Here is a 57,671-nt window from a genome sequence, read left to right on the forward strand (position 1 = left end):
AAAGCTGTAAAACAGCGCCTCAGCTCGAAGATTGGATTACCTCTGAGGCGGATAACATTGCCCTGGAAGCCATGCAGACAGTCCTGTCTGCGCGACAGCAGCTTTTCCCAGATGCCTAGCTTCTTGTAGTTAGTGCGCTTGTGCCTGTGCTTGCGCTGACCTCTTAAACGTGTGTCTCATGGTAGCTATACATGCGTATCGCGCCACACGGCGCTCTCACAGTTTTTATGTTTTTGCATCAGGTGCGCATTGCGCACCTATGAGTCATCCCGAATTTTTGGGATGTTTTTCTAACACCTTTTATCTGCCAAAGACTGTAATGTCTGGATATTGGGAGCCAAAAGGTAGCCAAGACTTGGACGATAGTCGTCCCACAGACGGCTGATCGCCCAACGTAAGCGGTAAAGCGGTGTAATAGCTTTTTTGCATCGCTTTCCGGTTCTTTTGCACTTCAGATGCAAGATCATTTCAACAAGATCCCCGTGGATAGGAGTGAGTAAATGGAGGAGAAAAGCATAAACAAGTGTCACAATACCTAACAGCTTGAGTCGGTTTTCCATCGCGTACAAGCGCGGACTCTCCATCGCCAGCTCACTCTTTCCATAGCGGAATACGAGTTCTATTTGCCAACGTCTCCGATAAGCAAAAACAATCTCCCAAGCCTGCTCTGCAGTTCGAATACGCTCATTAGTTACCAGATACCAGACTTTCTTATTCACGCGAACTTTTACGAGATAAAGTTGATACGTGTATTGCTCATGCCAGATCGGTGCCCACCAAATATCACAAGGCATCTTTTCTCCAGTATGGTTATCACGTATTTCTTTATGAGATAAATACTTTTTATGCAATCCAATCTGCCATAATTTTTTCTTTTCCCCTTTCTCATTGAAAAATATATGTCCTTTTTTCCAGCGAATCACAAAACGCACACGTAATTTCTGTAACACTTGTATCCAAGGACCTGATGCTGCTCCACGATCAAATATGTGAAGGAGCTGATCCCCCCATTTCCGAACAACTTTTCTCAATAACTTTTCTTGTTGTTCTCTTAACTTTGTCGCATCATCACCTCTGGTGGTCCACCAGCTCATCACCGCTACTTTTACCCTTCCTTCCATTCCTATGATCAATGCTGCTGTCCACTGCATTCCTGCCACTGTAATCGCTTTCTTCGGCGGAAAATTAAAGACCATACCTTTTTTTGAGCGCTGCAATCTTTTCGCTTTACTAGAAGTTACTGGACAGATTCCTTCTAATTTCTCGCTTTCCGCTTTTTCTATGACACTCTCATCCCAAGGGCAAATAATCCTTTTCCCTTGTTCTCTCATACGTGTCACCTCTTTATCAGCTTCTTCTAGTAAATAGTGATCTATCTGCAAAAAATTCCATTTTATGGAGCGAAGCAGGTTTCCCACTCTCTTCGTTCCAGCAGTCGCTGTTTTTGATTGCTGCGCATATCCATCGAGGTAGGAACCTAATTCACTCAAAAGTAGTCCCTGCTTGTTATTTCTGAAACGAATAATTGCAACGCATACCTGTACTAACGTTCGCACTAACCTCTTATCTATCAGCCTATCAAGCACAATCAAAAGTGGCATAAGAAATTCTTCAAGCAATTGAGCTAATTCCTGTGATGCTCTCTGCGCATCTTGTTCCTCGGGTTGAAGTATGTCATACTGAAATGGCATGAGTTGGGGGCCTCCTGGTTTTTTGCTGTCAGTTGAATTTTTAACAGTTTAACTCAGGAGACCCCTCTTTGCCTAGTTCTTACTTTTCCGGTTTTCTCTCTTTCTTTCCGGCTAGAAATGTTCCTCAAAAATTCGGGATGACTCATAACTTATGTAGTTAACCATTGCTACGTAAGTTGATGCGGAAATGATATTCATTGCCATGGTTGCCATAGACGCCATCCAGATAATTGCTGAGTGGATTTCCTCCGCGCGGCACATTAAACGTAGGTGAGTGACAGAAATCATCATCTGTACACCCTGGAAATCTGGATATATTTAACTGGATAGGGGCATTGAGCTGTGTACCATCTGTATCCTGCGCGCTACCTGGATAGATATTGATGTTCTGACCCTGATCATCCATCGAAATCAGATAAAAATGTCCTGCTGCATCCTGGATGATCCTGACTTTATTCGGAGCGGTAACATTCAGAATGACGTTTTTTGTGATGCTGCCATGATCCACAATCACATGATGTACACCATCATACTGATTACTATAGATGATATGTGTGCGACCCTGGGTATCCATATAGGCATCGGTTAAATACGTCACATCGAAATCATTGTTGTTTTGCGGCTGAACCTGTGTGAGTGAAAGTTGCTGCATGACAGGATTATTGACATTGCCGATATAAAAGTATCTGATCTCATTAAAAATGTAATTAAAGTCAGACGCATCTGGATAGTTCAAGCGTGGGCGCAGGACATCACGCATCGCGACCATGGTTAGATCATTATTGTAACCAGGAAAAAAGTAGGCATAGGTATGGCGATAATCCATCTGACTGGTATGGAATGTCCAGCTATTGGTGATAGGGGAGTAGTAGGTCCAATAAAAGATACCTGGCACGTCATTGCCGGTCTGGAAGAAGACGATATCGCCTTTTTGATTAATAGAGGCTCCACTATACCCCTGATCGTCTGCCCACTGACCATTGAGGATTTCATCGCTAAAGGTTTTGCCTAGATTTGTGGAGACCAGATGATGGGCCTCTTGATGGGTGCCTGGCCATGTGAAAAGATGAATTTCATCATGAGGACCCCGAATAATATTGATTGGCTCGCTGCCTGCATTTCCCTGTTGAAGTTCGTTCCAACCAGAGCCATTGGGACTTTTGTGCATCAAATGCCAGGTACGATTTTGATCATTCTTTCCTTCGGAGATGAAGACGGTAAAAAGATCACCGGAGGTTGTGCGAATGATGCGTAATTTATGTGGTCCCCAGCTATTGGGGACATATACTCCCTCGTTGCCAAAGGCCTGATCCGTAACCTGGTCCAGTCCATCCAGTGAAGGCACGCCGGGGGAAGTTGGTTGAATCGTTGTGAGTTGTCCTGCCTGATTTGTTGGGAGGGCCGTTGCTTTTGGCCTGGCTGCTGCCGTTGGGGTGATTGAATGCCGCTGGATCTGTACTCCAATTCCTGGGATTTTTGGCGTCGCGCTCGCAACCGGGGCGCTGGTTTGTTTCGCCTGCGAATGTGTTTTTTGTGTATAGATTAAAATTGATGCAGTAATCACGATAATGGTTGCTAGCGAAATGAGTAATGTTCTGGTCTTACCTGCTTTTTGATTACTTCCTTTAAATTTTGCAAACCATGAAATCTTCAAATTCCCAAACCCCCCTTATGAGCTTTCCTACAGAGATGTGCTATTCGGTTAAATGCCAATAGTATTATTGCTGGGAAGTACTAACAGGACTCCAGTATATCGACGGAATAGAAGACTGATTTTAAGTAAGGTATTACTATTTACTTATTAATTGTCTTCTATCTCAGCGGAATATATACAGATATTTTATTTATTGACGTTTAGACTAAAAAGTTCTACCAGAACTCCATGAGAAGTTCCGTTCAAAGAAAGACGATGAATCAATGCGTCATCTCTGCCATCAGGATGGTACAATTTGAGGCAACTTTGGCTTTTTGCGAATGATGGGAAAACGTGGTGCTTTGCCAACTTTTGCTCCTTTCATCCGGCCTTTCGATTTTCCGCGTGGTTGTGGTGGCCGGGCAGGAGTGCCCAAACGTGCCAACAATTTGTGCATCCCGCGCCGCACCTGTTGGGGGGTTGGCTTGCGCTGTTTGCTTTCCCATGGTCGCCGTTCTGCTTCAACCACGTCACGAGCCAAGACCAGATGATTGTGCGCGATCGCCACAATATGGCTCCATCGCTCAAACTGTTCTGGGGTCCGCAAACGTGGTTGTTCCCACAACAAGCATTGCTTGTCAAAACGATAGCCATGCTCTTGCCCAAAGCGCAGCACATAGCCCAGTGCAATCTGGGTGACATCAGCTTCTTGATCCCCAATCCACACAAACCAGCTCACGCGTGGATCACGCTCTTTGTTGGTCGCATGAGGTCGCACCACCCGCAAAACGGTGACGTCCAGGTAGCGTGCCTGCTTGACATGCATGTGTTTCCACCAGGTGACTTCCACCGGACGCTCTTTCTCATCGGTACCTTTCCATACTCCATCTGGATCCTGATGCGTTGCTGGATCTTTCGGTTGCAGTTTGTCACCATCTTTGCGTGGACATCCTTTTTTTCCTGTTGGAGGTGGCGCAGCTCGGTAGAAGCAGCGATTGCTTTTGAGACGACCCAACACCTCAACCTCCAATGCGCTACAACGACACCACAACCAGTTGGAATCATACCCCCGGTCCAATACAACAATGACCTGCTTGGGCAAATAGGGTACCACTTGCCTGAGCTGTTCTTCTGCGACTTCGATGGCGGTGGTCTGCGACGCCACCCGTTGTTGGTCCAGAATATAGGTCCAACTGCTCACTGGCTCTGCCAAAGCCACGACCGTCGAGAATTGCCACCCAAACGTGACTGGCTTCTTGCATTCTGGCAGATTATGCATATGTTGTGCCGTACGATCGGCCGACGTTACAGCAGCCGGGCGTGCAATCTTGCTGGCATCAATGCCAATCCAGAGCCACTTGCCCGCATCGGGTTTGGGCAGATAGCGTGCCAGAATCTCTCGCAGGCGCTTCTCATCGATACGCCCATCTTCAAACGCCTCATACAAACTAGCCCAGGTGCGTTCAAACAAGGGCGATTGCGAGATCTCTGGAAACGATGTCGCCTGTATTTCTGTCATCAGTCCATCAATTGTATTAAACAATGCATCCTTCGCTCGTGGAAAACAGTCATAGATGTCGTGACGAAATTGTCGCAATGTGTTACTGTTAGTCATGCAAGTAAAATTCCTTGTGTTGTAATTATAAGAAGAACTTTACTTGATCAGGCCGCCCGCCGCAAGGTGGGGGGCCTTTTTGTCTGATTTAGTCTAAACGTCAATTATTTATGTGATGAAAACTATGTATATTGTAACAGATTACTTTTAATAGCATATATGCATAATATGATAGGTAGATTAAAATCGAACCTGATAAAAAGAGTGAGAATATAGATTTTATCCTGATGGCTGGTTGTGGATCTCACCAGGATCACATTGAGTGCTGCATTTTTAACATGGGCGGAAACGTGATCCTGGTGAGGCGAGTTGATATGGGTTAAGGCAGGGTAAATGATTGAGCTCCATTTTTATCGTTACCACGAAGGTTGATACGGAAATATATCTCTTTATTGAAATTTCCATAGACGCCATCGATGATATCCGATAGGGCGTGTCCATTGCGTGGGACGGTAAAGGTTGGCGAGTGGCAAAAATCATAATCTGAGCAGCCCGGGAAATGAGAAATATCTATGCGAGTGGGGGCCTCGATGATGGTTCCATCCGTATCATCAGGCGCTCCCGGATAGATATTGAGATGATTCCCTTGCTCATCTGTCGAGATCAGATAGAAATGTCCCTGGGTGTCTTGCGTTATCCTGACTTTTTGCCCATAAGAGATATTTGGCATAAGCACATCCTTAAGGATTTTACCGTTTTCAAGAATGGCCTGATGCGGTCCGTTGTATTCATCCAGATAAAGTATATGCATGCGTCCGGCGGTGTCGATATAACTATCGGTAACGTATGTTATATCGCGATCATTGGTGTCATTTGGATCTTTAGGTTTTACCTCTTTTACTACAACCTGGTCGATGTGTGGGCTCTTTGGCGTTACATCGTCGATGTGGAAGTATTTTACCTCATTAAATATCCAGGGATTCCCATCTTGTGCTTGTGGTAAGTTGAGGAAATGGCGTTGCACATCACGGGTAGCGACGATGGAGAGATCATTATGATAGCCGGGAAAAAGGAAGGCATAGGTATAGCGAAGATCCAGTGTGTTCTGATGGAAGGTCCATTTATTCGTTTCCGTACTATAGTATGTCCAGAAAAACGTGCCTGGCTTATCCTCAGCCGTTTGAATAAGCACCATATCGCCACGATCATTGACACCCACGCTACTATAACCCTGTTCCTGGCCCTGCTGCCATGTGCCATCAAGCCATTCACTGCTAAATGTCTTGCCATTATCCGTTGAGTATAAATGTTGCAACTTGCCAGTGGTCTGGGGCCAGGCAAAGAGATGGATGCTATCATTTTTGCCCAGGACGATATTGATGGGCTCGGTGCCGGCGTTGCCAGCTTTAATCTCTTGCCAGCTAGCATTGGGAGCCTTATGCATCAGATGCCACTGCCGATCATTGAGTCCATCACCCTGAGAGATATAGGTCATAAATAGATCGCCCCTGGCCGTGCGCACAATACGATCCTTGTGTGCCCCCAGCTATTTGGTACATATTGATCTTCGCTCCCAAAGGCCTGATCTGTGACCTGTTCAAGTTTGACCAGTGCTGGCTTGCCAGGTTGTGAGGCTTTTGGGGTCGCAAAAATATGGCCTGAAGCTTCTTCTGGTGCCGATTTCACGTCCCATAAATACGTTGCAAGTACCACAATCGCTACCAGGGATAACACAGATGTTATGAGGATAATTGCTGATTTTTTGCGTATTTTCACTCTATCCATCTCCTTTTATGAGGTAACAGCTCTTCCTTGCTAATCTCATATATCACAATATACCAGAACTATAATCAAGCGACAACAGCTATATCCATTATTTTTGTTAATCTATGACCTTACCGGGAATGTAGATGGTTTTCGTTCTGAAGGGCAACACACTATTTATCGCTCTGGTGTCTGTCTGTTTTGTTGAGGAGAGGATGTACAGAGGCTGCTTAACGCTCAGCCTGTCTGGCAGCTTATAACAATATGCCAGCGAAACCATTCATGAATGGGCGCTGGCATATTGTTGTGGTTAGTTGATTTGTGGTGCTATTTCGTCTCGATAGCCGTGTATTCGTGCACGAAATCAATCAGGCGGCGAACATTTTCTACAGGTGTACCGGGGAGAATGCCATGGCCGAGATTGAAGATATGTCCTGGACGTCCTTTGACGCGGTCAAGGATTTCTCTGGTGCGTTTCTCGATCTCCGGCCAGGGAGCAAACAGGGTCACTGGATCCAGATTGCCCTGTACCGCTGCAGCTTGTTTGAGGGAGTCCCAGGCCCTATCGAGATCAACGTGCCAGTCCACACCGATGACGTCGCCGCCTGCCTCCTGAATCAGATCGAGCATGCCGCTGGTATTGGTGCCGAAATGGATAATCGGGATATTACCCTGGCGGGCGATGTCGATGGCGTGCTTGCTATGCGGCAGGATGTATTCGCGATAGTCAGCGGGACTCAAGGCTCCGACCCAGCTATCGAAGAGCTGAAGTGCATGGGCTCCTGCCTGCGCCTGTGCTAAGAGATAGTGGCCTACGACTTCGCTCAATTTCTCCATGAGGAGATGCCAGGTGGGCGCATCGCTCATCATCAGTCCTTTGGCGTGGAGATAGTTTTTGCTGCTGCCACCTTCGATTGCATAGGATGCCAGGGTGAAGGGCGCGCCACTGAAGCCAATCAATGGGATGCCACGGGGATCAAGCTCTTTCCGGGCCAGCTTGATAGCTTCCAGAGTGAAGCTCAAGCTCTCCTGTGGATCTGGCACACGTAGCGCTTCCACATCTGCTTTGCTGCGGACCGGATTGTGAATAACGGGTCCTTCTCCTTTGAGGAATTCAAGACTGATGCCCATTCCCTCTAATGGGGGCAGGATATCGGCAAAAATAATGGCTGCGTCCAGATTAAAGGCGCGAATTGGCTGCATGGTGACGTCCGCAGCCAGTTCTGGTGTTTTGATGATTTCCAGGATTGGATGTTTGGCGCGGAGCGCACGATACTCTTCCATATAGCGACCGGCCTGGCGCATAAGCCAGACTGGTGTTGCATCGACATGAAGCTGGCGGCAGGCACGCAGGAAGCGGCTTTCAGTAATAGTAGTAGCAGCCGTTGCTGCGGGTGATGGTGTTGTATTCATAAGGTTGCTTTTGTCTATCTCCCATCTACACTGGCAGGTGTATTTGATTATTCTTTCTGTTGCGTCCATCTCGATTTTGAATCTATGATGCTGCACACAGCGCTTTGGTGTCATGTATAGGATTTTTAGTCAGTCTGGCGTCCTGTATATGTATGGACAGTATCAACCAGACGGCGTAAATAGTCAGGATTCGTGCCCGGATGGATAGCATGACCAAGGTTAAAAATGTGTCCTGGTCGCCGCTGGACGCGTTGCAGGATATCTACTGCACCCTGTTGGACTGTTTCCCATGGTGCCAGCAGCAGGGTGGGATCCAGGTTGCCCATGATGCTACGGTCAAACCCCAGTGCCTGCCAGGTATCGGCGAGATCAACGCGCCAGTCCACGCCAATGACATCGCCTCCGGCTTCAGCCATATCCTCTAAGAGACTGGCATGTCCGGTCCCAAAATGAATACTCTGTCCGCCTGCTTGCTTAATGGCTGTGAAGATTCTTTGGGCGTACGGTTTGACAAATTGTTGATAGGCGGCTGGACCAAGTATGCCAACATTACTATCAAAAATCTGAATGGCGTCTGCCCCTGCTTTTACCTCGGCCTGAACATAGCTGATCAAGACGGTGGTGATTTTTTCCAGCAGCGCATGCCAGGTGGCGGGCTCCTGGTGCATCAGTGTTCTGGCCGTACTGTAATCGCGTGTGGGCACGCCTTCAATCATATACAAGGCGAGGGTAAAGGGGCCACCCGCAATGCCAATCACCGCTTGCTGATTGGCGAGCTCGCGCCTGACCATGCCAATCGCTTCCAACACAAATGGCGTGGCTTCTTCGGCAGTGCTACAACGGAGTGCCTCGACATCCTGTAATGTGCGGACCGGATTATGCACGATCGGGCCGCGAACAGGATCAAGCTCGGTGTGGAGTCCCATTCCTGGGAATGGCAGGATGATATCGGTATACATCACGGCTGCATCTACGCCATATTCTGTTATGGGTAGCAAGGATACCTGTGAACACAGTTCAGGGGTACGGGCGATGGTTAAAATATCATGGGTCTCGCGTAACTTGCGATATGCGGCCAGAGAATGGCCAGCCTGACGCATAAACCAGACTGGTGTGGCGTCTGTGGCCTGTCGCTGACAGCCAGCCAGAAAACGCTCTCTACCGGTCTGGATTGGATTGGATTGAAATGATAACTGCATACGACTTCCTCAGTACATCGCTCAAAAGCATTTTTAACTTTTCATATCATAGCGTGAGTGTCGTCGTAATGCAATGAATAAACCTGTAAAAATCTCTATGGATTAAGAAATTGCTAGAGATTTTATAGGTTTGCTTTAAGGCGTGTTTTTTACCGGTGTAAATGTGGAGGAATAGGTATTAATGACTTGCCAGCTACTGGTCGGCCAGAAAACGACTACTGCCTTGCCCACAATCATATCCTGCGTTACCGGACCCCAGTTGCGCGAGTCATCTGTAACCTGACGATTATCATTAAGCACAAAATAGCTATTGTCCGCCACTTTCCATTCGTGACCCTCTGGATTATAAGGCTTCTGAACATAGGGTTCATTCAGGACTGTACCATTAATGCTGATGTGCTGCTTATCGGCTTTGATGGTATCACCAGGTAGCCCGATGATACGTCCCATCACATCAATATTGGTATCTGGAGGATAATGAAGGACAACTGCGTCGCCGCGTTGCGGTTTACCAATCATATAGGATGTTCTATTAACCATGATGTATGCATTATTACTGATACTGGGTTGCATATTTGAGCTTTGCATGTGATATCCGTGAATAATAAAGCGGATAACAACGAAGAGCAGCAATGTAATAACGACAAGTTCTATGATTTCACGCGTAAAATGCGATCGTTTCAATGTCTATCTCCGTATGAAGAGGCAGAGTCTCCCGGCTGTTTGGCAGATCCTGCTTCAGATGTATTTGCAGTCGCTCCAGTGCAACTCGTAGGGCTAGTATAGCGCAATGCGTGTGGAAACTTCGAGAAAGCTGCATTGTGTAGCCCAAAACTACCAACTTATTTGGATATTTATACTGTGATGTATAGTGATACTCCATGATCTGGACAGTCATGTTGCTATCCACAAGTCCTATACTTGTCTCAATTCTATTGACGCTCAATGTGTACAGTATATACACTTTATCTGATGAGCAGCGTGCACTGATTATTTGATGGCGGATACAAGGGGGATGAAATGCTCTTACCTGTGGCAGATCTTGTGGGGCAGAATATGGGGGATTATCACCTCACACAATTAATTGGTCAGGGGACGTTGAGCGCGGTCTATATTGCTCAACGGCAGGGTGGAGCGCAGCAGGTGATGCTTACAGTGTTTCTTCTTCCACACGACTGTAAAGGGGCCGCGCGCGAGCGTTTTATTGAGCGCTTTATGCAACAGGCCAGAGCTTTAAGCCAGCTGCAACATCCCCATATAGTCCCCACACATGCCTTTGGCGAGGAGCATGGGTATCCTTATCTGGTAACCCCGTTAATTGAGGGTGAGACGGTGGCTTCCTTTCTGAAACGCAAGGAACACTGTACGCCAGATTTGATGCTGGCATTGTTACGCCAGATTGCCGCTGCCCTGGATTATGCCCATAGCAATAATGTTATCCATGGCACCCTCAAATCCTCAAATATTTTACTGGTGCGTCAGGGCGATCCAGAAGGCTTATACCGTGTGATGGTGGCCGGTTTTGGGCTGGCCAATATGCTGAAGATGAATGATATCGGGAAGGTTGCCCATCAATATCCTTCTTTATTTAGCGTAGCCGGTACCTTGCTGACCAATCCAGTATATATTGCTCCCGAGGTTGTGCTGGGAGGGGAATTTGATGCGCGGGCGGATGTTTATGCGCTAGGTATTCTGGTATTTGAGATGCTTTGTGGACACGCCCCGTTTACCGGCTCTGATCCATTTGAAGTAGTGCAAAAACATGTTGAAGAGCGCATTCCCTCGCTGCAGACGGTTGCCCCAAATGTTTCAACTGCTTTAGACATCGCCTTACAGCGCGCGCTTGAACGAGATCCCGCATTACGGCTCCAATCGGCGGGTAAACTGGTCACGGCCTTTGAGCGGGTGATGAATGTCATGGAAGAGGCGTCCCGCATGCCTGTGACACCGCCAGGCACTGCTCTTCCGATGAAAGTACACCTTACCCTGCTTGATACCCTGCCACCTGGTGAAACTGGTGAGAATGTCGTGGCGATGCCAGCGATTACATCCAGCCATGTGGCTAGAGTAACTCCATCCTTTCCAGGCAATACGTTTAAATTACAAAGTATTCCTCGGCCACAATCAATCCCTTTTGGTGTAAAAGCACCAGCTGCTCCTACTGCTGGCGCAACTCCGGGTCAGGACCAATCTACAACAACATTATCGGCAATCCGGGCTCATGAGTCGACGCCGATAAAAATTATCAGGCCTGAACCGGAGCAGGTTGACGGTACAACAACGCCGCGTGTTGCGAGTACTGACGAAAAAACCTCTACCCGGCGTCCTGATATGGGGCGTCGGCGTGTTGTCATGGCTGTCAATGGAGCGATTACTGCAGCGGTACTGGCTGGTGGCGGCTTCACAGTACTGCAACTGGTTCACAACGGGACAATCCAGTTGCCTGGAATGGCTAGTGCAAGCAAACCAGCGAATACCAATCCTACTGGCGGAGCCGTCATTAGCACTAATAAACCGGCGAAAAATAGCGCCCGTAATTTTACGAATCCGCTAACCCACAAAGAAAGTATCTTGCTGCATTTACCCGATGATACCCTGGTGGCCTATGATCGCGCCTGTACCCATGAGGGAGTATTGGTCACGTATGATCCACAAACCGGGAAGCTGGTTTGTCCACGGCACCATGCGCAATTTGATCCAAAGCATGCGGGAGCCGTGCTCAAGGGTCCTGCAGAAAGACCACTGAAGCAAATAGCGATTCATGTTAATGCGGATGGCACGATCACCGCAGTGTGAAATAGCTGCATATCCAAGTGATTCCTCCTCTCTGTGGGTAGTAGAAAGGATGACGTAATGTCACGTGCAAGCCTTTTCCACCCAATTTGGAGGAAGCACTTTATGATTTGTTGCTAACGTATGATAGCGAGAAGAAATAAAAGGGTTTAAGCTTTGATAATGCTTGTATCATCACAAGAAACGGGTTACGCTTCTAATCTTTCTTGTCCCTCTATATAATAGTCTACAATGTAAATTTTACTTTTTAACCGTTTTTTTTGCAGTGGAGGCAATAAACTGGTTCTAGCAATGGAGGAAAGATGAGGGTCTGTGTGCCGCTCTTCGATTGTGGGCGTTTGTGAGGAATGGATCAGTCCGTGAAAGGCCTTTTTTAAGGATTGTGCATAGCAGCGTGCTCCTTTATGAAGCACTATCAATGGCTCGTCCTGTGTATCCAGTGTAAGAAAACCACTCAATGTATCTTTCATCTGCCAGTCCCTCCTGTGTCTTACACAGCTCAACTATATGTGTCTGTATATTCAGACGCAAATGTTTTCATTTTCTCAAATGCTTAGTATGTGATGAGTAACATTGTAGACGGCTTACATAAACAACCTATACTATATTGACGTCACATGGGTCTTAATTTTGACAAGTGTTCTGGAACATGTTATCAAATCTCGTTTGTGTATGCAGACAAAAAAAGCGTGTGAGATAGCCTGTAGAGATGAGTTAGCCCCAAAATCCTCATAGCATACTTTTCATCCAAATGGGCTAGTATGACGTGTGTCAGGATATTATTGTCTTTTTTGAGACGAAACACTATTCGTCGGAATAATGGTTACACCGGCGAATAGTGTTTTCTTAAGCATGTGGATTGACGACTTTTTAGCGGTACGGTTGATAGCGTCTCATAATACTTTGGAGTTCATCCAGGGGAAGGGCCTGGGCGCTATGGCCCTGCCAGCCGTGCATGCTTTCAGCTGCTGTGAGTGCATTGAGGATGGATTCTTCCGTCGCTTCGGCGGCGGCCTCAAAGAAAGGATCCAGGTGATCATGGGGTAGCATCTGGATGTCAAATGGTTTGTTATGTTGTAAGGGTAAATGATTACCGGTCGCGAATGCCAGGAAGATATCACCACTGCCATTGTGTCCTACACCGCCTGCACGGGCGAGACCAACGGTTGCTCGTTTGGCCAATCTGGTACATTGGGTAGGAATAAGAGGAGCATCGGTGGCGAGAATAACAATGATTGAGCCTCCTTTGGGGGGATACTCCAGGGATCGGCGACTTTCGCATAATCTATCTCGCGTCCGACTGGAACCCCATCCACGCGTAGCAGGTGGCGGCTCCCATAGTTAGCCTGAACAAGGACCCCAACCGTATATTGTTGACCAAAGCAGGTAACCACACGTGAGGATGTGCCGATACCCCCTTTAAACTCATGGCAGATCATGCCGGTGCCACCACCAACATTTCCCTCAGCCACAGGACCACTCTGTGCCTTATCCAGAGCCTGATAAGCATGTTGTTTGGTGACCTGGAAGGCACCAATATTGTTTAGCCAGCCATCCCAGGTTTCAGCAACAACGGGCAGCGAGCCTTGCCAGCTAGAAGCAATCGAAGGTGGCACATGCCATTTATCGCTCATATCCAGCGGATACGCCGCGATTGCATCCCGCACGACCCCCACTGAATTTGTATTGGTAATCCCGATTGGTGTATGGAGTACTCCTGACTCCTCAACCCAGGGGAGTCCGGTCATTTCTCCACAGCCATTAAAGCTAAAGAAACCGGCATAGGCATGATCCGTCCAGATATTGCCCGCGCGCGGAACGATCATCGTAACCCCTGTACGGGCGAGTGCAGGTTCATCAAAGATCAACGTTTCGTGCCCAACAAAAATATCTGGCACATCCGTAATCGCATTATATGGTCCAGTTGGATGTGTCCCAATTGAGATTCCTAACTCACGCAAACGTGCTCGTGGCATGGTAGAGCTGCTCCCTTATCGTTTTTTCTCTACATCATATGATATCAAGACTTGCATTGCCTATGGCGCAAATTTTTATGTATATCCAGTAATTTTGCCGCTGGAATGGTATGATTACAAAATAGAACCTTCATAGTCAAGGAGCATCAGGCCATGAATAAGGTTGACCTTATTGAATTGATGAGGACTAGCTTGCCACCTGATTGGAATTTGTGGCGTATTGAACATCCGGAGGTTGTCCTGGATCTCTCTGGCGTAGATTTGAGTGGAACGCGGCTGGGCGAGTTTGATCTTGCCAATGCTAAGCTAGAAGGAGCCAATCTGGCTGGTGCTGATTTATTTCAAGCGAACTTGAGCGGTGCTCATCTCGCAGGAGCTAATTTAAGCGGTGCCAATTTAACTGAAGCAGATTTGCGCGATGCAGATTTAAGTAATGTGTGTTTGCGCGATGTTGATCTACGCTCTGCCAATCTGGTTAGAGCCAATCTGACTGGCGCTGATTTGCGGGGAGCAGACTTTGCCGGCTCTCATCTGTCTGAAGCCCGCATCACGTTAGAACAGTTTCAGAAGGCACGCTCGCTGCAGGACAGTTTGTAAATAATACCTCTCCAGTTCACAAATGATGTAGGTTCGACTCTTGCAGTCGATTGCCTTGCATTCTCGTGATGTAGGTTCGACTCTTGCAGTCGATTGCCTCGCATGCACGATACCATTCGCTTGATTGCGATGCGTTGATGTGAGCCGAGAAAATCGTGGGCAAGCCACGAACCTACATCTTTTCTTTTCCCTAAACCTGCTAATCCTGAAAACGTATATTTTTTATAGAGTGTCATATTGTCTTTATGACTGGAAAGGATGTAGCTGTTGGAACCATTAACTTCACAACTTGTCTTATCATCGGATGCGGCGATTGATTTGCAGATGCATACCACGTACAGTGATGGTTTATGGACGCCTGAACAACTGGTTGATTATCTGGTGAAGGAGCAGTTTGCACTGGTGGCGGTGACGGATCATGATCGCGTGGAGGCGTCTCTGGCTATTCAGCAATTGGCGGCACCGCAGGGATTGCCTGTGCTGGCGGCAGTTGAAATGACCACGAAGTGGCGTGACCACCCCACTGATATTCTCTGTTATGGCTTTGGCTCTGAACATAGCGAATTGAAGTCTCTTGGAGATGCGCTGGTGCAGGCTCAACTGGAAAATGTGCAGGAGATTTATGCAAACCTGTTGCAGAAAGGCTATAAATTTCCACGTCAGCAAACGTTACTGTCTGCCACTGCAGGCCTCCCAGTCCAGTTTAGAGATATCGCTACACTTCTGATTGAACATCGCTATGCCCCAATAATGTGACCTTATGGAAAATCCTTGGTGATGCTGGCTTGCTTGAAATTACTAATGGCATTGCAGCTGTAGTAGAGGCGGCCCATTGCGCCGGTGCTGTCTGTATCATGGCACATCCTGGCCGTAAGGATATTACACGTTATAGCGAGGCGATGTTAGACCAGTTACTGCAAGAGATTCCACTTGATGGACTGGAAGTGTATTATCCACTCCATTCACAAGAACAAACTACGATGTATCTGGACTATGCACAGAAGCACGATTTATTGACGAGTTGTGGTTCTGATTCTCATACTCCAAATAGAGCTCCTATCAAATATCGGGCTGAACAGAGTCGCCAGTTACTTGAACGTGTAGGTATTCAGGTGCAATAATTGAAATACGATTGAATGTATTTATATATTATAAAGGATGAAAATATATGATACGCGGAGAAAAAGTTTGTTTGCGTCCTGTCCGTCGTTCAGATCTAGCTATACTGCATGAGCGTGCTAATGAGGTGGATTTCGAGGGCGAATATAATTACTTTGGTTTGCATCGCGACCAGCATTTGTTGTCTGGATTTGAAGCTGACGGTCTCCTGGGTTCCGAGTTTGGTACCTTGATTGTGACGACTCTGAATGACCAGTTTATTGGAAGTATGTCGTATCATCCGGTACGTTATGGTCCCAATATTGCCAGTTCCCATTACAATATTGGTATAAGTCTGGATCCGGAGCAGCGTGGAAAAGGCTATGGTGTAGAGGCACAGCAGCTATTAGCCGACTATCTTTTCCGTATTTATCCTGTTGGGCGCGTTGAAGCTACGACCGATATCACCAATATTCCTGAACAGCGTGCGCTTGAGAAAGCAGGCTTTACACGGGAAGGTGTGCTACGGCAGGCCCAGTGGCGCAATGGTCAGATGCATGACATGGTCCAGTACAGTAAAATCCGTGGGGAATAGTCACTTCTTATAGTTTTTTGGAGGTTTGCCAGAAGGTTAATGACTGCATTGTTTTTTAACCTTCTGGTTTTTCTTTTTACTTTGTTGTGCGCTGGCGGATATAGGGAATCAGGTCTTCAATCAGTTCGAAGCGATCAAGGGGCATAATATACGTTCCCTGTACCTCTGATTGTAATTTTTCGAAGAGCTCTTTGATGATCTCCAGTCCGACTGCTCCACCACCTTCGCCGGCCTGGCGTAAGCGCTGGCGAATCTCTTCAGGAATGACGATACCTGGAACTTCATTATGGAATTTTTCTGCCTGTTGATAGGAATGCAGCGGTTGCAAGCCGATCAAAATAGGAATAGGGATCTCTCCATACTGATCTTTGTATCTGCGAATGTAATGCAAGAAAGTTCCAGCATCAAAGACCGGTTGGGTCAGAATATATTGTGCGCCACCTTCAATTTTGCGATGCAAGCGTTCAAGCTCTATATCCAGTTCTGTGGCGGCCGGATTGGCGGCGCAGCCAATGAAGAAAGAACTGGCAGCGGCCAGTTTGCGTCGATTACCATCGAGTCCTTTATTTAAGTTGCTCAGGATGGAGATCAAGCCAATGCTATCAACATCCCAGATACCCGTAGAATTAGGAAAATCGCCATGACTGGGGGGATCCCCGGTGACGGCCAGGATATTGCGGATCTCGGTGGCATGCGCCCCGATGACATCGCTTTGTACGGCCATCAGGTTGCGGTCGCGGGGTGTGAAGTGTACGATGGTTTCAATACCGACATTTTGTTGAATCAGGCGAGCCGCAGCCACGTTATTCATACGGACGCGTGCCATCGCATTGTCCGTGATGTTGATTGTGTCAGCTCCACTATCGCGGATAAAAGCTGCGTTCTGTAGAAAACGGGTGAATTTCACGCTTCTTGGAGGGCTCATCTCGATACTGATGACAAATTGTTTTTCTTGCAGGCGAGCCGCCAGCAGCGTTGGTGCTGGTTCGCTTTCGGCGTTTTGTGCCGCGTTTTCCTGGATGCGTTCGCGAAAAGCTTCCAGCGTAGGTGCGTTGGCTGATAGTTCGGCCTCAGGAGCGATGGTTGGTGCCAGCTCAGTGAGTACTTCGTGCATAGCAGCGATATGGCCAGGTGTGGTGCCACAGCAGCCGCCAATCATGCGTATACCGATGTGTAAAAAACGCCTCGTATATTCGGCAAAATATTCAGGAGTGGAAACGTAAATGAATCTATTGCCAACGCGTCGGGGGAGTCCTGCATTTGGTTGAACCGCGACAAAGAAATTGTCGTTGCTATAGGTGCACATCCGTTTAGCAACATCAAACATGCTCGCAGGACCCAGCGCGCAGTTGACGCCAAAGACGTTTGCACCCAGGTCGCGTAAAGTCTCGGCAACGACCTGTTCATCTTCACCGCTGACAATAGTTCCATCTTCACCAAACGTCATCAGGGCGACCACGGGCAAATCAGTAATGCTGCGCACCGCCATTAATGCTTCACGCATTTCTGCCAGATCTGACATGGTCTCAATAATGAAAAGATCTACTCCTGCCTGGAGCAATGCCTCAGTCTGTTCAGCAAAGGCTGCACGGGCATCGGCTGGTTGAATGGTACCTATTGGTGCCAGGGGACTACCTAGCGGGCCGATATTGCCGGCCAGGAAAATTGGTTGTTCGCTGAGTTCGCGAACCTCACGGGCGATCTTGGCACCCGCCCGATTGATCTCGACAACTTGAGTCTCTAATCCATGTTCGGCTAAGCGATAGCGATTGGCGCCAAATGTATTGGTTTCAATGATCTGGGCGCCTGCCGCCACATAATCCAGGTGAATGGATTTAATAAGCTCGGGATTGGTGAGATTCAAATGCTCAAAGCAACGCTCATAGGAAATTCCTCGGGCGTAGAGCTCTGTTCCCATTCCTCCATCGCCTAGCAGAGGACCATTACGCAGTCGCTCTAAAAACGGATAGTGTGTTTGCATAGTTGATCTGGCACTTTCTTAGCAATGGAACTTGTAATCTCATACCCCTGATACCTTGTTCCCTCACAAGTAATGACGATCTGGATAAATAAATAGCTTCGATTCTGTGTTATTTACTGATAGAGCGTTTTATTTACAGCAGTATATCACATGCAGACTGAAAAATTTGCTGCTTCTCCTATGAAATACCCTTATGGAAGTTGGTTAAAGTGATTTCTGGTTCGTTTATATACGCAGAGGCTATTCTGTCCCTTAGTATTTTGATTTAGCTATGGAGAACACGTTATTATGGAGCGTAACCTACCAGCCGAGGCATATCAGCTTGCGGAACAGTATAAGTTGGGGAGTCCGGGTCGCATGTACGGTGCTGATGGCTGGCAGCTGTTTTCATTGCTTGGCTCCTTTGCATCCTGGTTACTACTTTGCGCATCTTTTATTGTGATGCTTCTGCTCAGTTATCAAGGTATAATAAAGTCCTCTGCTGGATTAATTGTGCTGGGATTCATCACCGCTGCTCTGGCGCTGGCACTACTGGTTGGCCTTACACATATCATTTTGCAACGTATAAATCTTTTTCGTTATGCGCGTATTTATATGTGTGAGCATGGATTTATTTTTCTAGATAAGCAGCAACAGCTTAGCATTCGCTGGGATCAAATTGAGCGGGTTGAAACGATTGCGAGCAGAACGAGATTAAAGAATGAGATGTGCCAGATTTTATTGACGGATGGGAAGCGTATCAATGTAAGTACGTTCTGGAACAAGCGGTTACAAACCTTGATTAGATATCGTGTCACACTCTATCGCAACAGGCTGAAACAAGTGTATTCAGATGGTTCTTAGTTTCGCCTCTGATTTCTTTAACTGAGCCAGCATGTGCCTTAAAAGGCCCTACACACTATACATCGTTGTAGCTTTTTCCTGCTCTGTGTAGGAGCTTTCGCAGACAATTTGAATACCATGCTTTTCAAGAGCATGCACATCAATAGTAGGCGGGGAAGATTAAATGCTCACCAGCTCAGTAGCTGGATACGCCAGTCGGAGGAGTCCTGTTTCTGCTTCAACGCCTGTTACCATGGGTACACAGGTACTACTATTTTTACTGAGGCAATATTCCAGATCTTTCTTCTGTCCAAGGGCGAGTAAATCCTGAGAGGAACGGGCTTTTTCCAGCAACGTGGCTGGTGGATAATTTTCGTAGATGGTGATAGCGCCATGGGTGCTATCATGAATGGCCAGATCTGGATACTGTTGGAGTAGTTCCTGGGCCAGATAGCCGGCACAGGCTGTGTCTTCCAGTGCGAAATAACCATATTCAGCGGCACACACAATGGCAATATTGCTGTGTCGCTCTTGTGCCAGCGCCAATGCTGCAGCGGCCACCGCGTTTCCATTATAGAAGCACCCCGCCAGACGTATACTATCGTTGGGACAGGCAAACAGGGCACGAGTGCCATTACTCGTGGTCAGCACCAACTCCTGGTTGGCCAGATCCATCTGCGCAAACTGAGCAGGTGAATTTCCAAAGTCGAAGCCTGGAGGGGTTTCGGTGTGGTATTCACCACAGAGGATGCGACCGGGTACCTTTTGACCGGCTTCTAATGCCTGATCGAGTGTCTGGGCGGCCAGAACATGCCTGGCACCCTGTTCAAACATGATAGTCATTGTCGTGGTAGCGCGCATAACATCGATAACTATATAGATATCTTCAACTGACGTTTCAACAAAGTTAAGTTCGGCAGGATTAAAGTAGATTCTGAGCTGCAAACTAATCTCCTCGTACGCTTGTGACGCTACTGGTGTGAGCCGCTAAGAAGGATCACATGGATAAAAAGTAGTGTGCCATTTCCAGTCTGGTTCCTGGAATAAGCTGTATTTCTACTATACACGATTCTGCGGAGAATACAATTGAGCCAATTGAGAATAAAATCAGGCATAACTATGTACATAATAGCCACTGTAGCTCAGCCTTTGAGTGTGGCGAACAATCCTCTGTACAATGAGATTCTTGCTATGTTATATTAGAGTTATTCTATCATCTTTACTATGTAAAATCAGAGAGTAAGTATATCTATTATGCAGAAACCTAACGATAGAGTCCCGCGCACACAACGCGCCGCTGGATGTCTCTTTGGATTGGCCTATGGAGATGCTTTAGGTGCTGATACTGAATTTCTTTCCCTGGATGAAATATTGCGCTGCTATCCACCTGCAGGTCCCCATACTTTAGCGGCCACTTTTCCTGTGCGAGTAACTGATGATACACAGATGGCCTTAGCTGTAGGTGAAGCTTTGCTGGCTGCCCCGCGACCCTATACCGTGAAGACCTTAGAAGATCCATTGCGAGATGCTTTTATCGCCTGGAATGAGAGTCCTGAAAATAATCGTGCTCCAGGCATGACCTGTATTCAGGCGTGTGATTATCTGGCCTGTGGTCTTCCCTGGTACAAGGCAACGATCAGCCATTCAAAAGGCTGTGGGGCTAATATGCGTGTGGCTCCTGTAGGATTATTGCAGGTCGGTAAAGATGGCGTGACCACACAGAGCAGGGCCGCCATTGCACAGTTTCAGGCCGCTTTAACGCATGGTCACCCTACGGGTCTGGCGGCCGCTGATCTTACCGCTTATGCCATCGCTGATCTGGTCGATGGTGGTAGTCCTCTCGATTTACCTGAGCGTTTGATCGCTTACGCCCAGAGCCAGCGCACCATCTATCATCACGACTGGCTGGGCCCGCTCTGGCGGCGGTCAGCAGCAGTCAAATCTCCTGAAGCATTTATTGCGCGAGGATGGGATGAATGTTTACTGGTGCTCGAACGTTTACGCCTGGCTGTTCAAAAGATGGATCGTCAGAGTGATCCCTGCCTGGCAACAGGAGCCGCCTGGATCGCCGAGGAGGCATTGGCGACTGGCTTATTCTGCTTTTTAATGTATCCTGAAGATCCTGTTGCAGCTATTCAGCGTGCCGCGACCAGTTCGGGTGATTCTGATTCCATTGCCTGTCTGGCTGGTGCCTTTGTTGGCACTCACCTGGGCTTTGCTGCCTGGCCAGCTGACTGGTTACAACGTATCGAATATCGTCAGCGTCTGACTCGCCTGGCAGACACTCTGGGTGCATAATATTGCATCTTTCCCCCCCATATGATCTGGAAGGATAAAGTGCCATAAAATCTTACAATGGTGAGAAAATTATGAAGTATACATATCCTACTTAAAATATATGTGTTATTTTCTATTTCTTTCGAATATTATAATGAGTTTAGAGAGGAAAACAATGTGGTATTTCTCGTTTCCTTGAAAAAACCATTTATGGCTCGAAAGGAATGCTAATGAACACAAGTAGTAAGCAGAGCATACTGAGATATGTAATAGTTGTCTTGATTATAACTGTTGCAATTTCTGTAAGCTTATCAGGTGGGGGACATGCTTCAGCAGCATCGGTGACTCCTGCCCATACGCAGTCGGCGCAACCCGGAGGACCATATCCTCCGCCACCTCACTCAGGACCATATCCTCAACCACCATATGTTTATCCTTATCCATCTGGTTGGTGTGCCGGTCTCTATGCCCCGGGCTGGTGGTATGGACCCTACGGGCAAGTATGGTGCGATGAGTATCATATTCCAGGTTGGTGGAATTGGTATAGTCACCATTGGACACCTTCGTATTATTACTATCAGCAGCACCAACACGATCATGACCATGATCATGGCGATCATGACCATGATCATGGCGATCATGGCGATCATGGCGATCATGGTGGCGAGGGTGGACATGGTGGACATGGCCACTAGTCGTCTGTCAGATATCATGTGATGGGGAGGCGGGGATGCAAGCGAGCATGCCGGGGGCATGATCAAGCGCCGAGCCCCTTGACTGGGGGATCGGGGGCGGTGCTCCCGGCATCTCCCCCCGCTCGTCCGCTAAGCGGGCGCACAACTCATCACACGAAGTTTGACAATGTACCAGGAGAGTTGTCCGTGTTCCTCGGATTGGCTCGTAATATATGATTTTGGACTGAAGAATAGAAGTATTTTTCTGTTCTCAGTAAATGAAATAGTATATTATTATAGTTTATTCGCGTTTGGCTTCCTCTCCATCTATGTAGTGCGTCATCCTAAAATGCACATAGATGATCCTGACCACAATTGGGCGCGAATAAATAAAGAGATCTTCGACAAGGTTTGTGAAAGACAGGCCGGTTGAAGGTCTTTTTTATTTGTACTCGCTAGAAAGTTCTTCTATACGTAGAGGGGCTTTATGGGATTAAATGTTATAATAGAATACTATCGCTCACGGGGCTCTATGTACTTTTTACTTGCTAGCTTTTGAAGGATAGTAAGGCGGATTGAGTTTGTTGAATAGGCGGGATCAGCGTGTGATCCATTGCTAGAGAGATGAGGTTTGGCATGGTTGCTCTTGTTTTAGAGAAAGCGCATGAGTTGTCATTGCGGGATATTGAACTTCCGACACAACTGGGTCCGCATGATGTACGGATTGCTATCCATACAGTTGGTATTTGTGGTAGTGATGTGCATTATTATGAACACGGTGCGATAGGCCAGTTTGTGGTGCGCTCACCGATGGTCTTAGGTCATGAGGCATCGGGTACCGTGGTTGAATGTGGTCGTGAGGTGACACACCTGCAGGTTGGCGATCGCGTTTGCATGGAGCCAGGTATTCCTGATCCCAATAGTAAGGCCAGCCGTCTGGGTATCTATAATCTGGATCCAGCCGTGCGCTTCTGGGCGACTCCTCCTGTTCATGGTTGTTTAACGCCCTTTGTTGTGCATCCGGCCGCCTTTACCTTCAAGTTACCAGAGCAAGTGAGTTTCGCTGAAGGCGCAATGGTTGAGCCGTTGGCGGTGGGCATGCATGCCGCCAATAAAGCAAAGATCAAGCCAGGTGATCTGGCGGTGGTCATGGGCGCTGGTCCCATTGGTATGGTAACTGCGCTGGCGGCTCTGGCGGGTGGTTGTAGCCAGGTGGTGATCACGGATGTGGTGCAGGAAAAGCTGGAATTGGCGCAGCGATTAGGGCCAATCGTGCCAGTAAACGTTACCAAACAAAGTCTCGTTGAGGTCGTCAATAAATTAACGGACGGCTGGGGGGCGGATATCGTCTTTGAAGCCAGTGGCAATGCCAGATCTATTGCCAGCGTCTTTGATCCACTGTGTCCTTCTGGTCGTGTGGTCTTGATTGGGATGCCGGGAGCTCCGGTTTCACTGGATATTGTTGCTGCCCAGGTAAAAGAGGCCAGCGTCGAGACTGTTTTCCGCTATGCTCATGTTTATCCCCGTGCTCTGGCCCTGCTTGCCAGTGGACGCCTGGATGTCAAACCATTAATTACCGACACCTTTCCTTTCCAGGACAGCATTGAGGCTTTCAAGTATGCAGCTCATATGAAGCCCACTTCTGTAAAAGCACAAATAGTGCTTCCCTCTTGAATAGTTGTTATTACTCTGTGCCCGCCCGGGGTTCTGTCTTGTGATAGACTTTGACGTATGTATTGACTGGTGTTCGGATAAAATTGCTTATTCGAGCACTACAGAGGGAGAGCTGGTGAATGATGACATCCTATCCTCGTGAACTACAAATCCAATTTGATCAACGTGTACCGATGCGCGACGGTATTACCCTGTCTGCTGATATTTATATGCCAGTCGGCAACAATGGCGAGCCTGGCATATATCCGGTTATTTTGTCTCGTACTCCATATATGAAAGCTGAGATAAGCCTGGAAACCGCCAAATATTTTGTGCGGAACGGTTATATATTTGTTTCGATGGATGTGCGTGGGCGTGGTGATTCCGATGGCGAATTCGTGCCTTATTTTAACGAAGGGCGCGATGGCTATGATGCCATTGAATGGTGTGCCGAGCAACCCTGGTCTAATGGGAGTGTGGGGACGATTGGTGCATCTTATGGGGGCCGTATTCAGTGGTTAGCAGCCGTTGAGCGGCCACCGCATTTACAGGCAATGATCGTGCTTGTGCCTCCTTCTGATCCTTTTGTCGAGACACCCACTGGTACACCAAGTCCAATGCATCTCTGCTGGCTTCATCTGGTAAGTGGGCGTGCGCTACAATCGATGGATGTCGTTGAGTGGGAACAGGTTTACGAGCACTTGCCGCTGGTAACGATGGACGAGCGTGTGGGAAGAAGCATTCCCTCCTGGCGCACCGAAATGCAGCATACGCAATTGGATGCTTATTGGGAGCCGTTATGTTATCAGCAGCGCTTTGATCGAGTTAAGGTACCAGTTCTGCATATTTCGGGCTGGTATGATGATGAGCAGATCGGGACCCCTTTAAACTATGCTGGGATGACTGCGAAAGGTGCCAGTGCTGAAGTGCGGGCCAGTCAGCGTTTGTTGATGGGACCCTGGGGGCACAATACCAATGCGGACTCCAGGTTTGGAGCCGTGGATTTTGGATCTCAGGCGATTATTGATTTGCGGGGCGAGCAATTGCGCTGGTATGACCATTATTTAAAGGGAAAAACGGTGGATGTAGGTGCTCCCGTCCATATTTTTGTGATGGGCAAAAATGAATGGCGCGATGAGCAGGAGTGGCCATTGGCCCGTACACAATGGACGCCGTTCTACCTGCATAGCCAGGGACGAGCCAATAGTCGTTTTGGCAATGGCATGCTTACGCGTGTAAAGCCAGCGGTAGAGCCGGTTGATACGTATCTCTACGATCCAGCCAATGCGGTACCATTTATCACTGACGCGACCTCCTCCCAGATTGGGGGTCCCGATGATTATTCATCGCTCCAGCGGCGCGATGATGTACTGGTCTATGTGAGCGAACCATTAAGCGAGGATGTTGAGGTCACGGGTCCCATCAAGGTAGATCTTTATGCGGCATCGTCCGCTCCTGATACCGATTTTATGGCCATGTTGATTGACGTCTGGCCGAATGGTTTTCGTCAACGCCTGTGTGATAGCATGGTGCGTGCGCGTTTTCGCAATGGTATGGACAAACCCGAGCTGATCGAACCTGGTCAGATCTATCACTACACGATTGATTGCTGGAACGTCTCACAGGTCTTTAAAGCCGGTCATCGTATCTGCGTACAGGTTACATCCAGTGCCTTTCCGAAGTACGATCGCAACCAGAATACTGGTGAGCCATTGGGTCAGACTACCGAGCTGGCCATAGCGGAACAACGCATTTATCATGATGCGGAACATCCCTCAGCGGTGGTGCTACCTATTATTCCTGCCAGATAGTGGTGGATAGTTAGTATTGATGAAGTTTACCTGATTCTCATTTAGAAAACAAAAAAGGGAGAAACCCCGCTGGATTTCTCCCTTTTTCTGGTTTTGGACTTACAGGTTAATACACAATGGCGGTTATCGTATCGGCCCCATTAGGATCCTTTGGTGTGGTGAAATCCCACAGCCAGGCGGCCTCATTCAGGGTCATATTGATACAACCATGTGTACCTTCATTATTAGCGGCAGGAGCATAGTGTGGAAACTGTTTGCCGGGACCATAATCGTCGTCCGCTCTCCACCAGCTATCGTGAAAGTAATATTCGCCAGTATGATACATCATGGCGTAATTGATTTTTGTATCCGGATAGTAGAAGGGCGAACTCTTATCCTTTTCGAAGGATTTGAATGTTGCCGGTGACTGCCGGTTCGTCACGACGGTCACTCCCGGAGGGGATGGTTTTTCTGGCATCCCTGACACTACCTGGATCGAATGTATCAATTTTCCATCCTGGTAAACGCGCAGAGCATCCTGATACAGCGAAGTCAGAATAACTTTTCCCTTGGTTGCATTAAATGCCTTCATCAGAGTGAGATCGCTCTGGTGAACCGCATTATATGGCGTGTTATCCGCGGCATCGGCCTGCATACCGGTAAAGAGTGTCCGCTGATCCTTTGTTTCGTCGATGATGGCCTGGAAATCATCGGCTGTCTGGGCATACGAAAGGTTTGTATTCAGATCATACAGCGTACCATTCCAGTAGTCGTAAGCCTGATCGTATGATTGTCCATTCCAGTCATCATGATACTGATGTGCATGACCCCAGTTTTTTGTGTCGTTGAGTAACTGTGTGACATCATGGGTCGCCTGGAGTTGCAACAATGGGAGACGGATATCAGCCATATCCCGGTTGAGTTGAGCCGAGAATTTAACAAAATTACCATCGTCCAGCAATGTTTTATCCGCATCATGTTGTTTCTGATATTGATCAGGATTGCCACCATAGTTTTTTACTTTATTGATCGAATCCTGATATAATCCCAACTTAAACTGTCCCAGATAAGGAACAGCCTGGGTTGAGACCGTATTGGCGGTTTGAGACTGTGCGCTGAGGTTCTCGATGATCTTATGAAAATCAGCAGGTGTAACCGCTGTACGAAACTTCTGGACATCTTCTTCGGCCTGTTTGTCCAGTGCGGTGGTATCCAGATTAGAGTCCTTAAGAGTTTTGATGAGGCCTTTAAATGACATTAAATCATCATTGGCAGTGCCCAGTAGTTTCAATGACTCTACCGCTGCCTGAGCCTTCTGGCTGACAGCAAGAAACTGTTTCGGGTACTGAGCCTGGTTCATTTGATTCTGAACCTGAGTCAGTGTATTCGTGAAGTTATTGGCTTCAACATACCCCTGAGATTGACGCTGCGAGAGGAGCGAGGAGAAGCCTTTTACATCTACCGTTGCCTGATGTCCAGACTGTTGGGTGGACTGATATTCAAGTCCTCGTACCTGTACCGTTAACGTTTGATAATTTTTAGCAACATTTGAATAATAAGCAGTGGCTGGCTGACTGCTGAACAGGGTAAGTGGTTCATTGGTGTTACGTAGCTTATTTACCTGCTTCAGGATAGGGCTGAGAAGAGTGTTTGGTACACCCACACTCTGGGCATGAGCGATGGCTTTATCAAGCTCGGCCTTATCCGTTGACGCCTGACTTTGAACCTGTGGATCTCCGCAGGCACTTAGCATCATCAAGAGGAGTAAGGTAACACTCATAAGTGACAGCATTCTGTGGGAGCGCTGCCAGCGGGGGTTGTGATGAACCATTATGAGATGTGCCTCCTGGGTCCGTGTGTTTAGAAATTTTTAAATAGGCATTGGTTATAAAGATAAGAATGTATATATTCCTATACTCTATTATAATCGATTCAGGGGGGAAAATGTCGCACTTCTAGGACTAAAAATTAGCAAAGGCAATGAATCATGTACACTCTCAAAAAAGCTCTCCCCAGAAAGGAATCTTTTTATATTCTTGATATCTCTCTTTACTGATTCGGTGGCTTTCAATAAGTAAATGTTGTAACTCTTTTTTATCCATAAACAGTAAATCCGAAAAATCCTTGCACAGAAAGAAAAAAAGATCAGGACTATAAATAACCATTCTAGATTGGCGCAACGTGATAATGGGATTTCCAGCTACACATGGTTCTGTTAACAGAAAGCGATGTCCATAAACAGGGATCAATTTGGGAGCCTCCGACACCAACTTTTCTATTTGCTGGCTTTGCCCATATCTGGTCACAGGCTTTCTTCCCCAGCCGGGCTTCCAGGAATTATTATTTAAGACATCATATGTCAGATCATCTGCGAGTTGTTGATACGCAATTTGAATACTTTGAGTATCTTTTTGCCAGTTGTGCAATAAAATAGAATCACAGGGAATAATTTTTCTGGTATCTCCATCATATGTCGCAATCGTGATCGGCTTATCAATGCAGTGTAAATATTTTAAAAACAGGCGGTAATCCGGTGGAAATTGGAGCGACCATTGCATCTCAAGTGTATTTATTTCCTCATCACTTAATCCTAACCATTTTGTTCCTTGTTGCCAGATATAACTTGCCTGGTCCTGTGCCAAAAACTCTTCAAAGGTCAGTGATCGATTATCGCGCCACCTGGCCTCGGTTTGATCGCGAACTTGACTCAGAAAGTGCTCATTAATTTGTGGCATAGATCCTTACCTCTATTAGTAGTCTGTCAAACTTCAATTGATGGGAAAGCGGGGATGCAAGCGAGCATGCCGGGGGCATGATCAAGCGGCGAGCCCCTTGACTGGGGGATCGGGGGCTGTGCCCCCGGCATCTCCCCCCATCCCGCCCGCGTAGCGGGCGCACAACTCATCACACGAAGTTTGACAATGCACTAGCTTCTATTGGGCTGTGTGATGCGTGCGTATACAAGCCTAATATGCTCTGCTTTACTTGTCAACAGCAATCATACAAGCTTCAGATCCGAATGTATAGGCGAGCGATGAATTCTGCTTGCAAGCTATAACATTTATTGTTATCTATCTTGTATTATTAATTTTTTTACCTAAGAAGTGGTATATATCACAAATAATATGTGAAGTAGCTAACTGATTTTAATATTTGGATGAATTATACTTCGGGCATAGGAGATAGAGACCTCTCCTGGTGTTGGTTCTTGCAAACAAGTAGTGAGCTGTAAAAGATGCTGTCATAAGTCAGCATGTATTGAAGTCACAAGCAAGAAAGGAATTACAAACATGAACATTTTAAATCTCTTCCGTAATCACCAGAGCGCGGCATCGATTGCTCAGGCTCCTGAGAGCGAGTTGGATGAGCAGGTACTGCTGAACGTAAATGGTGGCCATGGTCATGATTCGTACAATTGCTATCGTGAGTACCACCGCGGTGGTGATCATCGTGGTTATGGCCATCGTGGCTATGAGCACCATGAGCATTGCGGACGCCGTCGTGATGACGATTGCGACTAAGATCGTATCGGTGTTGCAGGCTCGATAACTTTATGTTTTGATGGAAGAGAAAGATAATCACGGTAGTCTAGCTGATCATCGTGTTGCGCCCATGTCTTTAGCTTTCATCAAAATACGTTCATCCATCAACCTGGTTCTAGAATCGGGTTGGTGGATGTTCTGCTGTAATTTATTGTGGGGAAGAACCGGGGGATAGAGGGCCTGTGGTTGCTCATCATATGAATAATAAGAAGTCAGGTGATAGTAGTGCAGGGATAGACTCTCTTCCTGGGAAATGAATTGTCTGTGGTGGGATGCTCTGATAGGTGTGGAGTGTATTTTTCTCCTGCGTATATAAAGCATGAGCGGCCATAGTTTGTAGAGAAGTATGGCGGGCAGGAGCCAGATTTCGTTGCCGGTTAAGAAGAGGAAGGCAGCGAGCATACTCCAGAAGCTATAGATAAAACTGCGTCTTCTCGTGGTCGGATGTGGAAGGGCCACTGCTTTTAATAGAAATATGCCAGCCAGGACCAAAAGGATACAAGGAATGCTGAATCTATGCAGCAAGAATTGAAGGATGTGGTTATGGTTGATCTGCTTATGGGCTGTTATTTTGATGAGATTGAGCAGATGATGCATGGATTCTTCTCCCTTTATTGGCGTCATATGATGCTGACTTTTTTAGTATAGGCATTCTCTCCTCATAGCATATGTATATCTGTGTATTTTTTTAGGAGTGGGCTTATGGGTAAGTTGTTGATGGATCATGGGATATGAGTGGATGCAAATAAAGCTATGTACTAACGTATAATATGTTGAACAAAAATGAATGTGAGGTATATTTTATGAGCACACGTTTTTATCAAGCGCCGGGCTTGAATATTGATCGTATGGTACGGGATTTTGAAAATATCTTTCAGGCTCAAGGTTACCAGGTACAACATTTTGGCAATCAAGGCCATATGGTGGTTCAACTCCGTAAGGGTGGAGATTTGGAGGCTATCCTGGGTATGCAGGCTGCGTTGACTGTGATCTTTCGTGGCGCTCCAGGGGGCGTTGTTGCTCTGGTAGGAGAGCATCACTGGGAAAATAAGGCCGCTTCGGGTCTGGTGGGAATGATTTTCTTCTGGCCGCTACTTTTTACCACGGGTGCCGGTGTGTTGCGTCAGGCTGGTCTGGAAACACAATTATTTGAGGCGTTAGATGCTGTTGCTTTACAACAGCGTTCAGATGTCCAGATGGGACCAGTACCTCCACATCTTGAGGCTCAGATGCAGCAGCAGGGACCTGGTCCGATGCCTGGCGGTCCACCTCCAACGTCTACTTACACTCCTCCACGCCAGGGGTCATCCTCTGCTGGCCAGCAAGGACAAAAACCTTGTGCACATTGCCAGAAGTTGAATGATGCGGATGATCTTTATTGTTCATGGTGTGGAAAAAGCTTAAAGCCGCAAACAGCATATTGTCCACGCTGTAAGGCTGCGATGAAGTCAGGGGCTCCATTTTGTTCCAAGTGTGGCGCTGCTTCTGCCCAATAAGATTGCTAGCCTTTCCTATATGCTAATTACTGTAAAACTTTCCTGAGAAAGCAGGGCCGAAAGATCTTCTTTTCGGCCCTGCTTTTGTGCTATCTCTTCTCGATCCATTTTGTTACATTTCTTGCTATCCATAGTACCTTCTATTATTAAGCTTTAAATTCGTTCTATAAAGTCTTGTATTATTGGAACATCTCATTCTATAATGGAAAACGTGTTATGTTATTCTAATGAACAAGTAAATGAGAAAAAAATGAGAGACCAAACCGCTAATTCTTTCCATCCTACGGCGGAGAGGCAAGGTGTAATGACGGCTGAAAATAAGCTATCCCGTGTTAATCGAGGGAGCGTATATGCATTACGTTTTGCTCTTCTGGTTACGCTATTAGTTTTTGTTATTGTAGCAGGTAATTTACTTATTCAATCGATTAATGCCTTTCAATCCGGCGGGAAAGTTGGCAAAACGCTGTTTACTCTGGATGGGCAATCGTCTAATCAAGTGACCGCGTTGGCCTGGTCACCAGTAGGTGATCGTGTTGCATCTGTAGGATCAAATGCGCAGATATGGGATGCAATGACCGGGCAGCATACTATCAAGTTAAATAATAATGGAAGCGCTATTACCGCAGTTGCGTGGTCAGCAGACGCGAAACAATTGGTTACTGGTGGCCCAGAGATTACTGTGTGGGATGCGCAGTCAGGTAAGCAATTGTTGACATATATCACGCAGGGTCAGAAAGCATATGCGCAAGGGTCATTATCCGTGAAGGCGATCGAGTGGTCACCAGATAAAACCAAAATCGCAACTGCTTATACCTATTTAAATGAGGGGAAGAATGCCTCTACGCATGTGTTCCAAAGAGTTGATGTCTGGAATGCGGCCACTGGCAAAACTATTACCTCTTATGATGGGCATAAAAGCACGATTTTATCGCTGGCCTGGTCGTCTGATAGCAAACGTCTTGCTTCAGCGAGTACAGATGGCTTAGCTGTTTGGAATGCAGCCAATGGACAAAACGTGGTTAAATATGCGACCACAGGTAAAGTGACCTCGGTGTCCTGGTCACCGGATGATAGAGATCTGGTTTCGGCGTCTAATGCGCTTGAGATCTGGGATGTAAAAAATGCTAAGAAGCCGGTGGGAATTCTGGACGCTCACGCCAACGCGACTACCCCTACCTATGTAAAGTGGTCGCCAGATGGCACTTTTATTGCTTCTGCTGATAGTTCGGTGGCATATCTGGAATGCCAACAGCGGCAATGAAGTCTATACCTACACTCAGCATCATCATCCAATCAACGCATTATCCTGGTCGCCAGATGCTAATTACGTGGTTTCTAGCGATGCAGGACCCAATAAAGATAGCGATGCGGGATTTACCAGCGTCTGGCAAGTTGCTTAAAGATTATTGTTCCTCAAAAAAAAAGCATGAAGTATATCGCAACGAGCGAAAGGCTTCATGCTTTCTCTTCCCCATAGCATCTTTCAATCTTTTTCCCCTCTTCATCTTTGCATAGATAAAAAACCAATTTTCCTATGCTGGCTTTTTCGTGAAACAAAATCATACTTTCTTCTCTCATATGTATGATGACTTCAATGAGAACGTCTGATTATGTTCGTGCAATGTGTATTATTAGCAAGAATTGAGGCTTTAGAATACAACAGTCTGCCTTCATAAATCAGCCGGTGTAAAAATGTATCCCTGATCTTGCAACAATGGTGTTGGATAGATTTAACTAGTATCACAAATTTTGTGTTAAGGAAGCCGTTTTAATGAAGAAGAATGCATTGCTTACTTTGCCTGGCAATGATCCCTCTCTGGCAAGTTTTTATCCCGAGTCTTCAAATCGTGACTTTGCCGAGCTGAAGCAGATGATGAAGAAGCATGGTTTGTTAGAGAAACAGCCTGTATATTACGCGTATCGCATCATGTTACTAATAGGCCTGTTAGTGCTCAGTGTCATCTGTTTGTTTACTGTGCATATATTCTTGGTGCAAATGCTCAATGCTGTTTTTATGGCTTTTGTTTTTGCGCAAATTGGCTTGCTCAGTCATGAAGCGGGACATCGCCAGATGTTCCATCGCTCCTGGAAACACGACATGGTCTCTCTGATCGGAGGTAACTTGTTTATTGGTATGAGCTATGCCTGGTGGTTGAATAAACATAATAACCACCACAGTCATCCCAATCAAGTTGATATGGATCCAGATATTGAGATTCCATTTCTGGAGTTTACCGGAATGGAAGATGTTTCCCAGATTAGTAAGTTTCGACAATTTCTCGTGAAGCGCCAGGCCTTCATTTTCTTGCCTGCTTTAATGACAGTTTCACTGGGCCTTCAATATAATAGTGTGCTCTTTCTCCTGCACAACAAAACCAAACATTATGCTTTTGAGTGGGGATTAATGATTGCGCACTTTGCTTTGTACTTTGGGGCGATCTTCTACTGCATGAATTGGTGGCAGGGACTCATTTTCATCCTGATTAATCAGGCTTTAACCGGCTTCTACCTGGGCGCAATTTTCGCTCCAAACCACAAAGGCATGCCGGTATTGGAAAAAGAGAGTAAATTAGGTTTTCTGCATCGCCAGGTGATGACTTCACGTAACATCTATGGCAATCCTGTTGTTGACTTCGTCTATGGTGGCTTGAATTATCAAATTGAGCACCACCTCTTCCCCAGTATGCCTCGCAACAAGCTGAAAGAGGCGCGTCGCATGGTCAAGCTCTTTTGTGAGGAGCGTGAGATTCCTTATCATGAGACGCATATCCTCCAATCCTTGAAAGAAATTTTAGTGCATCTGCATCAGATCGGGGCTCCATTGCGCGGAAATGCCTGATCTATGGCGTAGTTTTTGTACGTATGCTCTGTTAGGATGGCTGGTTGGAAAGGTGCACATGTACCCAACAGCCATCCTGAATTTTTTTGAGCGCCGCAGGCGTAAGCTGTCGGCAAAGAAGCAGCGTGGGATGTTAACCAGTCTGGTTGGTAAGATCAATTTCATTGAGTGCTTGTTGAACTTCTTTGTGCCTGATTTCGAGAATAGCGTTGAGCTCTTTAAGCTTTTCCAGGGTTTTGGCATCAAACGTATCACTGATCCATTGATCTACTTGATTTAGCTGGCTTTGTTGTTCCATGATCCAGAACCGAATACGCTGCAGGATAAATGGAAGGTTGCTATTATTGGTAGGCACATAGCCAATAAATAACTCTTCTTCATCCTGCTGTTCGAGGGAGATTTGTAGGATGCCTGCTGGCTTTTGATCGGCGGCTGAGCGTATTTCGCGCACATGAAATTTTCCGTACTGTTTGATAGTAATTCCACACTTTTGTAATGCCTGCATAGAACCCTCCCCTGATTGGTCATGACACTCTCTATTCAGTATAGCCCTATGTTTAAACGCTCACCGTCGATTCGTGTCTGGATCAAAAAGAGAGCGGACCTGCCTCATCACGAGGCCGGCCCGCTCTCTTTGTTGTTTGTGTTTAGATACGCCACTCACGAATCTGTACATATGGTTTGATGAAATGTACGATGGGTTCACTCGCTTGCTGATATATTTTAACCAGTAGTGGGAAGATGAAGTAAACGAAGACAATGGCACTGTAGAGCAGATAGAGCTTCTGCTGCCACTGTAGTTGCGCATGGGCGATAAAAGGTCGCCATAGGACACTATATTCAGGAATATAATGGCAGGCGGCTTCCAGTGCATAGTTGTTTGCCATACATGTGGGGAGGTATGCAGCACTCTGGAAGAGGACCGCACAGATGCCGACCCAGGTCGATAGGCATAAAACCAGGACTGTGAAGATATTGACCAGTAAGCCAGTATTTTTGTTGTGCAGGCGTACTGCGAGTGCGAAAGAAGCTGGAATACAGGCAAACAGGAAGAATCTTGGTCCCCAGTATAAACCACCATACCAGGACCACCATCGTGCATATACGATGATCAATCCAATGGTAAAGCAGATCCACAATGAATAGACCTGATAGAGGTTCAATGCATACTTATCCTTCCAGTTTTTCAAGGTGCGCCCTATGGGCAGTAGCAGTCCGGGTGTAAAGAAGATAAGCCCTTTGCCAAAGGAAAAGAGAATGGAGAGCAGACCAAAGAAGAAAGGATAGCTGAAACCTGGTAATCCCGAATACGGCATAAACGTGTGAAAGCCAGCATCATCATTGTAACCATTAGAAGTGAAGGAGCCACGACGTATATAGGATTCGGCAAGGACGAGGATACCCGCTGCTCCAATTGCCAGGATGTAACGCAGGCGTTTCCGGTCGAGCGTTCTTTTCAGGACCACGAGTCCCAGTCCTACCATCGTTGCTGGCGTATTGATGATTCCCAGTACAATGATAATCCAGCCGCCGATCGAAGTAAAACGGATCAATGCGGCCATGATACCAAAACCAACACAAACCGCAGTAAAGACTTCTCCATAGTAGGAAGCTAAATGGGCGGCAAACATTGAACTTGTGATCATGAGCAGGAAAAATTTTCTGAGCAGCCCACGATCCATACGATCTTTGCATAGCCAATAGGTGGCTATCAGGCTGAGTGCAAACAATATGTAGTTATAAAGCAGGATAAGGTCTTTGGGATTACCTAGTTTTTCACCCAGCCATAAGAGCGGCAGGGAGAACAGAGGACCAACTAACGAGTATTTATTGTCAACAGATTGTATAATGCCATGGTGAAGAAAATCTGAAATATACTGATATCGTAAGGTGGCGTCTCCATGAAGCGTGCGTGGCACGATCAGGAGAATGAAGAGCATGCCAATCAGAATAAAACTTGTTTCAAGGCATGCAAAAATAAAACCATACTTGTTTTTCTTCTCGGGCAGATTGTCATGGTTTTCGGGAATAGGTGTGTCATTCCGCTCAAGCTTGAACTGATCTCTATTTGTTGGAGTCTGAGCATAGAAGCTTGCATTCGCGGTGTCAGATTGTGTCTTTTCTTTCACTTTACACCTGGTAACTAAACATGATAAAGCATAAAATCAGCGTTTGAGCAATGAATATAGAGAAAGGTGGGATGTAGGTCTTCTTTAAAGCTGGTCTAATCAACTATTTTGCTCAATACGCATAATGTTACTAGATAGACCTGCCAAAAGGCAAGCTCATAGCCCTTTTGAATATCCACGCGCAGGCTGTTGAGTGCTCATTTTCTCTCTCATGTATTATTCTTGATGCCATCAAACGTCAAGATAAAGAGATGAACGGTAAATATTGCATCTAGATTTACGTGTATCAAGTAGAGAGCAAACACTTTTTGTTGCGGCTTGCAATATAACATAGTGTTTGATGCCACATAATAAAACTCTTGTTCGCACCGCAGGTGCGAAAACTCATGCAGAGAAATGATGGAGTATACGAGAATCAAACACTATCTGAATGGTGTCTCTACTTGCTTACATGCATGCATTTGTTTATACTGGCTGAAAAATCTGTCTGAGGGAATAATAAATAATGCAACATTCAAATCAAACTTCTCTGACTGAGGTGAAGGCACTCCCTGCGGAACTGACCTCCCAATATTCAGAAGATGGGGTAGACGTATTTGTCGGGGCTGTTCACCATGAAAAGACGCTTACGTTTATTAAATATGCTTTGTTACTGGATGCCATTGATGAAGGCTGGTTGTATGAACAACAGGGATGGATGTTTAATCAACTTCAGCGTTATCGCGAAGCTTTAGAAGCTTTTGAACGTGCCCGCCAGCTGGGCTATGGCAATGACGGCTGGCTCTATAAGCAGAAATCGTATGCGCTTGATAAGTTAGAGCGCAATGAAGAGGCTTTAGAAGCATGTGAGCGTGCGCGTCGGCTTGGTTATGTGAGTGAAGAATAACCTGCTTTCCTGTGCTTGATTGGTTTTAAACAGACGTAAGTACTAATAGCGTGGATAAGGGCTGGCTATGTATCCAGGAGCTTTTCTATACTGGGGAAAGGAAACGGTGCGCATCTTTTGATGGTTTTTTGATAAGGATGATGGTATGAACTTTTTTCAAGCTAGCCTGAATTTTCTGGTTGCACAACATCTTCTGCTTTTCCTGGGTGGTGTGGTTGCCTTTATTTTAACTTATGTATTGACTTTTGGGGTATTGGCCCTCTGTCGTAAATATAACTGGTATGAACCAGTCGTGGCCCATAAAGTACATAAAAAAGCTCTTCCTCGTCTGGGCGGTCTGGCTATCTTCGGCGCTTTCCTGCTTTCTTCCCTCCTGTTTTATCTACCAACCCTGGCTATGGAACCAGGTAAACAAGAGCTTATCTGGGGCCATGCGATATCGCAGGAACTGCTGATTTACCTGCTATTTTTGGTATCTTCGGTCTTGATTGTGGCGGTACATGCCTATGATGATGTGAAGGGTCTGAAGCCGTTACCAAAGATGCTGGCCCAGACTGTGGCGGTATTGATTTTAATGGGACCCGGGCTCCAGCGCTTCCATGGCGTCCTGTTCTTTGGAGTGAATAATCCCTTTGTTCCTGCTGGACTGACTTACAATCCAGCCTTACCCTGGTATCAGCAGCCCGAACTGACTTTATTTATTCGTGAGCCCATCATGTCCTGGTTAACAATACCGGCGGTACTTTTCACCTGGTTCTGGTTTGTCGGCATGATGAATGCCGTGAATTTTATGGATGGGCTGGATGGGCTGGTGGCAGGTATTGTAACGATTGTGGGTTTATTCACCACGATTATTAGCTTTCAATTAGGGCAATATACTATTGCTACGCTGGCTGCCATTTTTACTGGTGCTGTAGCTGGTTTCGTACCGCATAACTGGAATCCATCGCGTATGATTATGGGTGATTCAGGTTCTCAATTTCTCGGCCTGGCACTGGCTATGCTCTCGATTATGGGGGGAGCCAAGTTCGCCCTGATTTTGATGATTCTTGGTATTCCCATTCTGGATATTGCCTGGGTGATGATGAATCGCATGCGCCGAGGCCAGAGTCCGACGCAGCGGGACCTGTTGCCGCAATATTCGCATAAAACCCATTTGCACTATCGTTTACTATTTGGTGGACTCAATGCCCGGCAGATTTGCTATGTTTTCTACACTATTACTACTATCTTTGGATTAAGTGCGCTGATCCTCCCTCGTGCCTGGAAATTTGTTGGCTTTGGTCTGGTTGCATTGATCGTCTGCGGCCTCTTCTGGTGGAGCATCCATCTGCAACAAAAAGTGGCACAGCATAAGCAACATGATACTCAGCAAGCGTAAAAGCGCGCTATAGCGTATCCTTTACATGTCGCAAAGCGGGAGAGAGCATAATAGATATTCGAGGCTGAATTATTATGCTCTCTTTTTGATTGAACGACTTCTTGTAACTTGAATCGTGGCTGCACCGCATAAAATTCTCATAAAGATAGACATATCCAGAAATAATTTTGTACAGGCAAAATAGTAGCGTTTATCGAAAAATAGTTGTTGTTTTTGTCTCTCATACTATACATTGACACGAGGTTTCTGGTTTGCTGAAAGACAAGGATGGAATGCATGAAATAAGATGAGATATATAGTCATATAAATGACGTATTTTATTATGGGAGCTTGTACATGGGAACTATGGCGGAGCTTATGACGTCTTCTTTGTAGGATAAATAAATCTGTATGACGAAAAGATATGTTTGTATAAAAGCTATGGCAAAGGCATTTTATGCTTTATTCACTGGTCTGGTCATATTGATGACTACTAAAGGAGCTGACGGATGTTACGTACACGGATGTCTCTACAAAAAGCCGGTTTTCTTGTGACAAGCTTTTTCCTACTGGCTATGCTAATCGTTGCTTGTGGCAGTGCTAGTAGCGCTACCAGTGACAGTGGTAATTCGGCCACGACCAGGCAATCTGCGCCCAGGGATAGTTCTGCAGGCGGGAACAGTAACGCTGGACAGGGAGCGGTCCCACAACCAGGCGCTGCTAACTCACAATCAAAGGTTGTTCCAGTACAAGCTGGCCCACAGTATTTGATTAAGACGCTGAATGTAAGCATGCAGGTCAAAGATACGCGTAAAGTTGCCAATGATATTCAGAGTTGGATCACTTCTACTGATCCTCGTTCTTCTTCCGCTGGCGCTGATTATACGCAAGTGGCTGATAAGCTCTACTCTATAAATTTAACCTTTTCAGTGCAATCGACGATGTATCCTCAGATTTATAAATATCTGCGCGACTATAATCTTCAGGGAGCTAGTGGTGGTAAATTGCTGGGATTGAAAGAAAGTGTGCAGGATGTTTCTAACGATTATGTAGATACCGAGTCGCGTATTAAAAATTATAAAGTTGAACAGACCCGTTTGCTACAGCTTCTCAGCCATGCAGCGTCTGTGGGCGATATCGTGACCGTCGATCAGAAGTTATCAGAAGTTGAAGGCAATATCGAGACTTCTGAAGCTCACTTAAAACTATTAGCCGATCAAGTCACTTTTTACACGGTTGTGCTTAATTTACAGCCGATTATTCCGGATGGAGTCCCACAGCCAGCCACTGACCATGCCTGGACGGCCAATGGTACTTTTGGAGAAGCGTTTGCTGCCTCCCTGCAATTTGGCCAGGCTGTCTTAACGTTCTTGATCTGGTTGCTTGCTTTTAGTATCTACATTGTGCCCATCGCTATCGTGACCTGGCTCGTGAGGCGTTATCGTTCACGTATCAGTAGCATATTCCATCACGTAGTGGCAAGCCCCAAAGCAACGCCACCCGCAGAGCAAAGCTAAACTCCTGCGAAATATCTGGATGAATGACTGTTGCCGATAACTTTTCATCCAGGTATTTTTTTGTATTGTATCTGCTGGACGGCGGGTACCAGACGGCTGCCACAGTTCCCACAAAAGGTGTCGCTGAAATAGAGTTCTGTATGGCAGCGAGGACAGTTATAGTCAGGTTTATCTATACTGACATGATAGCTGTTTGTGGAGATTATCGTCGAGACTGGTGCTATGAGAGTTCCTGGAAAAGGTGGGGGAGTCTGTGGGGTTTTATATGATGTGGGAGGGGCGTAGCTGCGGCGGGCTTGCTGTGGTTGCATCGGTGCAAGCCTGATGGCAGGTAAAACAGCTGTTCCGCAGTAATTACAAAAGTTATCGCTGCTGCGCAGGCGTTGAGTGCAGACTGAGCACCATTTCTGCTTATTCTTTTGGATCATGAAGAAAACAAGCACAAAGACGATCATGCCACAGAGAAACACCGCCAGATACATGCCACTGATAAACGCTAGCGTTATCGACCCCTCCAGAGTGAGTATTGATGCCACCATGCTATTTCTCCATCTAAAAACTCGTGGTGCCCTTCAGGATTTTTATGTACTCTTCTTATAATATAGTACACGAGCCTGATCGGTCTGGTCAATAGAAGGAGTATTTTTGTGGACCAGGTTATCATGTCCTTTGTCTTAGCATGTCTCGATCGGAGCGTATGTGAGTAATTTTTGGACCACCTGTAACAGGTTTTCGACATCAAATGGCTTAAATACTACGTCGATACTGGGTGTTTTTAGCTCGTCTATCTTTTCCCTGAGATCGTGTTCCGCTGCCGTACACAGTAGGAGAGGGACAGATGAGGTACCTGGATGATGATGTACCTTTTCCAGAAAATTCCAGCCTGCTTGTTTGCCGCCAATCATCAGATCCAAAATGATCAGGTGTGGGTCGATCTGCTCTATCACTGCGAGATCATGATAGATAGCATCATTGGTATACACCTCGTAACCCTCTGTCTCTAGCAGCAAACGATAGAGCTCTAAAATATCTGGTTCGTCTTCGATGACAAGGATGCGTGTTTTCACGTTTATACCTCAAAAAAATAAATACGGATACTGATCAATTGATAAAAAATAAGCCAAGGTTTGATGATAATATCAGTATCTTTGGGATGGAAAGTAGGAATTTATAAAGTAATCGTACTGGTTGAGATCTTTTTCATAAGATCTTATCCATGAACAGTATACCAGAATATAGGACTTTGTGCGTTCTTCCTATCATTTCTCCCATACCAATAGCCCTATAGCGTAACCCATGCCATGCCTATGTGTGGAGTATGTCAGGATTGGTAGACCAGCCCTTTCGGTGCCATTACATCTGTATACATTTTCTTATATATCTTACATGTACTGGCGGTTTGTGGTATCGTTATACGATAACTATCTGGACCTGTTAAGGCTATTCCGTTCCAAAAAATGAAGAGCGATGTGTACTTTCTAATATGACGCATAGAAACGCGAAAGAATTAGATAATTTGGCGGGTTTGGTACCTTTTTTGTGTTAAATGGTTACCTCTGTAATTTTATCTCGTATTAGACAAGTGTAGTGTTTGTAAAATCTATGTATGTTGCGAGCATCTTGAGATGTAGACATATTGAGCGTAGAATGATCATATGAATAAAACGATAGAAACAGGAAAATCATCATCAAAGCAGTCAGTAGGACACAAATATAGTCAACCCTGGTTTATGATTTTTTGTGTGCTGATAATTGTGATATGTGTTTTGTTAAGTATAACACCCATTGCTCGATTGGGGCATCTGTATACAGGTGTCACTCACCTGACTGAAGACATTGCAACACCTCCGCACTTTTCGCCGCCAGCCATGCCGTGGCTAACTGGCTGGGGAAGATGGTTACCGATGCATTTTACCCATTCGGATCCAGTGGCTTTATATTTGACGGGTAATATGGAAATTTTACTGTTGATGGCTGTGGCTTTTGTTATGTATACGCTGGCCGCTTATTTTCTTGCCAGACGAGCCCAACCTGAGCAGATGCCAGCCTTGCGGCGTTGGATGTGGATTGGTGCAATTGTCGCAGGCCTCATTTTTCTCCTGACTCCTGGTATGGCTTCAAGAGATCTCTTTGTCTATGCGGACTATGGAAATCTGGTGGGTGCCCATGGCGCTAATCCCTACTTTACTACCCCCAGCCAGGTAGCGCATGATGACCTTTTGACGCGGATTGATGGCTGGAATACAGCCCCCTCAGCTTATGGTCCTGTATGGGTGTATCTGGCAGGAGCCCTCTCGCTGATCTTTGGCAATCACCTACTGGCTTACTTTTATATTTATCGATTTTTGGGTCTGGCTTGCCATCTCTTGAATGCGCTGTTGATCGGACTGATTCTAAGTAAGACAGGCCGCTCAGAGCGTACTGTTACTGTGGGTATGTTTCTCTATGCCTTAAATCCGTTGATGCTTTTTGAGGGACCTCTGGGTGCCCACAATGACGTTTTTATGAGTACCCTCTTGCTCTATGGATTTTTTCTCTGCCTGCGGGCGGACCAACGCGGCTTTACTCAGTTCAAGAATTACTGGCCTGCTCTGATTGTGCTCACACTGAGTGTGCTGGTCAAGTTTACGGCGATCCCGGCCATCCTCTTTTTCTTGCTGGTGCTGGCGGCTAAAACTCTGGGCACACCTGAGACACCGGTGCGTGAGATGCCATGGTTGGCGGCCATTAAAAATGTCGTGATTGCTGGTGTCGTATTTGTGGGAATTACCGTGCTGGCATATTTACCCTTCTGGATTGGTCATGGGGTGGGTGAAATTTTGCATAGCTTTGGTACACCACCTTCTTCGAGTGGTGCACAGAACTCATTAATGCGTGTGGCTATGAATTGGTTGCAGGTGCATCCAACTATTACGTCGAATACGCCGGTGGGATTTATGGCCCATGCGCTGGCGAATCGTGGTTTCTGGAGTAAAGTCGATATCATTGCTATGGGTCTGGCTATTCTGGCTGGTGCCTGGTATGTCTGGCGCTCACCTACGATGCGTACATTGGTGCTTGGTAGCCTGACTACGATGACGATAATTCTCCTGGTAACGCCCTGGTTTTATTCGTGGTATGTGGTCTGGCTTGTTGCTCTGGCTCCGTTAACGCTGGCTTTTGTGCAGGGACGCCTGACGAAGGCGTTACTGGCTTTTTGTCTGGTATTTTCAGCCAGTGCCTTGCTGACATATATGAACCTGGTGTTTTTCCGCTTTGGTGGTTATCAATTAGGTATTCGCTATTTCCTGATGATACTTCCTCCGATTATCGCTGCTATACTTGTCTATTTTTATGCTCGTCCAAAAAATAGCCAGCCAGAAAAAGCAGTGATCGCGGATCCTACAGAGTCTATGACTTCTGAAAATGCAGAGATCGCCACCAAATAACATCTATAGCTACTTTTTTCACGAGCGTACTCTCATCGGGAGAGAAGTGCCCGGCTAACATTCGAGCACATCTCTCCCGATTGTATTCAAGCACATCTCTCCCCATTGTATTCAAGCACATCTCTCCCGATTGTATTCGAGCACATCTCTCCCGATTGTATTCGAGCACATCTCTCCCGATTGTATTCGAGCACATCTCTCCCGATTGTTATATGTTGTTGCATCAGGAGCGCATTGCGCTCCTGATGCAACAACATATAACAGAAATTGGGGGCGTCAGCGCCCCCAGATTGGCTTGAAGCCACTACCCCCATTGCCAGGAGAGCACAGCTTCACAACAAGAGCAGGCAGTTAAACTGCCCGCTCTTGTTGTGAAGCTGTGCTTTTTATTTTCCCCTCTTGACTTTATGCTGACTTCATCGTAAAATTATGACTGTGTGGTCAGGCAGGAAATACATGGTCAGGAATTAACCAGCGCCTCTATCTGCGATTGTTTTGTGCCAATGAAGGTACCTATAGAGAATAGGTGCTTTGCTGCCTCTGCTCCTACCTACTTTGTTTATATGAACTTTTCATGACCTCTTTTTGATTAAAATTAGTTACGAATTGATAAGGATGCCTGATGAGCGCTTTAGAAACGAATACATCTGTTGAGGCTACGGTCGATACAACCGAGGCTCCACGCTATACCAGAAGAGAGACGCTGCTGACTATGGCTGGCGTCTTACTGGTGATGCTGTTGGCTTCCCTGGACCAGACGATTGTGTCAACTGCGATGCCCCATATTATCGCGGACTTCAATGGTCTTGATCGCTATACCTGGGTGACCACTGCTTACTTGCTAACTTCAACTGTAATGATCCCTATCTATGGTAAGCTCTCAGACTTATTTGGGCGCAAATCGATTTTCCTGGTGGGGGTTGTGCTCTTTTTGCTTGGTTCTGCTGTCTGTGGCATGGCCCAATCGATGAATCAGTTGATCGTGTTCCGTGCTTTCCAGGGTCTGGGAGCGGCGGCTTTGATGCCAATTGCGATTGCGGTGGTTGGAGATCTGTTTCCTCCACGTGAGCGTGGTAAATGGCAGGGCCTGACCGGTGCTGTCTTTGGTCTCTCTTCGATTGTTGGTCCGGCAGCTGGTGGTTGGATCACTGAGAATGCGAACTGGCGCTGGGTTTTCTATGTGAATCTGCCAGTGGGTATCGCGGCTCTGTTAGTATTGATCTTTTTGATGCCTTCTCTGCATAAGAAAGTGGCAAATGTCTCGATTGACTATCTGGGCGCGGCTTTGCTGGTGGTTGCCACGGTACCATTGATGCTTGGCTTAACCTGGGCGGGTACGCAATACGCCTGGCTTTCTGTCCAGGTTGTTGGTTTGTTCGCGCTCTCGCTGGCTGGCTTTGTGGCCTTCTTTACCTATGAGGGATATCTTGCACGCAAAGAAAAGCAGCCGATCATTGATCCACGCCTGTTTAAAAATAGCATTTTTACCATTGCCATTGCTATATCGATGATTACCAGTATGGCCATGTTTGGTGCGATCTACTTCCTACCTCTGTTTGCGCAGGGTATTCTTGGCATCTCGGCGACGGATAGCGGTCTGCTCCTGTCCCCAATGATGCTGTCCCTGATCGCGGCCAGTATCGTGTCTGGTCTGGTGGTGTCGCGCACCGGTAAATATAAAATTGTCGCAATTGTAGGTATGATTATCAGTGTGATTGGTGCATCTCTGTTGCTTCGTCTGGATGTCCATTCCGGCGCCAATGATCTCTGGATCTCGATGGTAGTGATGGGTCTGGGCCTTGGTTTTGGTATGTCGCTCTACACATTGATTGTGCAGAATGCACTACCAGACAAGATTGGGCAGGCGACCTCGGCTCTGACCTTCTTCCGTCAGATTGGTGGTACGATTGCTTTGTCCGCTATGGGATCTGTGATGACTTCTGCGTATCAGCCTGCTTTCCGTAAGGCGGTACCGGCTTCAGTGAACCAATTTGCGGCTATGGCTCAGAAGTTGTATCACAAAGATCTGCTGGGCATTTTTGATAATCCTAACATTCTGCTCTCTAAAGATACCCAGGATAAGATCATGAAGGGTTTTCAGAGCTTTCCTGGAGGCAAGCAGATCTATGACCAGATCCTTGAGGCGGTAAAGATTGGTCTGGCTCAGGGTATCCATAATGTCTTCATCTTCAGTGTGTGCTTTATGGTTACGGGCCTGTTACTGGTCTTCTTCTTGAAAGAAATTCCTCTCCGCAGTGGTCGCGGTAAGGCAACTGCTGATAGCGCTGCGCAAGGTGCAGAGGATGGCACAGGGGCGCTGAGTCCAGTTATGATGCACTAGACGGATCAAGCTTGTATTCAGCAAGCTACACTTTTTTGAGACTTCAGGAGTCGGGAGAATTTCTTCCGGCTCTCTTTTTATATTATCTCTGTGTTTGAGACTCATAAAATAGTGTATACATCCGGGTCCCACTGCATTCGCTTTCTGCTTTGGAGCATGGTAGAATTTCTAGCGTTAACGAAATTGTGAAAAGGGCATGACAGTATTTATGAAAATTTGTACCTGTGGAAATTGTGAAGAGTGTCGCGTGCGGGAAGCTTTACTGGTTTTTGCACGCCAACGTGAGTATGCCGGATTTGAATGGTTACCAAGCTCTACTATTGTTGGCACTGAAGCCGGCTGGAATGCGTTTGCACGTACCCATACAGTACGGGAATTATTCTGGGTGTTGCATGTGGCGAAGGAGATAGAGGGTTATAGCTACGAACTGGAACCTGTGACGAGGTAATTACTGCGAGATTCCAGGGGGGAAGTGCTCAAACGCACTTCCCGCTTTTTTTTATCCGATCTTTGTGATCTGTGGGCGTAGCGTCAGTTGTTCCGCGGCTGAGAAGATAGTGCTGCGCAAGAGGAGCCCGCTGACGAGGCCGGTCAGGGTGCTGGCGGCGAAGAGCATAGCCATGGCCGCAAATTGATATTCGGCGGCATAGATGGGATTGGCTCCTGCAAGCAGCATGCCGCTGGCGAGTCCTGGTATGAAGACAATGCCGAGCGAGCGCAGGGTATCCACGGCAGGGATAATGCTGGCGTAAACTGTATTATTCAAATAGGTTTCAATAACGGTGGCTGGCGGCGCTCCCAGGGCCAGTCCAGCTTCGATCTGTCCGACATGGGATTCGATCTCGGCTCGGAAGCGGTTCAGCGAGAGCGAGTTGGTGCGCATCGAGCTGGAGATGATCATGCTCCCCACTGGAATGAGATTGGCGATCTTTGGCTCGATCACGCCGACCAGGGCCATAATCAGGATGGTGATACCTGAACCTATGCCAATTGCCAGGAGCGAAATCTTAAAGGCTCCAGGCAGGCCTTTGCCGCGTTTATAAGAGAGGATTGCGGCGAAGATGATCATCATGGCCAGCACCAGATAGCCGAAGATGATGGATGCATTGATGATCAGGACCAGGATGATACCGACGAGCAGGATCTGGATGAAGCCACGCGCCATTGAGGTGATGGTTTCTCGGGCGATCTTCACCCGATTGAATGAAGCGATGATGACCACGATCAGTACCATGACTGACGCGGCCGCCACCTGAATCAAGCCATTAACGACCTGGGGTGAAGTGAGCGATGTGAGCATGTCATGCAATAGTGTCATGTAAGACCTCTTCTACCGTTCCGATGCGTTCTAGCTTTCCACTTTTAATCACGGCGACGCGATCCGCCAGACGAGCAGCCTGCGCCATATCGTGGGTGACAATAATGCTGGTCAATCCCTGACTATGCATGATCGTGTTGATCAATTGCTCAACGCCCGAGCGTGTCGCTTCATCCAGGGCTGAGGTGGGTTCGTCCAGTAAGAGGACCTGAGGATCATTGACGAGCGTACGGGCGAGAGAGACGCGTTGGGCTTCTCCACCCGAAAGACCGTTGATGTCGCGCGTCTCATAGCCTGCTAGCTGCACATGTTCCAGTAACTCCTGGATACGCTGTTTTGAAACCTGCTCTCCCCGGGAGCGCGGTCCAAAGGTGATATTGTCGGTGACTGTACCAGGAAACAAATAGGCGGACTGCATCACCATGCCAACCTGACGGCGGAGCATACGCGGGGATAACGTCGTATAATCCACACCATCCAGGAACACCGTTCCACTGGTGGGTTCATCCAGACGATTGAGCAGGCGTAAAAACGAAGATTTACCAGAACCAGAAGGTCCAACGATGGCTAAGGTTTCACCTTTTTGCACTGCCAGAGAAATATCATCGACAATCGCTTTATCTGGCGCGACAACCCTGCGTAAGTTGCACGCTTCCAGAACGATCTTTTGCTGATCTAAGGATGCAGCTGTATCCATATATACGATCCTTTTGTCTGCAGATATAATTTTTCATTATCATAGCACAGGCATATGCCCCTACATTTATACTACGAATCATAATCCCAGCAGGCTTATAGAATTTCCCAGCAACGACCGACCCCACCAGACATAGCTCATGTCTGGTGGGGTCGGTCGTTGCTGGGAGACCAGTAGAACGTGAAGAGTAGAATTTTTTAGGCTCACTGTCCTTTAGAGGGAAGTGGGGGGCAAGGGCCAATACGTTCAACGTAAGCGCATCCTGGTCATTCAGTTGGGGTTCAGTGAGCACGTCTCCGAACGTAACGGCAGGTCTTGAGCCCAATATTTTTCGTTGAAGCGCTTTTGTGGCCATAAAAATAGTACGTGGAGAGGGCGCCACACGCGGAGGCCGGCATGCGGCGTGATGGTGGAGCGAGGGGCTCAACGAGCATCGCATGCCTGTGGCGCCTACACCGAGACGGATCCTGTTTCGTGATCCTCTCCGAGAAGGTACGGGGAGGATCCACACGATCCCTGTAGGCGCCACAGCACTGCGAAGTCGTTCTTGCACGCTGGCCTGCGCAAACGGAGCAGTGCGGCCTCCGCGTGTGGCGCCCTCTCCACGTACACATGGCTTGCTGGTCACGTCGAACCATCTCTCAACGTCTCGCTAACCGAAAAGTATTAGGTCTTGAGCCTGCGGACCGTGCACGTACGATAAGTTGCTTGTATCTGGTCGGACGTATGCAGGTTGCAGGCTCAAGACCTGCCGTTACGCTGGGATGCTTCTCAATAGGATTGAGCGCATCGGGTGCCGACAGCTCCTGCATCTCGGTTCCCCCAAAGGACGGAGAACCAATTTTTATATGAAAAGTATTGTCATTAAGCCTGGTTGGCTTTAATTGTATCGACTACTCTACGTACTTCTTTAGCAACTGAGAGCAGGGCGCTATCTATATCGTCCCAGCGTGAAACAGGTGTTTTATTGACAGGTAGAACCCAGAGTCCGTGTAAATTTCTGTCTTCATTCCAACCAGTAGTTGGTCTGACCAGGATCGGGATAACGCTGGTCAAGCCCTGTGCGCGTCGCTTAAAAGCTGGTTTTAACTCATTTTCATACAGGTTATCAGATGCCATAAAATCGGGACTGATCAATAAGAGCACAATATCTGCCTCATTCAGATATTCTGTTACAGTCTCCATGCTAGATTGTCCCGCCAGTATATCGTCGAAGCGTAGCACTGAGATGGTGCCATTACGTTTCATGGTCGCAAAGTGCTTATCCAATCTTGCGTAAATTCTCTCGTCCTCGCTGGCATATGAAACAAATATCGATACAGGTCTATCTTTTGCGCCTGAACGCTTTCCAATTAATTTGACAATTTCTGACCCGCCTGCTGGTTTAATCAGGTCGCGCCATGTAATCTTTTTGGCATTGACGCCCCGACGCGTAAATAGTCGGGGAATATCCTCTGCCGGGATATTCTTGATCTGGAGCTGATTCAACGCCTGATTAAATGCATCTTGAATAGAACTTCCAAAGCCTAAGGCGGCATAAAAAGCTGCAATAAATACGATAGCTGGAGTATCGCCAATGGATTGACTCATGCCGATGACACAATCAATTTCTTTCGCGATCATTTGTGCCTGTTGATGTGTGTTGCAGGCGTTTAAAATAACTAACCGTGTCGTATCCTTGAAATTACTGAACAGTGACTGAATGGCCCGGGTCGGAACTGGTCTGGCTGACCGATCATTTCCCTCAAAAATTAATTCGCCTGAAGCTGTACCATGACCACTAAAGTGGACCACATGAGGGCGATTGCGATTCATCTGATTAAGGAGATCATCATCGAGCACTGCCCATTCATCTTCTATTGCAAAGTGATTTCGATATGTACTATCACGAATCATTTTCCTGATTGTGCTGATCTCTTTGTCTAATTCTAAAGGAACTGTATTTGTAGGCGATGCAGCTAGAAAGAGTATCCTTACTATATCTTTCTCGTCCATAAGTATTTTTCCCTCACAGGTTGTAGATTTACAGTGGTAGATGTGATGTTCATGTGTCAGGTAGGTATGCACTTATCATTAAATTGATAGGTGTCTATGTAATTGAAGTCGTATAAGATTATATGAGATGTTATCTTGAATATCAACATGAAGATAAGCATGATGAAACCTGATCAGGAGGATACTTTATGGCGACAACGATGATTGCGCTGGCTCAGTTACAGTCAGCGGCGGATCCAGCACAGAATCTGGCGAAGGCGCTAGCGACTATCCATCAGGCTGCGCGCCGGGGAGCCAGGCTGGTGGTTTTTCCTGAGATTTTTATGGCACTGCTGGCGAAAGAAAATTTTACTGCTGACTATGCGCGCAGTGTCTCGCAGCGGGTGGATGGTGCGTATGTGTCTGGTTTACAGGAGGCGGCTAAACAGGCGGGTGTCTGGGTTGTCAGTGGTATGCTGGAGACGGCTGAGCAGACGGTGGATAAGACCTATAATACCACTGTACTAATCGATGATCAGGGAACGCTGCTGCGTTGTTATCGCAAGACGCATCTCTATGATGCCTTTGGCTTTCAGGAATCTGAGGTCTTTGCCCGTGGGGAGCAGTTGTTTACTCCGCTGGAGACGCCGTTTGGGCGGATGGGATTATTTGTGTGCTATGAGTTGCGTTTTCCTGAGATTGCGCGCTATCAGATGGAACAGGGCGTGGACTTTTTTGTGATGCCTTCCGCCTGGGTTGTGGGCGCGCTTAAAGAGTCGCACTGGCACCATCTGGTCACGGCCCGGGCGATTGAGAATACCGCTTATATGTTTGCCTGTGATCAGGCCGGCAATGCTTATGTGGGCCGATCCCTGATGGTTGATCCTTCAGGGATTGTGCTGGGTGAAGGGACCGAGGGCGAGTGTGTTATTTATGGAGAGCTTGACTTGCAACGGCTGGCCGCAGTACGTCAGACGCTACCTGCTCTGACGCACCGACGTCCTGAGCTATTTCCGCGCCAGCATTAAACCACCTCTGGCCGTTCGCGTGAAAATGTCGGACGTTCAGCGACCAGCGTAAACGTCTTGGGGAGCCCGATATCATCAAGCTTGCTATTTGGCTCCTCATCCAGGCGGCGAATGAACAGTCCTGCTGCGGCAAAGCTGGTAACAATTTCTCCCAGGTTCCAATGGCGGAGATAGACCTGTTGTGGTGCTTGTTGTACGCCTTCAGGTAGATGTTTACTGAAGGCCACATTGCTCACATGCAGTCCTTTATCAAAATAATTTCCAGTCACTTTATGCTTTTTGCCTTTTGAAGTAATTAATTTTGTGGAGACGGGATGGAAATCCTGCAGCAATAGTTGTCCTCCTGGACGGAGTATTTGCTGAACAAGTTGTGCTAATGGGGCCAGATCCACAAAATAATGCAAGATACCGAGTTCCATAAAGACAAGATCATAGCCAGCGGCGTGTTCCTCTACAGGAAGATTGAGGACATCGGTCACCAGATAACGCACATGTACGCCAGCAGCGGCGGCTACTTCCTGTGCGTAGTGTGCATTTTCCTGTGAGATATCTACGATTGTGACATCTACTCCCAGTAGCGCCATCGCAATCGCTTTGCTGCCATGTGAGCCTAAGAGATTGATAATCTTTTTTCCGTTGAGCTCTGGCAAATATTTGTTGAGCGAGGCCAACCGCGTGCGAGGATCTTTCTGGATGCGTGCCGCTAGCTCCTGTGGGGTTCCATGGCGATACACCCAGGCATCGTAGGTTGCCTGATTCCAGGCCGCTTGATTAAGCTGGCTATTGTGCTGCTGCAAGCGTTGCAGATGTAGTGTAATCGCCTGTCGATCAGGATCTTCGGGTGCTAATGTCTGTATATAATAATCCAGTGCTTTGACCCAGAGCTTTCTATCCGCATGCTCTATCATCAACCGATCGGGATCTGTGCTGACGACAGTATTGAGATAGCCGATGATTCCTACTTCTATATCCTGATGATGAAGAAGGAAACGCTTAAAGCCGACATGATTTTCTATTTCATCATGTGCTTGCAATACTGCGTAAGCGCGCGGTATAAGGTCCCACTGGAGAGAAATTTCCAGCTTATCTGGCCCGCTGGCCGGAAGGATACCCTGTGCAAAGAGAGCGGAAGAACCAACCAGGGTATAATCGGCTGAAATAGCTTCCAGGCTATCGATGATCGAGAAAAGAGTCTGCCACCACTGGATTTCGGACGCCAATGCTTTCACCTCAGAAAAGAATAATTTTTTCCATTTTATACCATCCTCTCTGGAATAGATAGTTAGGATATTTTGCTTGAAAAAAATATGAAATGATACAAAATGAGTTAGAAAACTATCTGTGCTAAATCAATATCATCTGCTTGTCTTCATTGGCATATTCAGTTATACTATTCTTTAATTGAAACATGAGAATACATGCTTGGACCGTTTCGTAATCATGTTGCTTTGTTATTATCGGAGAGGGTTATACATTTTATATGAGTCAAAATCCTGATCAGCCTCAGCAAAACAACTATTCGCAATATCCGCCTTATGAGCCGACGCAAGCCGCGCAGCCTTCCTATGATCCTACCCAGGCCGCGCCACCGCCTTATCCTGGCCAGGGATATCCGCAACCCGGCACAACGGATAGTGGGGCAGGACAATATGCTCCCCAGTCTCCTTATGGTAATCAATCACCGTATGCCACACCCAATGCTTATCCTGCGCCTGGATCTTATCCGCCCGCCAGCGGACAGCAGAATCCATCCGGGATGTACCCACCGAATAATCCATATACACCTGGTGCGCCCCACCATTTCAGGGTTATCCTCCAGCAGCCCCAAAGAAGAAGAAAACCTGGCTCTGGATTACCCTGGGTATTGTTGGCGTCTTGTTGGTGGTATTGATTGCATCCTGTGCTATTTTTTCGCAAAGTATCGTGAATATTGCAAGAGAGTCCTCTACTGCTACAGCCACTAATAATAGCAATCCTACCACAACTGATGCGACACCGCAGCCGACAACTGGTAGTGACAGTAATACTCCTACGACGACTACTGGCGGACAGGATGTTACTGGTGGCAATATTGGTCAGACGCTGAATTTGCAGGGGGTTGATTGTACATTGACATCTGCCAAGCATATTAATGGCGACACCTATGATCAGCCTAAACCCGGTAATCAATTTGTGCTGCTGCATGTCAAAATCCTCAATAAAAGCGGCAAAACACAAAGCTATAATCCCCTCGATTTTCACGTAATCAATTCACAGGGACAAAAAACGACCAAGACCTATACGCTTACAGAGGCCTACCCAAATCAACTGAGTTTTGGTGACTTGATTAATGGGGGGCATGTTGAAGGTGATATCATCTTCGAAGTTCCCGTTGGTGATCATGGTGTAAAGTTGGACTGGGATCCAGTTTTCAATCAATTCGCTGATACTCCTGGTACCGCTGACTGGAAACTTGGTTTATAGTCTGGTTAAAAACTGGCGTCAGGTGGGGAGGTTGGAAGAATGGTTGCTATGCTGAATAAAAAAGTGCATCGGGCGTTCTTGTTCATGGATATGAGCAGGAACGTCTCTTTTTTTGGCCTGTAAGTGTTATAGAATTGACTATCCTCTACCTATAGAATAAGCTTTGATTTTATAGTATACTCCAAACATTCTGTGATTTTGATAGTCATCGATATGTCCGCCGCTGGTAATTTTTTGAAGGGAATAACTTTAGATGCATGTACGGTCCTCAAGATTGGTATGGATTCCATTGACTGCTCGCTTGATCCGACTCGCATTAAACGATCGCGCCGAGTTTGCCCGTACGTTGGAGGCAACGGTGCCCGCCGATTGGCCAGGCAACGATTTTGCTCCTATATTACCTCTGCTATTGAATGGACTCGAACGTGATCCTCAGCCGGAGGTATGGGATGGCGCAATTATGCTTGAGGGTCAGGAGCCAGTCTTAATTGGATCAATGGGGCTGAAGGGCGGTCCTGATGACGAGGGGACGGTCGATATAGGTTATGATATTGTGCCGGCTTATCAAAATCATGGCTATGCGACTGAGATGGCTTGTGCACTGGTGGACTGGGCTTTTGAGCGCGGTGATGTGCAAAAAGTCATTGCCGATTGCCTGCCCGATAACCAGGGTTCGATCCGCGTCCTTCAGAAGCTAGGCATGCAGGAAATAGGGCTTGAAGGTGGGTTATTGCGTTGGAGTTTAACTAAGCAGCAATGGCATGTTATTGAAAAGCAATCGTGAACGCCGCTAACGCGTCTAGCAAAGCTCACACGATTGAACAGCAGGCTGCTCAACAGTGATACATAGTCAGGTGCGAGCGGCAGATTTGAGCAATAAATAGGGAAATAACCTTCAGGTGTTTTTTTGCTAACCAGACACTTGTATTGCTATAATAGATGTTAACATAGATATTTATCATTGTAGACAGAAGGGATCATTATGGCCAAGCAAAAACAAGGCTCAGCTTCCAGTCGCCGGGCCCAGGTGCGTCAGCAACGTGAGAGCAACACGAGAACGCAACTGCAATCTCGTGGACGCCGCCAGCAACAGTCTTCAAAATCAGGCTGGTGGTTGGTCGGAGGCATCGTTATTTTAGTAGCAGTGATTGTGGGTGGCTTCATATTTCTGGCCCAGCGCGAGGCAGAGCAATCGAAGGTTGGTAGTGATCAGGCCCTGAAAACCATCACCTCTGTGAGTGCAAATGTTTTCTCCAGTGTTGATAAAGGTACCTCCACTGCCCCACTTACGCATGTGAAGAATACACCTGTGCTCAAAGGACCAGATGGCAAGCCGGAGCTTTTTTATATGGGTGGTGAATATTGCCCCCATTGTGCCGCTCAGCGTTGGGTCGTCATTGCCGCATTAAGCCGCTTTGGCAAATTTAGCAATCTGACACCTATTCTCTCAGGTGAGGGCCAGGTCCCTACCTATTCATTCCATGGTTCGAGCTATAGCAGCGACTACATTCACTTTGAGGCCAAAGAGACGGCTGACAACGATTCTACCAATCCTCAGAAGCTCGATGATTTATCTGCGGATGACCAGAAAATTGTCAATCAATATGCCAAACAGCCGTATGTACAAAGTGCTGGTATTCCATTTATGTCGATTGGTAATCAATTTATCTCGACGGGCGCCTATTATCCCGAGACTGTGCTAACCGGAAAATCCTATCAGAATATTTCTGATGAGGTTGTCGATTCCAATAGCGACCTCTCACGAGGTATTATTGGTGCGGCCAATGTCCTGACTGCGGCTATCTGTACCACTACAAACAATCAGCCAGCCAATGTGTGTGGCGCAAGCCCTATTCCCAATGTACAGCAGGGGCTACCGGCACCGAGCGTCTCAACGGACAGTCCTGTCCAACTGGCCCGTTTGAATCAGCCATTTGAAGCAGATGTACGCCGCCGCAGCTAACCCTCACGGTTAGCACATTGGCGGATACTGATCTGAGCATGTACCAGTACTCATAAAAAAGCCAGGATAGACTTTTCAAATAAAGTCTGTCCTGGCTTTTTGCTTCATTGCTCTTAGTAGACGAGGCTATGTCCCTGATCTATCGATTGTTGGGCTCGATAAGCCAGTCGGAAACTGCTATAGCTGTCTTGCAGGCTTACCTGTGGCTGGTAGTTGTGATCCTGGATGCTGTGAATGAACTCGGATAAACCAATCGTTACGGCCTGTGTATAGTCGGCAGTACGATCTTCTCTCGTTACCTGAGCCATTACTAACTCGCCAGCCGTGGCCCCGGTGATCCCTTCTGGCGCAGGCACAGATGTAACCTTCAATTCTACACCGAGCAGGTTGGATAATTCATCATAACGCTCACGGGACAGGGTACCTTCGATCTCAAGACGATCAGGAATCCAGCCGGTTACGACAGCTGTACCGTGTTCCATGGTGACGTGCAATACCGTTTGTTCAAGAATGGCAGGCCGATCAAAGGCATGATAGAAACTGGCTAAAATACCATTGTTGTAAGCAACGTTTGCCATAACACGGTCTTGCCGACCATCTGAGCCTGTATGGGCATACGCTGAGATATCTCCTGGCAGGCTCTGGCTGAGTTGATTGCAGAGATCAAAGAAATGGACTCCATGTTCAATGAAGATGCCACCACTATACTGGCGTTTCCAGAACCAGTGATCTCCATGGAGCGCTTCATTGGACGCTACATTTTCCAGGCGCAGATAGGTGATCTCACCCAGTAACTTGCTGCTGGTCAGCTGCTGCAGGATATTGTAGATTGGTACATGGCGCAGGACATAGTCGATACCAAGATGGACCTGTCGTTCCTGGAGAATTGCCAGCAGGTTGTCAGCCTCGGCAAGGTCGATGGCCAGTGGTTTTTCCAGGAAGATATGCTTGCCGGCCAGAGCTGCCTGTTGCGCCTGGGCGGCGTGCAGCCATGGTGGTGTATTGATGACCACAATCTCTACGGCTGGATCCGCCAATAATTGTTCATATGTCTCATATGCTGTCGCGTGATAGGTAGAGGCGGCCGCATTACGGCGGGTTGCATCTACATCTGTGATCGCGACAATTCGTACCTGTGGCATGTGTGCGTAAGCTTTAGCGGTAAACTCGCCAAAGCCACCATAGCCGACAATGCCTAAACCCAGTGGTTGCATGCGTGATTTTCTTCCTAGTGTAGACTTGCCAGAATTTCTTTGATCGAGAAGGTGGCACCGCAGACTACGAGATCTGAGGCCCCATAATAGACGGTGAGTTCGTCACCGTTCTCGACGACACCATTGGTGAAGATGACGCTACCAAAGAAGCCGTCTGTCTCATAGGTGGGGGTTGGCTCCATGATTGGTTGTTCCGAGCGTGCAATCACTTTTGTCGGATCATTAAGATCAAGTAGGAGAGCACCCAGGCAATAGCGATTCTCTTCATTTGCCCCATGGTAGATCTCCAACCAGCCTTCAGCAGTCCGTGTCGGAGCCGCACCCGCGCCAAGTCTGACTGAATCCCATTTACCGGGACGTGTCCTGGCGATACATGTATGATGTCCCCAATGCTCCAGATCAGGTGAACTTGCGGTCCAGATAAAATTACCGCCCAGGCCAGCACCAAGGGTAGGACGATGCAGGGCAAAATAGCTGTCACCAATCTTCTGCGGGAAGATAGCGCAATCCTTGTTATTCGGCGAGACAATTAAGCCATGGCGCTTAAACTGCTGCCAATCCTGTGTACTGATCATACCCACACCATAGCCATCGGCCGAGACCGCGGTATAGGTTAGATAATAGGTGCCCTCAACCTCCGTTACCCGGCAATCCTCAATGCCAAAGGTCTCTAAAGGACCCTCACCAATCAGCGTAGGCTTGTCCGCGACAGTGAAATTGACACCATCATCGCTTGACGCCAGGCGTAAATGCGAGAGGGTGGTGAGATAGGTTTTGCCCTGGTAGGTAAAGCTACGAGGATCGGAGAGATAATCGAGCTCAGGATCACCTTTTTTACAGGAGAGAATCCTCATGCCCTGAGGGGCTGCTGGATCAATGACGATGGCACTCACTGTATCCGCGCTCTGCTCCGGACGTTCCGCAACGCGCAGCAGAAGATAGGTTTTACCACCATAGGTGAAGGCTCCTGGATTGAGCAGACACTCAACGACCAGGCCTTCCATGCTGGGCTTTACATCCCTGGGATGCAGGATTGGATTGGCGGTAAAACGTTTGGATAGATCTGTCATGATAGTATGTATTCCTTTATGTCAATGTTTGCTGTGATTTAATTCCAACCGTTGCGATGACCCCAGTATTCAGCCAGGCGTCGAATAACAATGATCGAGATTAAGGTTACGATGGCATTTAAGAGCGCGACGGTGGCTCCATAGCCAGAACGGAATTGGTCAAATGCCTGAGCGTAAATCTCTAACTGCCAGGTCTGGGTGGCCATCTGTGGCCCTCCATGGGTCAGTGTGAAAGGCTCGGTAAAGATTGAGAAAGAGATACCGACAGCCAGGATCAAGACCGTGTAAAACGCTGGATACAGCATCGGTAAGGTCACGCGCCAGAATTTCGTCCAGGCATTGGCACCATCAATAGAGGCCGCTTCATAAACTTCGTTAGGAATCCCTTGCAGGCCCGACACAAAGATCAATGAGTAGTAGCCCGCGAACTTCCAGACCAGCATCCCGACGATGACCGCCATGGCACTGGTACCATTGCCCAACCAATCAGGCGAGGTGCCAAAGACTGAGCGCAGGAATGTGTTGAGCGGACCATTGTAAGCGAGGAGGCCCCGCACCACCAATGATGAAACAACGCCCGAAGCCAGATAAGGCAGGAAGAAGCCGACTGAAAAGAGCGACTTGAACCTGGGCACATGCTGGACAATCAAGGCCAGACCAATCGATCCGATCATCACCGAAGGAATGAACAGGACCATGAACTCGTACGAGACCAGGAAAGCCTGACGCACGCGTATACTGCTCAGCGCCTCTTTAAAATTGTCCAGTCCGATAAATACTGGTGTCGGCGAAATGAGATCCCAACTCTGGAAGACCAGATAGATGCTATACACCAGGGGGATCAAGAAAAAGATCAAGGTAAAAATGAGATAGGGGCTTGATAAGAGCCAGCCCT

At 47.2% G+C, this 57,671-nt stretch carries 55 protein-coding genes (2 of these 55 only partly in view); 28 read left to right on the forward strand and 27 right to left on the reverse strand.

The genetic code is table 11. The features are described 5' to 3' along the window. On the forward strand, window positions 1-119 hold the end of the coding sequence (locus KDW_RS24900) for a hypothetical protein (RefSeq protein WP_151758643.1). Its footprint begins 1,327 nt before the window's first position; only the last 119 of its 1,446 coding nucleotides appear in the window; the start codon falls outside the window, past its left edge; its stop codon occupies window positions 117-119. A 171-nt stretch (window positions 120-290) separates the two neighbouring features. Here the strand turns inward: KDW_RS24900 and KDW_RS24905 are convergent, their stop codons facing one another. From KDW_RS24905 to lepB, 8 genes are all read right to left on the reverse strand, one after another. Continuing rightward, on the reverse strand, window positions 291-1,691 hold the full coding sequence (locus KDW_RS24905; RefSeq protein WP_151758644.1) for a transposase: 1,401 nt from the start codon (window positions 1,689-1,691) through the stop codon (window positions 291-293). Window positions 1,692-1,848: 157 nt separating this feature from the next. After that, entirely contained in the window at window positions 1,849-3,345 is a 1,497-nt protein-coding gene (locus KDW_RS24910) for a hypothetical protein (RefSeq protein WP_151758645.1), read from the reverse strand. A gap of 280 nt (window positions 3,346-3,625) precedes the next feature. Further along, the gene (locus KDW_RS24915) at window positions 3,626-4,939 is read right to left on the reverse strand and encodes an NF041680 family putative transposase (RefSeq protein WP_151754673.1); all 1,314 of its coding nucleotides are present in this window, start codon (window positions 4,937-4,939) and stop codon (window positions 3,626-3,628) included. Window positions 4,940-5,258: 319 nt separating this feature from the next. Then, window positions 5,259-6,401, reverse strand: coding sequence for a hypothetical protein (locus KDW_RS24920; protein WP_162005588.1), 1,143 nt, complete (start codon window positions 6,399-6,401; stop codon window positions 5,259-5,261). Then, on the reverse strand, window positions 6,371-6,655 hold the full coding sequence (locus tag KDW_RS24925) for a hypothetical protein (RefSeq protein ID WP_151758647.1): 285 nt from the start codon (window positions 6,653-6,655) through the stop codon (window positions 6,371-6,373). Before KDW_RS24925 ends, KDW_RS24920 begins: the two co-directional genes overlap by 31 nt. A gap of 315 nt (window positions 6,656-6,970) precedes the next feature. Then, complete coding sequence (gene hemE / locus KDW_RS24930) at window positions 6,971-8,056, reverse strand: uroporphyrinogen decarboxylase (protein WP_151758648.1); 1,086 nt, start codon at window positions 8,054-8,056, stop codon at window positions 6,971-6,973. A 125-nt stretch (window positions 8,057-8,181) separates the two neighbouring features. Continuing rightward, window positions 8,182-9,255: a uroporphyrinogen decarboxylase gene (gene hemE / locus KDW_RS24935; protein WP_151758649.1), complete on the reverse strand. Its 1,074-nt coding sequence runs from the start codon at window positions 9,253-9,255 to the stop codon at window positions 8,182-8,184. A gap of 135 nt (window positions 9,256-9,390) precedes the next feature. Beyond that, complete coding sequence (gene lepB, locus KDW_RS24940) at window positions 9,391-9,939, reverse strand: signal peptidase I (protein ID WP_151758650.1); 549 nt, start codon at window positions 9,937-9,939, stop codon at window positions 9,391-9,393. Between the two features lie 336 nt (window positions 9,940-10,275). Between lepB and KDW_RS24945 the strand changes: the two genes are divergently transcribed. Continuing rightward, window positions 10,276-12,051, forward strand: a complete 1,776-nt coding sequence (locus KDW_RS24945) for a protein kinase domain-containing protein (RefSeq protein ID WP_151758651.1) — start codon at window positions 10,276-10,278, stop codon at window positions 12,049-12,051. A gap of 185 nt (window positions 12,052-12,236) precedes the next feature. On the opposite strand, the gene KDW_RS24950 is transcribed toward KDW_RS24945, so the two are convergent. From KDW_RS24950 to KDW_RS24955, 3 genes are all read right to left on the reverse strand, one after another. Continuing rightward, window positions 12,237-12,518 (reverse strand): hypothetical protein, encoded by a 282-nt coding sequence (locus KDW_RS24950; protein WP_151758652.1) that lies wholly within the window; start codon window positions 12,516-12,518, stop codon window positions 12,237-12,239. Window positions 12,519-12,918: 400 nt separating this feature from the next. Then, a complete protein-coding gene (locus KDW_RS35315; protein WP_307767767.1) occupies window positions 12,919-13,284 on the reverse strand; it encodes a P1 family peptidase in 366 nt (121 codons plus the stop codon). Beyond that, window positions 13,185-14,024, reverse strand: coding sequence for a P1 family peptidase (locus KDW_RS24955; protein ID WP_198925530.1), 840 nt, complete (start codon window positions 14,022-14,024; stop codon window positions 13,185-13,187). Before KDW_RS24955 ends, KDW_RS35315 begins: the two co-directional genes overlap by 100 nt. A gap of 153 nt (window positions 14,025-14,177) precedes the next feature. Between KDW_RS24955 and KDW_RS24960 the strand changes: the two genes are divergently transcribed. From KDW_RS24960 to KDW_RS24975, 4 genes are all read left to right on the forward strand, one after another. After that, window positions 14,178-14,621, forward strand: coding sequence for a pentapeptide repeat-containing protein (locus tag KDW_RS24960; RefSeq protein WP_198925532.1), 444 nt, complete (start codon window positions 14,178-14,180; stop codon window positions 14,619-14,621). Between the two features lie 267 nt (window positions 14,622-14,888). After that, on the forward strand, window positions 14,889-15,377 hold the full coding sequence (locus tag KDW_RS24965) for a PHP domain-containing protein (RefSeq protein WP_151758653.1): 489 nt from the start codon (window positions 14,889-14,891) through the stop codon (window positions 15,375-15,377). Further along, complete coding sequence (locus KDW_RS24970) at window positions 15,374-15,742, forward strand: PHP domain-containing protein (protein WP_151758654.1); 369 nt, start codon at window positions 15,374-15,376, stop codon at window positions 15,740-15,742. The genes KDW_RS24965 and KDW_RS24970 overlap by 4 nt, the downstream gene beginning before the upstream one ends. 47 nt (window positions 15,743-15,789) lie before the next feature. Further along, window positions 15,790-16,314 (forward strand): GNAT family N-acetyltransferase, encoded by a 525-nt coding sequence (locus tag KDW_RS24975; RefSeq protein WP_151758655.1) that lies wholly within the window; start codon window positions 15,790-15,792, stop codon window positions 16,312-16,314. 76 nt (window positions 16,315-16,390) lie between these two features. On the opposite strand, the gene KDW_RS24980 is transcribed toward KDW_RS24975, so the two are convergent. Beyond that, a complete protein-coding gene (locus tag KDW_RS24980) occupies window positions 16,391-18,295 on the reverse strand; it encodes a bifunctional homocysteine S-methyltransferase/methylenetetrahydrofolate reductase (protein ID WP_151758656.1) in 1,905 nt (634 codons plus the stop codon). Window positions 18,296-18,583: 288 nt separating this feature from the next. Here KDW_RS24980 and KDW_RS24985 point away from each other — a divergent pair, with 288 nt between their 5' ends. Further along, a complete protein-coding gene (locus KDW_RS24985; protein WP_151758657.1) occupies window positions 18,584-19,138 on the forward strand; it encodes a DUF6585 family protein in 555 nt (184 codons plus the stop codon). 159 nt (window positions 19,139-19,297) lie between these two features. On the opposite strand, the gene KDW_RS24990 is transcribed toward KDW_RS24985, so the two are convergent. Then, window positions 19,298-20,062 carry a 2-phosphosulfolactate phosphatase gene (locus KDW_RS24990; protein WP_151758658.1) on the reverse strand — a complete coding sequence of 255 codons (765 nt, stop codon included), beginning with the start codon at window positions 20,060-20,062 and terminating at the stop codon, window positions 19,298-19,300. A 309-nt stretch (window positions 20,063-20,371) separates the two neighbouring features. Between KDW_RS24990 and KDW_RS24995 the strand changes: the two genes are divergently transcribed. Next, window positions 20,372-21,415 (forward strand): ADP-ribosylglycohydrolase family protein, encoded by a 1,044-nt coding sequence (locus KDW_RS24995; RefSeq protein WP_151758659.1) that lies wholly within the window; start codon window positions 20,372-20,374, stop codon window positions 21,413-21,415. Between the two features lie 261 nt (window positions 21,416-21,676). Here the strand turns inward: KDW_RS24995 and KDW_RS32405 are convergent, their stop codons facing one another. Beyond that, on the reverse strand, window positions 21,677-21,820 hold the full coding sequence (locus KDW_RS32405; RefSeq protein WP_170296573.1) for a hypothetical protein: 144 nt from the start codon (window positions 21,818-21,820) through the stop codon (window positions 21,677-21,679). Here KDW_RS32405 and KDW_RS32410 point away from each other — a divergent pair, their 5' ends adjacent. From KDW_RS32410 to KDW_RS25010, 3 genes are all read left to right on the forward strand, one after another. Beyond that, window positions 21,821-22,111, forward strand: coding sequence for a hypothetical protein (locus KDW_RS32410; RefSeq protein WP_170296574.1), 291 nt, complete (start codon window positions 21,821-21,823; stop codon window positions 22,109-22,111). Between the two features lie 593 nt (window positions 22,112-22,704). Continuing rightward, the gene (locus KDW_RS25005; RefSeq protein ID WP_151758661.1) at window positions 22,705-23,742 is read left to right on the forward strand and encodes an NAD(P)-dependent alcohol dehydrogenase; all 1,038 of its coding nucleotides are present in this window, start codon (window positions 22,705-22,707) and stop codon (window positions 23,740-23,742) included. A 119-nt stretch (window positions 23,743-23,861) separates the two neighbouring features. Further along, on the forward strand, window positions 23,862-25,532 hold the full coding sequence (locus KDW_RS25010; RefSeq protein WP_233097903.1) for a CocE/NonD family hydrolase: 1,671 nt from the start codon (window positions 23,862-23,864) through the stop codon (window positions 25,530-25,532). Between the two features lie 106 nt (window positions 25,533-25,638). Here KDW_RS25010 and KDW_RS25015 read toward each other — a convergent pair whose 3' ends face one another. Further along, window positions 25,639-27,342, reverse strand: a complete 1,704-nt coding sequence (locus tag KDW_RS25015; RefSeq protein ID WP_151758662.1) for a L,D-transpeptidase — start codon at window positions 27,340-27,342, stop codon at window positions 25,639-25,641. A 166-nt stretch (window positions 27,343-27,508) separates the two neighbouring features. Further along, complete coding sequence (locus tag KDW_RS25020; RefSeq protein WP_151758663.1) at window positions 27,509-28,246, reverse strand: hypothetical protein; 738 nt, start codon at window positions 28,244-28,246, stop codon at window positions 27,509-27,511. Between the two features lie 555 nt (window positions 28,247-28,801). On the opposite strand from KDW_RS25020, the gene KDW_RS25025 reads away from it, so the two are divergent. The 5 genes from KDW_RS25025 (at window position 28,802) to KDW_RS25045 (ending at window position 33,388) form a co-directional block, all read left to right on the forward strand. Further along, window positions 28,802-29,032, forward strand: coding sequence for a hypothetical protein (locus KDW_RS25025; RefSeq protein WP_151758664.1), 231 nt, complete (start codon window positions 28,802-28,804; stop codon window positions 29,030-29,032). A gap of 537 nt (window positions 29,033-29,569) precedes the next feature. Further along, window positions 29,570-29,701: a hypothetical protein gene (locus KDW_RS35320; RefSeq protein WP_269822525.1), complete on the forward strand. Its 132-nt coding sequence runs from the start codon at window positions 29,570-29,572 to the stop codon at window positions 29,699-29,701. Window positions 29,702-29,856: 155 nt separating this feature from the next. Beyond that, window positions 29,857-30,549, forward strand: a complete 693-nt coding sequence (locus tag KDW_RS25035; RefSeq protein ID WP_162005589.1) for a zinc ribbon domain-containing protein — start codon at window positions 29,857-29,859, stop codon at window positions 30,547-30,549. Window positions 30,550-30,799: 250 nt separating this feature from the next. Next, a complete protein-coding gene (locus KDW_RS25040) occupies window positions 30,800-31,810 on the forward strand; it encodes a WD40 repeat domain-containing protein (protein ID WP_162005590.1) in 1,011 nt (336 codons plus the stop codon). Between the two features lie 510 nt (window positions 31,811-32,320). Beyond that, complete coding sequence (locus tag KDW_RS25045; protein ID WP_151758668.1) at window positions 32,321-33,388, forward strand: fatty acid desaturase family protein; 1,068 nt, start codon at window positions 32,321-32,323, stop codon at window positions 33,386-33,388. Between the two features lie 133 nt (window positions 33,389-33,521). Here KDW_RS25045 and KDW_RS25050 read toward each other — a convergent pair whose 3' ends face one another. Both KDW_RS25050 and KDW_RS25055 read right to left on the reverse strand, forming a co-directional pair. After that, the gene (locus KDW_RS25050; RefSeq protein WP_151758669.1) at window positions 33,522-33,893 is read right to left on the reverse strand and encodes a hypothetical protein; all 372 of its coding nucleotides are present in this window, start codon (window positions 33,891-33,893) and stop codon (window positions 33,522-33,524) included. Between the two features lie 142 nt (window positions 33,894-34,035). Further along, window positions 34,036-35,517 (reverse strand): hypothetical protein, encoded by a 1,482-nt coding sequence (locus KDW_RS25055; RefSeq protein WP_151758670.1) that lies wholly within the window; start codon window positions 35,515-35,517, stop codon window positions 34,036-34,038. 505 nt (window positions 35,518-36,022) lie between these two features. Here KDW_RS25055 and KDW_RS25060 point away from each other — a divergent pair. From KDW_RS25060 to KDW_RS25070, 3 genes are all read left to right on the forward strand, one after another. Next, on the forward strand, window positions 36,023-36,403 hold the full coding sequence (locus tag KDW_RS25060; RefSeq protein WP_151758671.1) for a tetratricopeptide repeat protein: 381 nt from the start codon (window positions 36,023-36,025) through the stop codon (window positions 36,401-36,403). A gap of 145 nt (window positions 36,404-36,548) precedes the next feature. Continuing rightward, window positions 36,549-37,784 (forward strand): glycosyltransferase family 4 protein, encoded by a 1,236-nt coding sequence (locus KDW_RS25065; RefSeq protein ID WP_151758672.1) that lies wholly within the window; start codon window positions 36,549-36,551, stop codon window positions 37,782-37,784. Window positions 37,785-38,272: 488 nt separating this feature from the next. Then, window positions 38,273-39,280 carry a DUF4349 domain-containing protein gene (locus KDW_RS25070; protein ID WP_151758673.1) on the forward strand — a complete coding sequence of 336 codons (1,008 nt, stop codon included), beginning with the start codon at window positions 38,273-38,275 and terminating at the stop codon, window positions 39,278-39,280. A gap of 44 nt (window positions 39,281-39,324) precedes the next feature. On the opposite strand, the gene KDW_RS25075 is transcribed toward KDW_RS25070, so the two are convergent. Then, window positions 39,325-39,819, reverse strand: a complete 495-nt coding sequence (locus tag KDW_RS25075) for a zinc-ribbon domain-containing protein (RefSeq protein WP_151758674.1) — start codon at window positions 39,817-39,819, stop codon at window positions 39,325-39,327. A gap of 135 nt (window positions 39,820-39,954) precedes the next feature. Further along, window positions 39,955-40,347, reverse strand: a complete 393-nt coding sequence (locus KDW_RS25080) for a response regulator (protein ID WP_162005591.1) — start codon at window positions 40,345-40,347, stop codon at window positions 39,955-39,957. 588 nt (window positions 40,348-40,935) lie between these two features. Between KDW_RS25080 and KDW_RS25085 the strand changes: the two genes are divergently transcribed. The 3 genes from KDW_RS25085 to KDW_RS25095 all read left to right on the forward strand — a co-directional run bounded on the left by KDW_RS25085 (window position 40,936) and on the right by KDW_RS25095 (window position 45,497). Next, complete coding sequence (locus tag KDW_RS25085) at window positions 40,936-42,708, forward strand: MptA/MptB family glycosyltransferase (protein ID WP_151758676.1); 1,773 nt, start codon at window positions 40,936-40,938, stop codon at window positions 42,706-42,708. A 622-nt stretch (window positions 42,709-43,330) separates the two neighbouring features. Further along, window positions 43,331-45,049 carry an MDR family MFS transporter gene (locus KDW_RS25090; protein ID WP_151758677.1) on the forward strand — a complete coding sequence of 573 codons (1,719 nt, stop codon included), beginning with the start codon at window positions 43,331-43,333 and terminating at the stop codon, window positions 45,047-45,049. A gap of 247 nt (window positions 45,050-45,296) precedes the next feature. Continuing rightward, window positions 45,297-45,497 (forward strand): hypothetical protein, encoded by a 201-nt coding sequence (locus KDW_RS25095; protein WP_151758678.1) that lies wholly within the window; start codon window positions 45,297-45,299, stop codon window positions 45,495-45,497. Window positions 45,498-45,548: 51 nt separating this feature from the next. Here KDW_RS25095 and KDW_RS25100 read toward each other — a convergent pair whose 3' ends face one another. Both KDW_RS25100 and KDW_RS25105 read right to left on the reverse strand, forming a co-directional pair. Then, window positions 45,549-46,367: an ABC transporter permease gene (locus tag KDW_RS25100; protein WP_151758679.1), complete on the reverse strand. Its 819-nt coding sequence runs from the start codon at window positions 46,365-46,367 to the stop codon at window positions 45,549-45,551. Further along, the gene (locus tag KDW_RS25105; RefSeq protein ID WP_151758680.1) at window positions 46,351-47,064 is read right to left on the reverse strand and encodes an ABC transporter ATP-binding protein; all 714 of its coding nucleotides are present in this window, start codon (window positions 47,062-47,064) and stop codon (window positions 46,351-46,353) included. The genes KDW_RS25100 and KDW_RS25105 overlap by 17 nt, the downstream gene beginning before the upstream one ends. Window positions 47,065-47,501: 437 nt before the next feature. Here KDW_RS25105 and KDW_RS25110 point away from each other — a divergent pair, with 437 nt between their 5' ends. Then, window positions 47,502-47,720: a hypothetical protein gene (locus KDW_RS25110; RefSeq protein WP_151758681.1), complete on the forward strand. Its 219-nt coding sequence runs from the start codon at window positions 47,502-47,504 to the stop codon at window positions 47,718-47,720. A 208-nt stretch (window positions 47,721-47,928) separates the two neighbouring features. On the opposite strand, the gene KDW_RS25115 is transcribed toward KDW_RS25110, so the two are convergent. Then, window positions 47,929-49,059: a CHAT domain-containing protein gene (locus KDW_RS25115; RefSeq protein ID WP_151758682.1), complete on the reverse strand. Its 1,131-nt coding sequence runs from the start codon at window positions 49,057-49,059 to the stop codon at window positions 47,929-47,931. A gap of 188 nt (window positions 49,060-49,247) precedes the next feature. On the opposite strand from KDW_RS25115, the gene KDW_RS25120 reads away from it, so the two are divergent. After that, window positions 49,248-50,066, forward strand: a complete 819-nt coding sequence (locus KDW_RS25120; RefSeq protein ID WP_151758683.1) for a carbon-nitrogen hydrolase family protein — start codon at window positions 49,248-49,250, stop codon at window positions 50,064-50,066. Here KDW_RS25120 and KDW_RS25125 read toward each other — a convergent pair. Further along, the gene (locus tag KDW_RS25125; protein ID WP_198925534.1) at window positions 50,063-51,286 is read right to left on the reverse strand and encodes a class I SAM-dependent methyltransferase; all 1,224 of its coding nucleotides are present in this window, start codon (window positions 51,284-51,286) and stop codon (window positions 50,063-50,065) included. The genes KDW_RS25120 and KDW_RS25125 overlap by 4 nt on opposite strands. Window positions 51,287-51,546: 260 nt before the next feature. On the opposite strand from KDW_RS25125, the gene KDW_RS25130 reads away from it, so the two are divergent. The 4 genes from KDW_RS25130 (at window position 51,547) to KDW_RS25145 (ending at window position 54,492) form a co-directional block, all read left to right on the forward strand. Further along, window positions 51,547-51,957 carry a hypothetical protein gene (locus tag KDW_RS25130; RefSeq protein ID WP_151758684.1) on the forward strand — a complete coding sequence of 137 codons (411 nt, stop codon included), beginning with the start codon at window positions 51,547-51,549 and terminating at the stop codon, window positions 51,955-51,957. Between the two features lie 32 nt (window positions 51,958-51,989). After that, complete coding sequence (locus tag KDW_RS25135) at window positions 51,990-52,529, forward strand: DUF4352 domain-containing protein (RefSeq protein ID WP_162005592.1); 540 nt, start codon at window positions 51,990-51,992, stop codon at window positions 52,527-52,529. 253 nt (window positions 52,530-52,782) lie between these two features. Next, entirely contained in the window at window positions 52,783-53,313 is a 531-nt protein-coding gene (locus tag KDW_RS25140; RefSeq protein ID WP_151758686.1) for a GNAT family N-acetyltransferase, read from the forward strand. Window positions 53,314-53,511: 198 nt separating this feature from the next. Continuing rightward, entirely contained in the window at window positions 53,512-54,492 is a 981-nt protein-coding gene (locus tag KDW_RS25145) for a DUF929 family protein (RefSeq protein WP_151758687.1), read from the forward strand. 113 nt (window positions 54,493-54,605) lie between these two features. Here the strand turns inward: KDW_RS25145 and KDW_RS25150 are convergent, their stop codons facing one another. The 3 genes in view from KDW_RS25150 to KDW_RS25160 are tightly spaced (at most 38 nt apart) and all read right to left on the reverse strand, a layout consistent with a single transcriptional unit that may run on beyond the window. Further along, window positions 54,606-55,706: a Gfo/Idh/MocA family oxidoreductase gene (locus tag KDW_RS25150; protein WP_151758688.1), complete on the reverse strand. Its 1,101-nt coding sequence runs from the start codon at window positions 55,704-55,706 to the stop codon at window positions 54,606-54,608. A gap of 14 nt (window positions 55,707-55,720) precedes the next feature. Then, window positions 55,721-56,776: a glycoside hydrolase family 130 protein gene (locus tag KDW_RS25155; RefSeq protein WP_151758689.1), complete on the reverse strand. Its 1,056-nt coding sequence runs from the start codon at window positions 56,774-56,776 to the stop codon at window positions 55,721-55,723. A 38-nt stretch (window positions 56,777-56,814) separates the two neighbouring features. Next, window positions 56,815-57,671: the 3' portion of a carbohydrate ABC transporter permease gene (locus KDW_RS25160; protein WP_371876276.1), read on the reverse strand. 46 nt of this gene lie beyond the right edge of the window; only the last 857 of its 903 coding nucleotides appear in the window; its start codon lies beyond the right edge, outside the window; it ends in the stop codon at window positions 56,815-56,817.

The organism is Dictyobacter vulcani, assembly GCF_008974265.1.
In the GTDB taxonomy this organism is placed as follows: Bacteria; Chloroflexota; Ktedonobacteria; order Ktedonobacterales; family Ktedonobacteraceae; genus Dictyobacter; species Dictyobacter vulcani.

Coding starts and splice junctions, on each gene's coding strand:
- KDW_RS24905 (WP_151758644.1), bottom strand. CDS start 1,691: ATGCCATTTCAGTATGACATACTTCAACCCGAGGAACAAGATGCGCAG.
- KDW_RS24915 (WP_151754673.1), bottom strand. CDS start 4,939: ATGACTAACAGTAACACATTGCGACAATTTCGTCACGACATCTATGAC.
- hemE (WP_151758648.1), bottom strand. CDS start 8,056: ATGAATACAACACCATCACCCGCAGCAACGGCTGCTACTACTATTACT.
- hemE (WP_151758649.1), bottom strand. CDS start 9,255: ATGCAGTTATCATTTCAATCCAATCCAATCCAGACCGGTAGAGAGCGT.
- KDW_RS24945 (WP_151758651.1), top strand. CDS start 10,276: ATGCTCTTACCTGTGGCAGATCTTGTGGGGCAGAATATGGGGGATTAT.
- KDW_RS24950 (WP_151758652.1), bottom strand. CDS start 12,518: ATGAAAGATACATTGAGTGGTTTTCTTACACTGGATACACAGGACGAG.
- KDW_RS24955 (WP_198925530.1), bottom strand. CDS start 14,024: ATGCCACGAGCACGTTTGCGTGAGTTAGGAATCTCAATTGGGACACAT.
- KDW_RS24960 (WP_198925532.1), top strand. CDS start 14,178: ATGAATAAGGTTGACCTTATTGAATTGATGAGGACTAGCTTGCCACCT.
- KDW_RS24975 (WP_151758655.1), top strand. CDS start 15,790: ATGATACGCGGAGAAAAAGTTTGTTTGCGTCCTGTCCGTCGTTCAGAT.
- KDW_RS24980 (WP_151758656.1), bottom strand. CDS start 18,295: ATGCAAACACACTATCCGTTTTTAGAGCGACTGCGTAATGGTCCTCTG.
- KDW_RS24985 (WP_151758657.1), top strand. CDS start 18,584: ATGGAGCGTAACCTACCAGCCGAGGCATATCAGCTTGCGGAACAGTAT.
- KDW_RS24995 (WP_151758659.1), top strand. CDS start 20,372: ATGCAGAAACCTAACGATAGAGTCCCGCGCACACAACGCGCCGCTGGA.
- KDW_RS32405 (WP_170296573.1), bottom strand. CDS start 21,820: ATGGTGGTTGAGGATATGGTCCTGAGTGAGGTGGCGGAGGATATGGTC.
- KDW_RS32410 (WP_170296574.1), top strand. CDS start 21,821: ATGTTTATCCTTATCCATCTGGTTGGTGTGCCGGTCTCTATGCCCCGG.
- KDW_RS25005 (WP_151758661.1), top strand. CDS start 22,705: ATGGTTGCTCTTGTTTTAGAGAAAGCGCATGAGTTGTCATTGCGGGAT.
- KDW_RS25010 (WP_233097903.1), top strand. CDS start 23,862: ATGATGACATCCTATCCTCGTGAACTACAAATCCAATTTGATCAACGT.
- KDW_RS25015 (WP_151758662.1), bottom strand. CDS start 27,342: ATGGTTCATCACAACCCCCGCTGGCAGCGCTCCCACAGAATGCTGTCA.
- KDW_RS25020 (WP_151758663.1), bottom strand. CDS start 28,246: ATGCCACAAATTAATGAGCACTTTCTGAGTCAAGTTCGCGATCAAACC.
- KDW_RS25025 (WP_151758664.1), top strand. CDS start 28,802: ATGAACATTTTAAATCTCTTCCGTAATCACCAGAGCGCGGCATCGATT.
- KDW_RS35320 (WP_269822525.1), top strand. CDS start 29,570: ATGCAGCAAGAATTGAAGGATGTGGTTATGGTTGATCTGCTTATGGGC.
- KDW_RS25035 (WP_162005589.1), top strand. CDS start 29,857: ATGAGCACACGTTTTTATCAAGCGCCGGGCTTGAATATTGATCGTATG.
- KDW_RS25040 (WP_162005590.1), top strand. CDS start 30,800: ATGAGAGACCAAACCGCTAATTCTTTCCATCCTACGGCGGAGAGGCAA.
- KDW_RS25045 (WP_151758668.1), top strand. CDS start 32,321: ATGAAGAAGAATGCATTGCTTACTTTGCCTGGCAATGATCCCTCTCTG.
- KDW_RS25050 (WP_151758669.1), bottom strand. CDS start 33,893: ATGCAGGCATTACAAAAGTGTGGAATTACTATCAAACAGTACGGAAAA.
- KDW_RS25060 (WP_151758671.1), top strand. CDS start 36,023: ATGCAACATTCAAATCAAACTTCTCTGACTGAGGTGAAGGCACTCCCT.
- KDW_RS25065 (WP_151758672.1), top strand. CDS start 36,549: ATGAACTTTTTTCAAGCTAGCCTGAATTTTCTGGTTGCACAACATCTT.
- KDW_RS25070 (WP_151758673.1), top strand. CDS start 38,273: ATGTTACGTACACGGATGTCTCTACAAAAAGCCGGTTTTCTTGTGACA.
- KDW_RS25075 (WP_151758674.1), bottom strand. CDS start 39,819: ATGGTGGCATCAATACTCACTCTGGAGGGGTCGATAACGCTAGCGTTT.
- KDW_RS25085 (WP_151758676.1), top strand. CDS start 40,936: ATGAATAAAACGATAGAAACAGGAAAATCATCATCAAAGCAGTCAGTA.
- KDW_RS25090 (WP_151758677.1), top strand. CDS start 43,331: ATGAGCGCTTTAGAAACGAATACATCTGTTGAGGCTACGGTCGATACA.
- KDW_RS25100 (WP_151758679.1), bottom strand. CDS start 46,367: ATGACACTATTGCATGACATGCTCACATCGCTCACTTCACCCCAGGTC.
- KDW_RS25105 (WP_151758680.1), bottom strand. CDS start 47,064: ATGGATACAGCTGCATCCTTAGATCAGCAAAAGATCGTTCTGGAAGCG.
- KDW_RS25110 (WP_151758681.1), top strand. CDS start 47,502: ATGCCTGTGGCGCCTACACCGAGACGGATCCTGTTTCGTGATCCTCTC.
- KDW_RS25115 (WP_151758682.1), bottom strand. CDS start 49,059: ATGGACGAGAAAGATATAGTAAGGATACTCTTTCTAGCTGCATCGCCT.
- KDW_RS25120 (WP_151758683.1), top strand. CDS start 49,248: ATGGCGACAACGATGATTGCGCTGGCTCAGTTACAGTCAGCGGCGGAT.
- KDW_RS25130 (WP_151758684.1), top strand. CDS start 51,547: ATGAGTCAAAATCCTGATCAGCCTCAGCAAAACAACTATTCGCAATAT.
- KDW_RS25140 (WP_151758686.1), top strand. CDS start 52,783: ATGCATGTACGGTCCTCAAGATTGGTATGGATTCCATTGACTGCTCGC.
- KDW_RS25145 (WP_151758687.1), top strand. CDS start 53,512: ATGGCCAAGCAAAAACAAGGCTCAGCTTCCAGTCGCCGGGCCCAGGTG.
- KDW_RS25150 (WP_151758688.1), bottom strand. CDS start 55,706: ATGCAACCACTGGGTTTAGGCATTGTCGGCTATGGTGGCTTTGGCGAG.
- KDW_RS25155 (WP_151758689.1), bottom strand. CDS start 56,776: ATGACAGATCTATCCAAACGTTTTACCGCCAATCCAATCCTGCATCCC.